The sequence below is a fragment of the Sphingomonas sp. DMC8 genome (assembly GCF_056314185.1).
In genome coordinates this window covers 286,262-339,888 of the sequence record NZ_JBQUYV010000006.1, presented here as the reverse complement: position 1 = coordinate 339,888, position 53,627 = coordinate 286,262, and the positions used below count along the sequence as shown (strand labels likewise).

General features: G+C 66.6%; 61 protein-coding genes (1 of these 61 cut by a window edge). 21 read left to right on the top strand and 40 right to left on the bottom strand.

Features of this window, described 5'->3' with window-relative positions:
* Positions 1 to 175 precede the first annotated feature (175 nt).
* Complete coding sequence (locus ACT53K_RS14315; RefSeq protein WP_476229361.1) at positions 176 to 337, bottom strand: DUF1674 domain-containing protein; 162 nt, start codon at positions 335 to 337, stop codon at positions 176 to 178.
* A gap of 131 nt (positions 338 to 468) precedes the next feature.
* Here ACT53K_RS14315 and ACT53K_RS14310 point away from each other — a divergent pair, with 131 nt between their 5' ends.
* The 4 genes from ACT53K_RS14310 (at position 469) to purH (ending at position 5,845) form a co-directional block, all read left to right on the top strand.
* Positions 469 to 1,746 carry an RsmB/NOP family class I SAM-dependent RNA methyltransferase gene (locus ACT53K_RS14310; protein WP_476229360.1) on the top strand — a complete coding sequence of 426 codons (1,278 nt, stop codon included), beginning with the start codon at positions 469 to 471 and terminating at the stop codon, positions 1,744 to 1,746.
* 100 nt (positions 1,747 to 1,846) lie between these two features.
* Positions 1,847 to 2,503 carry a ribulose-phosphate 3-epimerase gene (gene rpe / locus ACT53K_RS14305; RefSeq protein WP_476229359.1) on the top strand — a complete coding sequence of 219 codons (657 nt, stop codon included), beginning with the start codon at positions 1,847 to 1,849 and terminating at the stop codon, positions 2,501 to 2,503.
* Positions 2,500 to 4,233 (top strand): heparinase II/III family protein, encoded by a 1,734-nt coding sequence (locus tag ACT53K_RS14300; protein ID WP_476229358.1) that lies wholly within the window; start codon positions 2,500 to 2,502, stop codon positions 4,231 to 4,233. Before rpe ends, ACT53K_RS14300 begins: the two co-directional genes overlap by 4 nt.
* A 40-nt stretch (positions 4,234 to 4,273) precedes the next feature.
* A complete protein-coding gene (gene purH / locus ACT53K_RS14295) occupies positions 4,274 to 5,845 on the top strand; it encodes a bifunctional phosphoribosylaminoimidazolecarboxamide formyltransferase/IMP cyclohydrolase (RefSeq protein ID WP_476229357.1) in 1,572 nt (523 codons plus the stop codon).
* Between the two features lie 29 nt (positions 5,846 to 5,874).
* On the opposite strand, the gene ACT53K_RS14290 is transcribed toward purH, so the two are convergent.
* The 6 genes from ACT53K_RS14290 to ACT53K_RS14265 form a co-directional block, all read right to left on the bottom strand.
* Positions 5,875 to 6,411, bottom strand: a complete 537-nt coding sequence (locus ACT53K_RS14290; protein WP_476229356.1) for a SixA phosphatase family protein — start codon at positions 6,409 to 6,411, stop codon at positions 5,875 to 5,877.
* Entirely contained in the window at positions 6,408 to 9,131 is a 2,724-nt protein-coding gene (locus ACT53K_RS14285; protein WP_476229408.1) for an ATP-dependent DNA helicase, read from the bottom strand. Before ACT53K_RS14285 ends, ACT53K_RS14290 begins: the two co-directional genes overlap by 4 nt.
* Positions 9,132 to 9,191: 60 nt before the next feature.
* Positions 9,192 to 11,048 carry a ferrous iron transporter B gene (feoB, locus tag ACT53K_RS14280; protein ID WP_476229355.1) on the bottom strand — a complete coding sequence of 619 codons (1,857 nt, stop codon included), beginning with the start codon at positions 11,046 to 11,048 and terminating at the stop codon, positions 9,192 to 9,194.
* Entirely contained in the window at positions 11,045 to 11,323 is a 279-nt protein-coding gene (locus ACT53K_RS14275; RefSeq protein ID WP_476229354.1) for a FeoA family protein, read from the bottom strand. The genes feoB and ACT53K_RS14275 overlap by 4 nt, the downstream gene beginning before the upstream one ends.
* Before the next feature lie 76 nt (positions 11,324 to 11,399).
* On the bottom strand, positions 11,400 to 12,056 hold the full coding sequence (locus ACT53K_RS14270; protein ID WP_476229353.1) for a COQ9 family protein: 657 nt from the start codon (positions 12,054 to 12,056) through the stop codon (positions 11,400 to 11,402).
* A 44-nt stretch (positions 12,057 to 12,100) separates the two neighbouring features.
* Positions 12,101 to 13,018: a DMT family transporter gene (locus tag ACT53K_RS14265; RefSeq protein WP_476229352.1), complete on the bottom strand. Its 918-nt coding sequence runs from the start codon at positions 13,016 to 13,018 to the stop codon at positions 12,101 to 12,103.
* Positions 13,019 to 13,072: 54 nt separating this feature from the next.
* On the opposite strand from ACT53K_RS14265, the gene ACT53K_RS14260 reads away from it, so the two are divergent.
* Entirely contained in the window at positions 13,073 to 14,188 is a 1,116-nt protein-coding gene (locus ACT53K_RS14260) for an alkene reductase (RefSeq protein WP_476229351.1), read from the top strand.
* Here ACT53K_RS14260 and ACT53K_RS14255 read toward each other — a convergent pair.
* The 8 genes from ACT53K_RS14255 to gltX all read right to left on the bottom strand — a co-directional run bounded on the left by ACT53K_RS14255 (position 14,176) and on the right by gltX (position 20,287).
* Positions 14,176 to 14,661, bottom strand: coding sequence for a hypothetical protein (locus ACT53K_RS14255; RefSeq protein WP_476229350.1), 486 nt, complete (start codon positions 14,659 to 14,661; stop codon positions 14,176 to 14,178). The genes ACT53K_RS14260 and ACT53K_RS14255 overlap by 13 nt on opposite strands.
* A gap of 4 nt (positions 14,662 to 14,665) precedes the next feature.
* Complete coding sequence (gene ribH, locus ACT53K_RS14250; protein WP_476229349.1) at positions 14,666 to 15,085, bottom strand: 6,7-dimethyl-8-ribityllumazine synthase; 420 nt, start codon at positions 15,083 to 15,085, stop codon at positions 14,666 to 14,668.
* Positions 15,085 to 16,221 (bottom strand): 3,4-dihydroxy-2-butanone-4-phosphate synthase, encoded by a 1,137-nt coding sequence (gene ribB, locus ACT53K_RS14245; protein WP_476229348.1) that lies wholly within the window; start codon positions 16,219 to 16,221, stop codon positions 15,085 to 15,087. The genes ribH and ribB overlap by 1 nt, the downstream gene beginning before the upstream one ends.
* Entirely contained in the window at positions 16,208 to 16,816 is a 609-nt protein-coding gene (locus ACT53K_RS14240; RefSeq protein WP_476229347.1) for a riboflavin synthase, read from the bottom strand. Before ACT53K_RS14240 ends, ribB begins: the two co-directional genes overlap by 14 nt.
* Positions 16,798 to 17,763 carry a bifunctional diaminohydroxyphosphoribosylaminopyrimidine deaminase/5-amino-6-(5-phosphoribosylamino)uracil reductase RibD gene (ribD, locus tag ACT53K_RS14235; RefSeq protein ID WP_476229407.1) on the bottom strand — a complete coding sequence of 322 codons (966 nt, stop codon included), beginning with the start codon at positions 17,761 to 17,763 and terminating at the stop codon, positions 16,798 to 16,800. The genes ACT53K_RS14240 and ribD overlap by 19 nt, the downstream gene beginning before the upstream one ends.
* 14 nt (positions 17,764 to 17,777) lie before the next feature.
* Positions 17,778 to 18,125, bottom strand: coding sequence for a hypothetical protein (locus tag ACT53K_RS14230; protein WP_476229346.1), 348 nt, complete (start codon positions 18,123 to 18,125; stop codon positions 17,778 to 17,780).
* 71 nt (positions 18,126 to 18,196) lie between these two features.
* Positions 18,197 to 18,865: an energy transducer TonB gene (locus ACT53K_RS14225; protein ID WP_476229345.1), complete on the bottom strand. Its 669-nt coding sequence runs from the start codon at positions 18,863 to 18,865 to the stop codon at positions 18,197 to 18,199.
* Between the two features lie 90 nt (positions 18,866 to 18,955).
* Positions 18,956 to 20,287 carry a glutamate--tRNA ligase gene (gene gltX, locus ACT53K_RS14220; protein ID WP_476229344.1) on the bottom strand — a complete coding sequence of 444 codons (1,332 nt, stop codon included), beginning with the start codon at positions 20,285 to 20,287 and terminating at the stop codon, positions 18,956 to 18,958.
* A gap of 114 nt (positions 20,288 to 20,401) precedes the next feature.
* Between gltX and ACT53K_RS14215 the strand changes: the two genes are divergently transcribed.
* Positions 20,402 to 21,337 (top strand): ribose-phosphate pyrophosphokinase, encoded by a 936-nt coding sequence (locus ACT53K_RS14215; RefSeq protein ID WP_476229343.1) that lies wholly within the window; start codon positions 20,402 to 20,404, stop codon positions 21,335 to 21,337.
* A 40-nt stretch (positions 21,338 to 21,377) separates the two neighbouring features.
* Here the strand turns inward: ACT53K_RS14215 and ACT53K_RS14210 are convergent, their stop codons facing one another.
* Positions 21,378 to 22,112 carry a sulfite exporter TauE/SafE family protein gene (locus ACT53K_RS14210; protein WP_476229342.1) on the bottom strand — a complete coding sequence of 245 codons (735 nt, stop codon included), beginning with the start codon at positions 22,110 to 22,112 and terminating at the stop codon, positions 21,378 to 21,380.
* A gap of 79 nt (positions 22,113 to 22,191) precedes the next feature.
* Here ACT53K_RS14210 and ACT53K_RS14205 point away from each other — a divergent pair, with 79 nt between their 5' ends.
* The gene (locus ACT53K_RS14205; protein WP_476229341.1) at positions 22,192 to 22,515 is read left to right on the top strand and encodes an antibiotic biosynthesis monooxygenase family protein; all 324 of its coding nucleotides are present in this window, start codon (positions 22,192 to 22,194) and stop codon (positions 22,513 to 22,515) included.
* 29 nt (positions 22,516 to 22,544) lie between these two features.
* Positions 22,545 to 23,786, top strand: a complete 1,242-nt coding sequence (locus ACT53K_RS14200) for an MFS transporter (protein WP_476229340.1) — start codon at positions 22,545 to 22,547, stop codon at positions 23,784 to 23,786.
* 57 nt (positions 23,787 to 23,843) lie between these two features.
* On the opposite strand, the gene ACT53K_RS14195 is transcribed toward ACT53K_RS14200, so the two are convergent.
* On the bottom strand, positions 23,844 to 26,129 hold the full coding sequence (locus ACT53K_RS14195; RefSeq protein ID WP_476229339.1) for a CDC48 family AAA ATPase: 2,286 nt from the start codon (positions 26,127 to 26,129) through the stop codon (positions 23,844 to 23,846).
* Between the two features lie 288 nt (positions 26,130 to 26,417).
* Between ACT53K_RS14195 and ACT53K_RS14190 the strand changes: the two genes are divergently transcribed.
* Positions 26,418 to 27,308: a LysR substrate-binding domain-containing protein gene (locus tag ACT53K_RS14190; protein ID WP_476229338.1), complete on the top strand. Its 891-nt coding sequence runs from the start codon at positions 26,418 to 26,420 to the stop codon at positions 27,306 to 27,308.
* Positions 27,309 to 27,380: 72 nt separating this feature from the next.
* On the opposite strand, the gene ACT53K_RS14185 is transcribed toward ACT53K_RS14190, so the two are convergent.
* The gene (locus ACT53K_RS14185; protein ID WP_476229337.1) at positions 27,381 to 27,836 is read right to left on the bottom strand and encodes a peptidylprolyl isomerase; all 456 of its coding nucleotides are present in this window, start codon (positions 27,834 to 27,836) and stop codon (positions 27,381 to 27,383) included.
* Positions 27,837 to 27,949: 113 nt separating this feature from the next.
* Between ACT53K_RS14185 and mgtE the strand changes: the two genes are divergently transcribed.
* Both mgtE and ACT53K_RS14175 read left to right on the top strand, forming a co-directional pair.
* Positions 27,950 to 29,353, top strand: a complete 1,404-nt coding sequence (mgtE, locus tag ACT53K_RS14180; protein ID WP_476229336.1) for a magnesium transporter — start codon at positions 27,950 to 27,952, stop codon at positions 29,351 to 29,353.
* A gap of 36 nt (positions 29,354 to 29,389) precedes the next feature.
* Complete coding sequence (locus tag ACT53K_RS14175; protein WP_476229335.1) at positions 29,390 to 29,791, top strand: DUF1489 family protein; 402 nt, start codon at positions 29,390 to 29,392, stop codon at positions 29,789 to 29,791.
* A gap of 214 nt (positions 29,792 to 30,005) precedes the next feature.
* Here ACT53K_RS14175 and ACT53K_RS14170 read toward each other — a convergent pair whose 3' ends face one another.
* The 6 genes from ACT53K_RS14170 to ACT53K_RS14145 all read right to left on the bottom strand — a co-directional run bounded on the left by ACT53K_RS14170 (position 30,006) and on the right by ACT53K_RS14145 (position 34,516).
* Positions 30,006 to 30,668 (bottom strand): phytanoyl-CoA dioxygenase family protein, encoded by a 663-nt coding sequence (locus ACT53K_RS14170; protein WP_476229333.1) that lies wholly within the window; start codon positions 30,666 to 30,668, stop codon positions 30,006 to 30,008.
* A gap of 4 nt (positions 30,669 to 30,672) precedes the next feature.
* Entirely contained in the window at positions 30,673 to 31,602 is a 930-nt protein-coding gene (locus ACT53K_RS14165) for an electron transfer flavoprotein subunit alpha/FixB family protein (RefSeq protein ID WP_476229332.1), read from the bottom strand.
* Positions 31,602 to 32,351 (bottom strand): electron transfer flavoprotein subunit beta/FixA family protein, encoded by a 750-nt coding sequence (locus tag ACT53K_RS14160; RefSeq protein WP_476229331.1) that lies wholly within the window; start codon positions 32,349 to 32,351, stop codon positions 31,602 to 31,604. Before ACT53K_RS14160 ends, ACT53K_RS14165 begins: the two co-directional genes overlap by 1 nt.
* A 60-nt stretch (positions 32,352 to 32,411) precedes the next feature.
* Positions 32,412 to 32,885: a GFA family protein gene (locus tag ACT53K_RS14155; RefSeq protein ID WP_476229330.1), complete on the bottom strand. Its 474-nt coding sequence runs from the start codon at positions 32,883 to 32,885 to the stop codon at positions 32,412 to 32,414.
* Positions 32,882 to 34,081 carry an ADP-forming succinate--CoA ligase subunit beta gene (sucC, locus tag ACT53K_RS14150; protein WP_476229329.1) on the bottom strand — a complete coding sequence of 400 codons (1,200 nt, stop codon included), beginning with the start codon at positions 34,079 to 34,081 and terminating at the stop codon, positions 32,882 to 32,884. The genes ACT53K_RS14155 and sucC overlap by 4 nt, the downstream gene beginning before the upstream one ends.
* Positions 34,082 to 34,201: 120 nt before the next feature.
* Positions 34,202 to 34,516 carry a hypothetical protein gene (locus ACT53K_RS14145; protein ID WP_476229328.1) on the bottom strand — a complete coding sequence of 105 codons (315 nt, stop codon included), beginning with the start codon at positions 34,514 to 34,516 and terminating at the stop codon, positions 34,202 to 34,204.
* Positions 34,517 to 34,623: 107 nt separating this feature from the next.
* Here ACT53K_RS14145 and ACT53K_RS14140 point away from each other — a divergent pair, with 107 nt between their 5' ends.
* The 3 genes from ACT53K_RS14140 to ACT53K_RS14130 are packed head-to-tail and all read left to right on the top strand — an operon-like array spanning position 34,624 to position 37,771.
* On the top strand, positions 34,624 to 35,124 hold the full coding sequence (locus tag ACT53K_RS14140) for a sterol desaturase family protein (protein ID WP_476229327.1): 501 nt from the start codon (positions 34,624 to 34,626) through the stop codon (positions 35,122 to 35,124).
* A gap of 34 nt (positions 35,125 to 35,158) precedes the next feature.
* Positions 35,159 to 35,593 (top strand): peptide-methionine (R)-S-oxide reductase MsrB, encoded by a 435-nt coding sequence (gene msrB, locus ACT53K_RS14135; RefSeq protein WP_476229326.1) that lies wholly within the window; start codon positions 35,159 to 35,161, stop codon positions 35,591 to 35,593.
* A gap of 45 nt (positions 35,594 to 35,638) precedes the next feature.
* On the top strand, positions 35,639 to 37,771 hold the full coding sequence (locus ACT53K_RS14130) for a transglycosylase domain-containing protein (RefSeq protein WP_476229325.1): 2,133 nt from the start codon (positions 35,639 to 35,641) through the stop codon (positions 37,769 to 37,771).
* A gap of 263 nt (positions 37,772 to 38,034) precedes the next feature.
* Here the strand turns inward: ACT53K_RS14130 and ACT53K_RS14125 are convergent, their stop codons facing one another.
* Genes ACT53K_RS14125 through ACT53K_RS14115 form a run of 3 tightly spaced genes read right to left on the bottom strand, consistent with a single transcriptional unit; the run spans position 38,035 to position 39,718 of the window.
* Entirely contained in the window at positions 38,035 to 38,712 is a 678-nt protein-coding gene (locus ACT53K_RS14125; RefSeq protein WP_476229324.1) for a M48 family metallopeptidase, read from the bottom strand.
* On the bottom strand, positions 38,709 to 39,143 hold the full coding sequence (locus ACT53K_RS14120; protein ID WP_476229323.1) for a YcgN family cysteine cluster protein: 435 nt from the start codon (positions 39,141 to 39,143) through the stop codon (positions 38,709 to 38,711). The genes ACT53K_RS14125 and ACT53K_RS14120 overlap by 4 nt, the downstream gene beginning before the upstream one ends.
* Positions 39,140 to 39,718 carry an SCO family protein gene (locus ACT53K_RS14115; protein WP_476229322.1) on the bottom strand — a complete coding sequence of 193 codons (579 nt, stop codon included), beginning with the start codon at positions 39,716 to 39,718 and terminating at the stop codon, positions 39,140 to 39,142. Before ACT53K_RS14115 ends, ACT53K_RS14120 begins: the two co-directional genes overlap by 4 nt.
* An 86-nt stretch (positions 39,719 to 39,804) precedes the next feature.
* Here ACT53K_RS14115 and ACT53K_RS14110 point away from each other — a divergent pair, with 86 nt between their 5' ends.
* Positions 39,805 to 40,416 carry an ankyrin repeat domain-containing protein gene (locus ACT53K_RS14110; protein WP_476229321.1) on the top strand — a complete coding sequence of 204 codons (612 nt, stop codon included), beginning with the start codon at positions 39,805 to 39,807 and terminating at the stop codon, positions 40,414 to 40,416.
* A gap of 3 nt (positions 40,417 to 40,419) precedes the next feature.
* Here the strand turns inward: ACT53K_RS14110 and ACT53K_RS14105 are convergent, their stop codons facing one another.
* From ACT53K_RS14105 to ACT53K_RS14055, 11 genes are all read right to left on the bottom strand, one after another.
* Complete coding sequence (locus tag ACT53K_RS14105) at positions 40,420 to 40,911, bottom strand: MmcB family DNA repair protein (protein ID WP_476229320.1); 492 nt, start codon at positions 40,909 to 40,911, stop codon at positions 40,420 to 40,422.
* 89 nt (positions 40,912 to 41,000) lie between these two features.
* Entirely contained in the window at positions 41,001 to 41,657 is a 657-nt protein-coding gene (locus ACT53K_RS14100; protein ID WP_476229319.1) for a cell wall hydrolase, read from the bottom strand.
* A gap of 159 nt (positions 41,658 to 41,816) precedes the next feature.
* Positions 41,817 to 42,158: a DUF1491 family protein gene (locus ACT53K_RS14095; protein ID WP_476229317.1), complete on the bottom strand. Its 342-nt coding sequence runs from the start codon at positions 42,156 to 42,158 to the stop codon at positions 41,817 to 41,819.
* Entirely contained in the window at positions 42,155 to 42,631 is a 477-nt protein-coding gene (locus tag ACT53K_RS14090; protein WP_476229316.1) for a PaaI family thioesterase, read from the bottom strand. The genes ACT53K_RS14095 and ACT53K_RS14090 overlap by 4 nt, the downstream gene beginning before the upstream one ends.
* Positions 42,618 to 43,085: a PTS sugar transporter subunit IIA gene (locus ACT53K_RS14085; RefSeq protein ID WP_476229315.1), complete on the bottom strand. Its 468-nt coding sequence runs from the start codon at positions 43,083 to 43,085 to the stop codon at positions 42,618 to 42,620. The genes ACT53K_RS14090 and ACT53K_RS14085 overlap by 14 nt, the downstream gene beginning before the upstream one ends.
* Positions 43,086 to 43,124: 39 nt before the next feature.
* Complete coding sequence (gene hpf, locus ACT53K_RS14080) at positions 43,125 to 43,724, bottom strand: ribosome hibernation-promoting factor, HPF/YfiA family (protein ID WP_476229314.1); 600 nt, start codon at positions 43,722 to 43,724, stop codon at positions 43,125 to 43,127.
* A gap of 33 nt (positions 43,725 to 43,757) precedes the next feature.
* Positions 43,758 to 44,468, bottom strand: coding sequence for a DNA polymerase III subunit epsilon (gene dnaQ / locus ACT53K_RS14075; protein ID WP_476229313.1), 711 nt, complete (start codon positions 44,466 to 44,468; stop codon positions 43,758 to 43,760).
* Between the two features lie 7 nt (positions 44,469 to 44,475).
* On the bottom strand, positions 44,476 to 45,081 hold the full coding sequence (gene coaE, locus ACT53K_RS14070) for a dephospho-CoA kinase (protein WP_476229312.1): 606 nt from the start codon (positions 45,079 to 45,081) through the stop codon (positions 44,476 to 44,478).
* The gene (gene aroE, locus ACT53K_RS14065) at positions 45,078 to 45,887 is read right to left on the bottom strand and encodes a shikimate dehydrogenase (RefSeq protein WP_476229311.1); all 810 of its coding nucleotides are present in this window, start codon (positions 45,885 to 45,887) and stop codon (positions 45,078 to 45,080) included. Before aroE ends, coaE begins: the two co-directional genes overlap by 4 nt.
* On the bottom strand, positions 45,884 to 46,438 hold the full coding sequence (locus ACT53K_RS14060) for a Maf family protein (protein WP_476229406.1): 555 nt from the start codon (positions 46,436 to 46,438) through the stop codon (positions 45,884 to 45,886). Before ACT53K_RS14060 ends, aroE begins: the two co-directional genes overlap by 4 nt.
* Before the next feature lie 41 nt (positions 46,439 to 46,479).
* The gene (locus ACT53K_RS14055) at positions 46,480 to 47,301 is read right to left on the bottom strand and encodes a pyruvate, water dikinase regulatory protein (RefSeq protein WP_476229310.1); all 822 of its coding nucleotides are present in this window, start codon (positions 47,299 to 47,301) and stop codon (positions 46,480 to 46,482) included.
* 381 nt (positions 47,302 to 47,682) lie between these two features.
* Between ACT53K_RS14055 and hemE the strand changes: the two genes are divergently transcribed.
* The 4 genes from hemE to ACT53K_RS14035 all read left to right on the top strand — a co-directional run bounded on the left by hemE (position 47,683) and on the right by ACT53K_RS14035 (position 51,348).
* A complete protein-coding gene (gene hemE, locus ACT53K_RS14050; protein ID WP_476229404.1) occupies positions 47,683 to 48,639 on the top strand; it encodes a uroporphyrinogen decarboxylase in 957 nt (318 codons plus the stop codon).
* Positions 48,636 to 49,088, top strand: coding sequence for a CopD family protein (locus tag ACT53K_RS14045; RefSeq protein WP_476229309.1), 453 nt, complete (start codon positions 48,636 to 48,638; stop codon positions 49,086 to 49,088). Before hemE ends, ACT53K_RS14045 begins: the two co-directional genes overlap by 4 nt.
* A gap of 171 nt (positions 49,089 to 49,259) precedes the next feature.
* Positions 49,260 to 50,516: a transcription termination factor Rho gene (gene rho / locus ACT53K_RS14040; protein WP_476229308.1), complete on the top strand. Its 1,257-nt coding sequence runs from the start codon at positions 49,260 to 49,262 to the stop codon at positions 50,514 to 50,516.
* Positions 50,517 to 50,628: 112 nt separating this feature from the next.
* A complete protein-coding gene (locus ACT53K_RS14035; RefSeq protein WP_476229307.1) occupies positions 50,629 to 51,348 on the top strand; it encodes a TerC family protein in 720 nt (239 codons plus the stop codon).
* A 49-nt stretch (positions 51,349 to 51,397) separates the two neighbouring features.
* Here ACT53K_RS14035 and ACT53K_RS14030 read toward each other — a convergent pair whose 3' ends face one another.
* Positions 51,398 to 52,093, bottom strand: coding sequence for a dienelactone hydrolase family protein (locus tag ACT53K_RS14030; protein ID WP_476229306.1), 696 nt, complete (start codon positions 52,091 to 52,093; stop codon positions 51,398 to 51,400).
* A complete protein-coding gene (locus ACT53K_RS14025; RefSeq protein WP_476229305.1) occupies positions 52,090 to 52,569 on the bottom strand; it encodes a methylated-DNA--[protein]-cysteine S-methyltransferase in 480 nt (159 codons plus the stop codon). The genes ACT53K_RS14030 and ACT53K_RS14025 overlap by 4 nt, the downstream gene beginning before the upstream one ends.
* 52 nt (positions 52,570 to 52,621) lie before the next feature.
* Between ACT53K_RS14025 and ACT53K_RS14020 the strand changes: the two genes are divergently transcribed.
* The gene (locus tag ACT53K_RS14020; RefSeq protein ID WP_476229304.1) at positions 52,622 to 52,858 is read left to right on the top strand and encodes a DUF6489 family protein; all 237 of its coding nucleotides are present in this window, start codon (positions 52,622 to 52,624) and stop codon (positions 52,856 to 52,858) included.
* Positions 52,859 to 52,872: 14 nt separating this feature from the next.
* A protein-coding gene (gene mnmE, locus ACT53K_RS14015) for a tRNA uridine-5-carboxymethylaminomethyl(34) synthesis GTPase MnmE (RefSeq protein ID WP_476229302.1) crosses the window boundary here: on the top strand, positions 52,873 to 53,627 show its 5' portion. Its footprint extends 532 nt past the window's final position; only the first 755 of its 1,287 coding nucleotides appear in the window; its start codon is at positions 52,873 to 52,875; its stop codon lies beyond the right edge, outside the window.

The window sequence follows — 53,627 nt, the reverse complement described above, 5'->3', positions numbered from 1 at the left end:
CACGAGGCTGGGCGAGAGCGGAACAGCGCTGCTTCGGGAGATGCCAGCTTGCGCTGGCATGACGGTGGGAGAGGCCACGATTATGCGTAGATAATGTTCGTCGCGCTCGGTCGCTGACCCCGGCGAAAAAGTGTTTTGACCCTAAACTTCCTAAACTTCGCCTCTCGCCGCACCGTCAAAAATCGACGGCGATTCCCTTCAGCTCCCAGTCGCCATAGCGTACCGGATCCTTGCCCAGCGGGTCGCTTTCCGGGCGCTGCAGCGGTTCGGGCTTGGGCACCGGCGGGTTCTTCGAGAGATAGGCCGGCGGCTGCACATGCGGGGGGCGCTTGCCCATAAGGATTGCCTTCCTTGGTTGCCCGGCCCATGTCGGCCGCCAAAGGAGCATGGTCAAGTGAACGGTTGGGAAATGACGCCGCAAGCGGCAGCGGGCGCAGTGGCGCCTATCGGGTCCGGAGCGCGCTGAACATGGCCCGTCCTGCGCCACGCCGCCCGGCCCGCCCCGAAGCCGACGCGCCCGGCGTCCCCGCCCGGCGCGCCGCGCTGAAGCTGCTCGATGCGGTGCTGCGCCGCGGCCTGGCGCTGGAACAGGCGCTCGATTCTGCGGCCCAGGGGCTGGCGCCCAATGATCGCGGCCTTGCCCGTGCCATCGCCGCCGAGGCGCTGCGGCGGCTGCCCGATCTCGACGCGCTGATCGATTCCGCCACCCGCCAGCGCCTGCCCGACGATGCCAAGGCGCGCTTCGCGCTGCGGATCGCGCTGGTGCAGGCCATCGCACTCGGCACGCCCGGCCATGCCGCCATCGCCACCGTGCTGCCGCTGGTCGATGGCGGGCCGCGCAAGCTGGTGCACGGCGTGTTCGGCACGCTGATGCGCGGCGATGCGACGCTGCCGGACCTGCCCGCGCTGCCCGACGCGGTGTGGTTGCGCTGGCAGGCCGCCTGGGGTGACGCCATGGTGGAGGCAGCGCGCGGCGCCATCGCCGCCCCGCCGCCGCTCGACCTGAGTCTGCGCAGCGACATGCCGCTGCCCGACGCGGTCAGCCTCGCCCCGCGCCATGCCCGGCTCGCCCCCGGCACCAGCGTGCCGACGCTGCCCGGCTTTGCCGAGGGCGACTGGTGGGTGCAGGATCTCGCCGCCTCGATTCCGGCAAGGCTGATCGGCGCGGGTACGGGCACCGCGCTCGATCTGTGCGCCGCGCCGGGGGGCAAGACGCTGCAGCTCGCCGCCGCCGGCTGGCAGGTGACGGCGGTCGATGCTTCGGAAAGTCGTCTCGCGCGACTTCATGACAATCTGGAGCGAACTGGCCTGTCCGCGACCGTGGTCGCGGCCGACCTGCTCGACTGGGCACCGCCCGCCCCGGCCGATGCGGTGCTGCTCGACGCGCCGTGCAGCGCCACCGGCATTTTCCGCCGCCATCCGGACGTGCTCCACCGCGTCCGCCCCTCGCTGATCGGCGAAATGGCGGCGCTGCAGGCGAAACTGCTCGACCGCGCCGCCGCCTGGGTGAAGCCGGGCGGCACGCTGGTCTTCTCCACCTGCTCGCTCGAGCCGCAGGAGGGCGAGGCGCATCTGGCGCCGTTCCTCGCCGCCCATCCGGACTTTGCGCTGGTGCCGGCAACCCCCGCAGAACTGCCCGCGGGCATCACGCCCCGCGAGGACGGCAGCCTGCGCATCCTGCCGGGCATGCTTGCCGAAGCAGGTGGCCTCGACGGCTTCTTCATCGCCCGTTTCCGGCGGCGTTGAACGAAAGCTGTGGATAACCCCGTGCATAAGCGATGGAACAAATCGGGGAAACGGAACCGCTCCGGTTGCACCCGAGTCGCGCGGTAAGTAGAGCGAGGCTATGTCCATCCGCATCGCCCCCTCGATCCTCTCGGCCGACTTCGCACGTCTGGGCGAGGAAGTGCGCGCCATCGACGCCGCCGGTGCCGACTGGATCCATGTCGATGTGATGGACGGGCATTTCGTGCCGAACATCACGATCGGCCCGGCGGTCATCAAGGCGCTGCGCCCGCACACGGCCAAGCCGTTCGACGTGCATCTGATGATCGCGCCGGTCGATCCGCTGCTCGCCGCCTTTGCCGATGCGGGGGCGGACACGATTTCGGTGCATCCGGAGGCCGGGCCGCACCTCCACCGCACGCTGCAGACGATCAAGGCGCTGGGCAAGCGCGCCGGCGTGGTGCTCAATCCCGCGACGCCGGTCGCGGTGGTCGATCATGTCATGGACATGGTCGATCTGATCCTGGTGATGAGCGTCAATCCCGGCTTTGGCGGGCAGAAGTTCATCGAGAGCCAGTTGCCGAAGATCACCGAACTGCGCCGCCGCATTACGGCGAGCGGCCGGGCGATCGATCTGGAAGTCGATGGCGGCGTCGACCGCGAAACGGCGCCGCGCGTGATTGCGGCAGGCGCCGATGCGCTGGTCGCGGGCACCGCCACCTTCACCGGCGGGCCGGCCTGCTATGCCGACAATATCGCGGCGCTGAGAGACGGTTGAGCGACCCGGCTCCAGGCTCCGCCGCCGACGGAGTCGAGGAAGGCAAGCGGCTGGTACGGGTGGGCGGCGACCATGGCCTGTCGCTCGCCGACCGCATCGCGGACCGCTTCCAGCGCCTGGCCTGGCGCACGCCGCTCCATGCGATGCGGCTGAAGGGGCGCCACCCGCTGAAGCTGATCGCGGTTGCCGACGATCCCTTTTTCGGCGATCCGCAGCGCGGCGATGCCCTGCTCGACGGCACCATCCGCTTTCGTGGCGAGGCAAAGCCGGTCGCGGCGCTGGATTTTGCCCAGCCCGACTGGTCGCCGGCGCTGGCCGCCTATCTCCACAGCTTCGCCTGGCTGCGCGACCTGTCGAGCGTCGCCACCCGCTCGATCGGCGCGCCGGTCGCGGAAGAGATCACGCGCCGCTGGCTGGCGGCACACGGCGAAAAGGTGGCCGACCCGGCCTGGCTGCCCGACGCGACCGGCCGCCGCATCCTGTTCTGGATCGCGCATGCCCCGCTGATCCTCTCCTCGACCGACCAGATCTATCGCTCGGGGGTGATGCACGCGCTGGCCCGCGGCGCGCGCCATCTCGACCGCACTGCCGACAAGGCACCGGCGGGCGTGCCCCGGCTGGCGGCCTGGGCGGGTCTGCTCGCGGCGGGGCTGGTGCTGCCGGGTGGCGACCCGCGCCGGGCCTTTGCCGAATCGGGCCTAAACCGCGCCATCGCCGCGTCGGTGTTCGAGGATGGCGGCACCGTCGGCCGCTCGCCGGGCGGGCAGCTGGAGGCGATCCAGCTCCTCACCCTGGTCTGCGAACTCTATGGCGCGCGTCGGCTGGAACCGCCGATGTTCGTGCTCGGTGCCCTCAACCGCATGGTCGCGGCGCTGCTCGGCGTCTGCCATGGCGATGGCGGGCTATCGAGCTGGCAGGGCAGCGGGCCGATCGCCGCCGAGATCATCGAGCAGACGATCGAGGCGACCGGCATCCGCACCCGCCCGCTTAAGCAGGCGCGCGAATGGGGCTATCAGCGCCTCTCCGCCGGCAACACCGTCGTCATCATGGATGCCGCCCCGCCGCCGATCGCCCGGCTGATCGACGATGGCTGCGCTTCCACGCTCGCGTTCGAGCTGTCCGACGGGCCGCACCGGCTGGTGGTGAATTGCGGCGGCGGGCGGATGGTCGATGCCGCCGTGCCCCCGGCGCTGGTCCAGGCGCTGCGCTCCACTGCCGCCCATTCGACGCTGGCCGTCAGCGACAGCAACTCCACGGCCATCCATGCCGACGGCACGCTGGGCCGCGGCGTCGGCGAAGTGGAGCTGGCGCGCCAGGAAAGCGACAGCGCCAGCCGGATCGAGGCAAGCCATGACGGCTATGTCCGCCGCTTCGGCTTCCTCCATCGCCGCGCGCTCACCCTGTCGCATGACGGGCGCGATCTGCGCGGCGAGGACATGCTGCTCCCCTCCGGCCGGCGGCGCCAGCGGGGGATGACGCCGTTCACGCTGCGCTTCCACCTCGCCCCGCACACCGAGGTCGCACCCACCGCCGATGGCCAGGCGGCGATCCTGCGCACGCCTTCGGGCACCTTGTGGCAGTTCCGCTGCAAGGGCGGAACGCTCACGATCGAGGACAGCATCTGGGTCGATCCGCGCGGGCGCCCGCAAAATGCCGAGCAGCTGGTGGTGCGCGGCGACTCGCCTGCCGGGGGCGCCAGCATCAACTGGGTGTTCCACCGCGCGAAATAGGGCTTGCCCCGGGGGCGCTGATCCGGGAGAGGGGCGGCCCATGGACCAGATCAAGATCACCCGCGCACTCCTCTCGGTCTCGGACAAGACCGGCATCGTCGAACTCGGCCAGGCACTGGCCGCACAGGGCGTCGAGCTCGTCTCGACCGGCGGCACCGCCACGGCGCTCCGCAACGCCGGCCTCACCGTCCGCGACATTTCCGACCTCACCGGCTTTCCGGAGATGATGGACGGCCGGGTGAAGACGCTGCACCCCAAGGTGCATGGCGGCCTGCTCTCGGTCCGCTCGAACCCCGAGCATCAGGCGTCGATGGCCGAGCACGAAATCGTGCCGATCGACCTTGTCGTGGTGAACCTCTATCCCTTCGCCCAGACCGTCGCCAAGGGCGCCGACCGCGACGAGATCATCGAGAATATCGACATTGGCGGCCCGTCGATGGTCCGCTCCGCCGCGAAGAACCATGAATCGGTGGCGATCGTCACCGATCCGGCCGATTATGCGCTGGTGATGGGCGGCACGACCACGCTGGCGCAGCGCCGCACCTTCGCCGCCAAGGCCTATGCCGCCACCGCCGCGTACGACGCGATGATCTCGAGCTGGTTCGCCTTCGCCGACCAGGGCGAAGCGTTCCCGGAAACGCTCAATCTCTCGCTGAAGCGCGGCCAGGCGCTGCGCTACGGCGAGAACCCGCACCAGCAGGCCGCCTTCTATGCCGCCACCGGCCCGGCGGCGCGCGGCATCGGCCAGGCCCGTCAGGTGCAGGGCAAGGAGCTTAGCTACAATAATTACAACGACGCCGATGCGGCACTCGAGCTGGTCAGCGAATTCCGCGACGGCCCGCCGACCGCGGTGATCGTCAAGCACGCCAATCCCTGCGGCGTGGCGAGCGGCGCGACCCTTGCCGATGCCTATGCGGCGGCGTTCGCCTGCGACACCGTATCGGCGTTCGGCGGCATCATCGCGGTCAATCGCCCGCTCGACCGCGCGACCGCCGAGCAGATCACCGGCATCTTCACCGAAGTAGTGGTTGCCCCCGATGCGGACGAAGAAGCGCTGGCGCTGTTCGCGGCGAAGAAGAATCTGCGCCTGCTGCTGACCGGCGAACTGCCCGATCCGGCGCGCGCAGGCCTGTTCGCCAAGTCGATCGCCGGCGGCTGGCTGGTTCAGGGGCGCGACAACGGCATCGTCACGCGCGACCAGCTAAAGGTCGTGACGAAGCGCCAGCCGACCGAGCAGGAACTGGCGGACTGCCTGTTCGCCTGGACGGTGGCCAAGCACGTCAAGTCGAACGCGATCGTCTATGCCAAGGACGGCAGCACGGCGGGCGTCGGCGCCGGCCAGATGAACCGGCTGGAAAGCGCCCGCATCGCCGCATGGAAGGCCAAGGACGCCGCCGACAAGGCCGGCTGGGCAACCCCGCGCACGATCGGCTCGGCAGTGGCGTCGGACGCCTTCTTCCCCTTCGCCGACGGCCTGCTGGCAGCAGTCGAAGCGGGGGCGACGGCGGTGATCCAGCCGGGCGGCTCGATCCGCGACGACGAAGTGATTGCGGCGGCCGACGAAGCTGGCCTCGCGATGGTCTTCACGGGCATGCGCCACTTCCGCCACTAAGCGGGAGTGGCCCCGCGGGCGGGCCTGGTTCAGCGCTCGTCCGGCCCCAGCGTCAGGTCCAGATCGCGCGGGCGGACGAAGCGGACCAGCGTGCCCGTTTCTTCCGCCACGTCCGCCCAATGCGCGGCAGGCAGCCGGATTTCCGCAAGCGCAGCGGTGGGGTATTTGCGTTCCACCTCGGCGCGCAGCAGCGTGTCTTCGCCGGCAAGCGCGAGCACCAGTTCCTCCAGCCCCGGATTATGGCCGCTGAGCAGCACCCGCTCGGCGCCGTCGGGCAGATCGTGGATCACGTCGAGCAGCGTCGGCACCGAGGCAAGATAGAGCCGCTGGTCCCACACCGGCGCCAGTTCGCTGCCATAGCTTGCCTCGACTTGCGCCAGCGTTTCCTTCACCCGCACCGCGGGCGAGGCAATGACATGGTCGAAGCCCAGCCCTTCGCTGCGCAGATAACGGCCCATCACGCCGGCGGCGCGCTGCCCCTTCGGATTGAGCGGACGATCGAAATCGCGGGCGACGGGGTCGTCCCAGCCGGACTTGGCGTGGCGGAGGACCAGAAGTGTCTTCATGCTTCCCCGGAAGTGGCGCTGGCGGTTGCCGGGGCGTCATGCCCGAAGCCACTGCCCAAGGAAAGCCGAACCCGCTCCACCGCCTGATCGAGCGTTACCCGCGTCACCCGCGTGCCGGCCGGAAAGGCATCGAGCAACCGCGACGGGCTTGCGGCCGAAAGCAATACGAAAGCGCCGCGGTCGTCGGCACGGCGAATCAGCCGGCCGAACGCCTGTGCCAGCCGCGCACGGACGATCCGGTCGTCATAGGCCGAACCGCCCCCGGCCAGCCGCCGGGCGGCGTGGAGCACGGTCGGCTTGGGCCAGGGCACGCCCTCCATCACCACCAGCCGCAGCGAGTCGCCGGGCACGTCCACCCCGTCGCGCAGCGCATCGGTGCCGATCAGCGACGCGCGCGGATCATCGCGGAAGATGTCGACCAGCGTGCCGGTGTCGATCGGGTCGACATGTTGCGCCAGCAGCGGCAGGCCGTCGCGCGCCAGCCGGTCGGCGATACGGGCGTGGACCGCGCGCAGCCGGCGGATCGCCGTGAACAGGCCCAGCGTGCCGCCGCGCGCCGCCGCGATCAGCCGGGCATAGGCATTGGCGAGTGCGGGCAGGTCGCCGCGCTTCACATCGGTGACGATCAGCACCTCGGCCTGATTCGGATAGTCGAACGGGCTCTTTGCCTCGAACCGCTCGGCCGGGCGCTGCAGATGGGTGGCGCCGGACCGCGCCTCGGCCACACCCCAATCGCCCCCGGCGCGCAGCGTTGCCGAGGTAACGAGCACACCATGCGCGGGCTTGAGCACCGTTTCGGCGAGCGGCCTGGCGGGATCGAGCCAGTGACGATGGAGCCCGACATCATATTCGCGCCCCTCGGCCCGGTCGACCGCCAGCCAGTCGACGAACGCCGGGTCGGCCGGCCCGCCGATCCGGGCGATCAGCGCCAGCCATGCGCCGACCGTATCGACACGCCAGCCGAGCGAGGCGATCGCGCCTTCGATCCGTGCCCGCGCCGGCCCGTCCATCCAGTCCGGCGCCTCCGCCAGCACGGCCTCCAGCCGGCGGCCGAGCACGACCATCGGCCGGAGCAGCGCATCCAGCGCGGCGGTGGCGGCGCCGGCAGCTTCGACCAGCGCCGGATCGGGCTCGCTCAGCTCGGTCTCCAGCCCATAGCCGGCCTCGGCCGCGCCCTGGGTATCGCGGGCATAGACCAGCCCGCGCACCGCCGCGAGCAGCGCCTCGATCGGCCCGAACGGTTCGCCTTCGTTCAGCCGCTGGAGCCAGCCGTCGCTGGGCAGTGCGCGCGCGGCATCGACCGCCTCGGCAATCGCCCGGCCGCCGGCATCGTCATAGCTCGCCACGTCCGACAGCCGGGCGGCAAGTCCGCGCCGGCGGCCGCGCGAGCCCGATTCGGGGCCGGTGACCCAGCGGCGCAGCTCGATCGATTCCTGCCCGGTCAGCGCGACCGAAAACATCGCGTCGGCGGCATCGAACAGATGATGGCCCTCGTCGAACACATAGCGGGTCGGCCGTGCCTGCGCCTCGCGGCCACGGGCGGCGTTGACCATCACCAGCGCATGGTTGGCGATGACGATATCGGCATCGGCACTCGCCCGCGCCGCCCGCTCGATGAAGCATTTCCGGTAATGCGGGCAGCCGGCATAGATGCACTCGCCGCGTCGGTCGGTGAGCGCGGTCGAGCCGTTGCGGCGGAACAGGGTGGGCAGCCAGCCGGGCAGATCGCCGCCGACCATGTCGCCATCGGCAGTATAGGCCGCCCAGCGTGCGACGAGCTGCGCGAGGATCGCGGCCCGGCCGCCGAATCCGCCCTGCAGCGCATCCTCCAGATTGAGCAGGCAGACATAATTCTCGCGGCCCTTGCGCGTGACGATCCGGGCGCGGCGCTGGACGGGATCGGGGAACAGCCGCTCGCCTTCATTGCCCAATTGCCGCTGGAGCGCCTTGGTGAAGGTCGACACCCAGACCGGGCCGCCCGATTGCTCGGCCCATAGCGAGGCGGGGGCGAGATAGCCGAGGGTCTTGCCGATGCCGGTACCGGCCTCTGCCAACACGAGATTGGGCGTATCGGGCGCCAGACGGGGCGCAAAGGCCTTGGCGGCCGCAGCGGCATAGTCGCGCTGGCCCTGGCGCCGTTCCGCGCCTGCCCCGGTCAGCCGGGCGAGACGATCGGCTACCGCGTCCGCATCAAGCGTGATGGTGCGCGGCGCAGGGCGCTGCCCGCTTTCCTCCCATTCGGGCAGCTTCGAGAAGAGCCAGCGTTCCGCCCGCTCCGGCTTGGCGATACGCTGGCCGAGCGCGGCGGCCCAGGGCCAGCGCAGTCGGCCGAGCGACTGCAGGCTCGTCCAGGCGCCCTCACGCTCCGGCCAGTCGCCTTCGGCCATGTCGAGCAGGGCCGCAGCAGCGTCGCGCAAGAATGCCGCGACGGCAGCATCGCTGTCGGGTGGCATCAGCCCGGCGGCACGGGCGAGCCCCTTGGGTGTCGGCACCATGAACCGGGCGGGGCGGAGGAAAGCGAACAGCTCGAGCAGGTCGAGCCCGCTCAGTTCGGGATGGCCAAGCCGTTGCCCCACCAGCGGGGCGTTTAGGAGCAGTACCGGCGTGTCGGCGGCGATGCGGATCGCCTCCCCCCGGCCGATTGCGCGGGTGCCCTCGGCCGTGGCGATCCACACGCCGGAATGGCTGGCGTGCAGCGCAGGATAGGGAAGCGGCGGCATCATCGTCCGCCGCTTTGTACACCTTGCGTTCCGGTTGAACAGGGGGCGTGCGGCGAACCGCTACAGCCCCAGCGCCACCGCGCTCCAATAGGTCAGCCCCGCCGCGACATAGGCCAGCGCGAACAGATAGCCGATCATGAAGGCGGGCCATTTCCAGCCATTGGTCTCGCGCCGGGTGACGGCGATGGTGGAAATGCATTGCGGCGCGAACACGAACCACATCAGGAAAGCGAGCGCGCTCGGCAGGCTCCAGTGCGTCGCGATCTGCTGCTGGATCGATGCCTTGCCGGCATCCTCATCGGCATTGTCGATCGCATAGACGGTGCCGATCGCCGCCACCGCCACTTCGCGCGCCGCCATCGCCGGGATCACCGCCAGCGCCATGTCGCGGTTGAAGCCGATCGGCGCGACGATCTTTTCCAGCCCGTTGCCGATGCGGCCGGCGATCGAATAATCCACCTTCGAGATGCCGCTGCCCTCGGGCGGCTTGGGGAAGCTGAGCAACGCCCACAGGATCACCGTGGTGTAGAGGATGATCGTGCCCGCGCGCTTGAGGAAGATCAGCGCGCGCTGCCACAGGCCCAGCAGCACGTCGCGCAGGCTGGGCCACTGATATTTGGGCATCTCCATCATGAAGCCCGACGTCGCGCCCCGGGTGACCGTGCGGCGCAGCACCAGCGCGACCGCGAAGGCGCCGACAATGCCCAGAATGTAGAGGCCGAACAGCACCAGACCCTGCAACCCCATGCCCGGCAGCACCGCCTTGTTGGGAATCAGCGCGCCGATAATGATGGTATAGACCGGCAGCCGCGCCGAGCAGGTCATCAGCGGCGCGATCAGGATGGTGGTCAGCCGGTCCTTCTCGTCGGCGATGGTGCGCGTCGCCATGATGCCCGGCACCGCGCAGGCGAAGCTGGAGAGCAGCGGAATGAAGGCGCGGCCGGACAGCCCGACGCTCGCCATCAACCGGTCCATCAGGAAGGCGGCGCGGACCATATAGCCGGTCGCCTCCAGCACCAGGATGAAGGCGAACAGGATCAGGATCTGCGGCAGGAAGACGACGACCGCGCCCACGCCGGCGATCACCCCGTCGACGATCAGCGAGCGGAACACACCCGGCGGCAAGGCCTCGCCACAGCGCGCGCCCAGCCAGGCCATGCCGTCCTCGATCAGCCCTTTCGGCACCTCCGACCAGGCGAACACCGCCTGGAACATCAGGAACATCGTCGCGAGCAGGATCAGCGGGCCGGCAACGGGATGCAGGAACAGCGCATCGAGCCGGTGGGTCCAGCGGCGCGACGCGGTTTCGGAAACCGTGACGGCGGCGGCGATCTGTCGCGCGCGGCGCTGGAGCAGGACAATGTCGTGCTGCACGCCAGCGGAGGGGCGGATCTTCTGCACGCCCTTCACGACCTGGGCCATCCGCTCTTTCAGCGCGTCCAGCCCGCGCCGGCGCACCGCGACGGTGGCAACGACCGGCACGCCCAGTTCGCGCTCCAGCGCTTCGGGATCGAGCTGCAGCCCGTCGCGCTCGGCCAGGTCGACCATGTTGAGGGCAACGACAATCGGCAGGCCCAGCGCGATCAGCTGCAGGGTAAAGCGGAGATGATTGTCGAGATTGGACGCATCGACGACCGTCAGGATCGCATCGGGCAGCCTTTCGCCTTCCTGCCGACCCAGCAACACGTCGCGCGTCACCTGTTCGTCGGGGCTGGACGGGTCCAGGCTATAGGCGCCGGGCAGGTCGACCAGTTCGATCGGGCGTCCATCGGGCAGCGCCATGCGTCCCGAATGCCGCTCTACCGTGACGCCCGGATAATTGCCGACCTTCTGCCGCGCGCCGGTCAATGCATTGAAAAGCGCGCTCTTGCCGGCATTGGGATTGCCGACCAGCGCCACCAGCGGCGTGACGTTCATGCGCGCTGAGCCAGCGGCGTGACATGGATCACGGCCGCCACGTGGCGGCGCAGCGCTACCGTCATCCGCCCGATCCGACACGCGATCGGCCCACCGAAAATGCCCGAGCGATGGAGCAATTCGACTTCGACGCCTTCATCCAGGCCCAGTTCGCGCAGGCGGCGCGCCTCAGGCTCGGCAAGCCGGTCCCAATCGACGCCGGCGACGGTGCCGGGATGGTGGCGATGCAACTGGGCAAGGCGTACAGGAACGGGAATCGCAGCGCTGGCGTTCATGCTGCGAGTGATTATCAATTACTGGACGAAAAGGCTAGTGCCTGTCGCGTCCGTAATCCTCCCTATTGCAGGCCGCTCAAACCGCCGGATAGCGCAGCCGTCCGATGAAGCGCGAGAGGCTCGGCCGGTTGCTGCTGCGGGCAATGAAACCCGCCTTGGCTTTCTCGAAGCGCATGATTCCATCGATTCGTCGGGCCAGAAAGGCACGGGTTTCCGCCCAATCCTCGCTGTCGTCCTGCACGAACACGGCGATGGTGGCGGCATAGACGCTGCCGAGCGTCATCCGCTTGGTGTAATGATTGTAGTCGGTGGCTGTGTCGCCCGCCGCGCGCCACATCGCATCGGCCGCACGCCAGCCCAGCCGGGTCGCCCGGGCGACATTCTGCGGCATGGCGAGTATCGCCAGCGCCCGACGCAGTGCATCGCGATTGGGAGCAAGCAGCGCCAGCCGCGCCTCGACCAGCGCGGTGATGCGTGCACGGATCTTCATCGCCGCCAATGTCTCCGGCGGAAGCCCTTCCAGCATCGCCGCGTCGATATACGCGAACCACGAATCGATCATCGCCAACGGACCATCGGCAAAGGCCAGTCGCGCGACATCGCGGTCGACGCCGAGCGCGTCGGCAGTCGCGTCGAGCGCCTGTACATTCCAGCCGTCGAAAGCAGCATTGGCGGCCAGCGTAGGCACAAGCGCCACGCGCAGTTCGTCGAGGGTTGCGTCGGCAAGGTCCATGGCCCTGATCTAGGCGCGATGCCGCGACCGGGCAACTGCCCGCCTCAATCCCCCGGCTGTACCTTTGGCCGTGCCGCGCCCTGCCGCACCAGCACCAGCGCCAGTGCGACCAGGCCGGCGCCGAACAGGTCAGCGGTCGCGAGTCGTTCGTCGAAAATCACCCAGCCCAGCGCCGCTGCAACCGCAGGCTGCACGAGCAGCGCGATGCCGATCACCAGCGGCGACAGGTGACCCAGCGCATAGATCATGCACCCCTGGCCGATTAGCTGACTAACGATCGCCAGCGCGAGCAGCGGCCACCACAGATGCGGCACCACCTGTTCGCCCATGCCGAGTGCCAGCAGCAGCAGCGGCGGAATCGTCGCCAGCGAAGACAGCGCGAGTGCCGGCACCGGCGCCAGCGTCGTGCGGACGCGCGCCATCAGGATGAAATAGAGCGCATAGAACAAGCCGGCGAGCAGGCAGAACAGGTCGCCCAGCAGATGCCGCGATGACAATTCGGCCGAGCGCCCGAGCAGCAGCCCGCCGCCAATCGCCGCCAGCAGCAGCGCCGCGCCCTGCGAACGGCTGGGCCAGGCACGGGCAACGACAAAGCCGTAGATCGGGAAGATCAGCGAGGCCGAATTGCCGAACAGCGTGGAATTGGCGAGCGTGGTGCGGACAATGCCGATGTGCCAGCTCGCCAGATCACCGGCGAACACCACGCCCGCAATCGCCAGAAGGCCCCAGCGGCCGCGAGCCGACTCGATGGGGCGCTGCCCCATCATCCAGGCCGCAGCGAACAGTATTGGCGTCGCGATCAGCAATCGCCAGAACGCTGCGGCGACCGGGCCGACATCGGCGATTCGCACGAACAGCGGGCCGAAGGCGAGCGCAGTATTGGCGACCAGCACCGCAACCAGCGCGGTCGCAACATGGCTTCGTGGGGCGGTAGATTTTCTTGGGGAAGCGGTGCGATGCATGCCGCCCTGTAGCGCCCTATCTCGCCCAAGTCACAAACTGCGAAGGGATTTTCCATGCCCAGCCTGTTCGACCCGATTCAGATCGGCGCCATTCACGCCGCCAATCGCGTGTGGATGTCACCGCTGACACGGGGCCGCGCCACCCGCGCGCACGTTCCGACACCGATCATGGCGGAGTATTACCGGCAACGCGCCAGCGCCGGCCTGATCATTACCGAAGCAACCGGCATCAGCCAGCAAGGTCTGGGCTGGGCCTATGCACCCGGCATCTGGAGCGACGAACAGGTCGAGGCGTGGAAGCCGGTGACTGCAGCGGTGCACGAAGCCGGCGGCAGAATCGTCTCGCAGCTCTGGCATATGGGCCGCCTGGTGCATCCTGACTTTCTGGGTGGCGAGCCGCCGGTTTCCTCGTCGGCGACGACCGCACCGGGCGAGGTGCGTACCTATCCGGCAGAGGATTCGGGCGAGATCAAGCGCCCCTACACGCAAGCACGGCCGCTGCGGATCGACGAGATTCCGGGCATCCTCGACGACTATGCCCGCGCCGCCCGCAACGCGATCCGCGCCGGGTTCGATGGCGTGCAGATCCACGCCGCCAACGGCTACCTGATCGACCAGTTTCTGCGCGACAATTCTAACTTCCGCGAAGACGAATATGGCGGGTCGATCGACAACCGCATCCGGCTGCTGCGCGAAGTGTCCCAGCGTGTCGTCGACACGATCGGCGCCGAGCGCACCGGCGTGCGCCTTTCCCCCAATGGCGAGGTGCAGGGCGTCAACGACAGCAATCCCGCACCGCTGTTTGAAGCAGCCGCGGCAGCGCTGGACGATATCGGCGTCGCCTTCCTCGAGATGCGCGAGCCGCGACCGGGCGGCAGCCGCGGCGAACCCGATCATCCCCCGATCCACCCCTTGATGCGCAAGGCATATCGCGGCGTGTTCGCGCTCAACTCGGACTATGAGGCGGCAAGCGCTCAGGCGGCACTTGACACCGGCGAGGCGGATGCGATCGCGTTCGGCCGCACCTTCCTCGCCAATCCCGATCTGCCGCGCCGACTGCGCGAGAGGCTACCGCTCAACCGGCAGCGCGAGGAACTGTTCTATATCGGTGGGGCCGAAGGCTATACCGATTATCCAACCGTCGATGAGGCGGCGCTTCAGTCCGCCTGATCGAAACCGTCGAGCCAGCGCGTACTGACGACACGAAGCTGCGCACGGACGTTCGGTAGGGTCAGTATCACTGCGGCGATGAAGGGAAACCAGGGCCAGAACAGGGCGCTGCAAGCAACAAACATCGCGATGACGATGGCACCGCCAAAGCGCAGCGAGCTAAGACGCGCGCGGGTGCCATAGTTCAGCTTGATGGCGCGGGGTGCCTTCGCATCGAACCAGCTTCGGGTGACGAAGCTGTCGGACGTATCTTGGGTACGGCGAAGCCCTAACTTCCGGGCCCAGTTGCCGCTTCCGCTTGCCGGAGAGGACGGACGGACAGCGGACATCGGCTCCGGCCGCGTCCAGCTCTCCCCACCGACAAGTGGCGTGCTAGGTTTCGCTGGCGTCACCTCGCGCCCGCTCGCGCGATCGATCACGACCAGCCGCCGGCCCCGCTCTTCAACGCGATAGCGGGAGGGCGGCATGTCCATGGGATCAGCCGAACCGGCCCTTCAGCGCCAACATCGCCAGCGCCGCCTTGGCAGCCTCACCGCCCTTGTCCTTCTGCGCCGGGTCGGCGCGGACGATTGCCTGAGCTTCGTTTTCGACGGTGAGGATGCCGTTGCCGATAGCGACGCCGTCCATCGACAGCGCCATCAGCCCACGCGCGCTTTCGCCGGCCACGATCTCGAAATGATAGGTTTCGCCGCGGATCACCACGCCGATCGCCACGAACGCGTCATAGCGGCCACTGTCCGCCGCCAGCGCGACGGCGCCAGGAATCTCCAGCGCCCCCGGAACGGTGATCACTTCCGCCTTATGACCCGCCGCCTCGATCGCCGCCTTGGCGCCGGCGATCAGCATGTCGTTCAGATGCTCGTAGAAGCGCGCTTCGACGATAAGGATGTTGGCCATTATTGCTCCGAATCGATGGGACGTTCGCCGACGATCGACAAGCCATAGCCGTCGAGCCCGATCAGCGTGTGATGGGTATTGGTGAGCAGAATCATGTCCTGCACGCCGAGTTCGGTGAGGATGGTCGCGCCAACACCGTAATCGCGCAGCTCGTCCATGTCCTTTGGTTCGATTGCGCCGCTACGCGCCTGAAGCGCCAGAGTGAAACCATCGGCACGCGGCTTGTTGATCACCACGATCACGCCGGCCCCTTCCTTGCCGATGATCTCCATCGACTTGCGCAACAGGCCGCCGCGCGGACCGTCTTCGCCGAACAGATCGCTGAACGGCGAGAGCTGGTGCATGCGGACCAACGTCGGCTTGTCCGGATCGATCCGGCCCTTGACCAGCGCCAGCTGCTCGCTGCCGGTCGCCTTGTTCCAGAAGGTGAGCGCGCGCCAGTCGCCGCCCCAGGGACTGGTGAAATGCGCCTCCGCGCGCTGCTCGACCAAATGATCGTGGCGGCGGCGATAGGCGATCAGGTCGCGGATCGTGCCGATCTTGAGGTTGTGGAGCTGCGCGAAGCCGACGAGGTCGTCGAGGCGCGCCATCGTCCCATCGTCCTTCATGATCTCGCAGATCACACCGGCTGGGTTGAGCCCGGCGAGACGCGCTACGTCTACCGCCGCCTCGGTATGGCCGGCGCGGACCAGCACGCCACCGTCGCGCGCGACCAGCGGGAAGACATGGCCCGGCGTGACGATGTCCGCCCGGCCCTTGTTGCTGTCGATCGCGACGGAGATGGTGCGGGCGCGATCGGCGGCGGAAATGCCGGTGGTCACGCCTTCCCGCGCCTCGATCGACACCGTGAAGGCAGTTTCGTGGCGGGTGCCGTTGGCGCGGCTCATCAGCTCTAGCCCGAGCTGGTCGACGCGCGCCTTGGTCATGGCGAGGCAGATCAGGCCGCGACCGAATTTGGCCATGAAGTTGATCGCATCGGGCGTCGCCATCTGCGCAGGGATGACCAGATCGCCTTCATTCTCGCGATCTTCGTCATCGACCAGAATGAACATGCGGCCGTTGCGGGCCTCGTCGATCAGCTCCTCGGGCGAGGAGAGAAAACCATGCTTCAGATGCGCGAGTTCAGCCTTTGGCACGCAATGCCTCCATGCGCTGGAGATAGCGCGCGAGCACGTCGATCTCCAGATTGACCGCCTGCCCCGGCACAAGCGCTCCGAACGTGGTGACCGCGGCAGTATGCGGAATGATGTTGAGGTGGAATTCGACGCCGTCGGCCGTGTCGTCCACCGCGTTGACGGTCAATGAGACGCCATCGACGGTGATCGACCCCTTGGGCGCGACATAGGGTGCGATCTCTGGTCCCGCGGCGATCACGACATGGCGCGAGCCGTCGACTGCCTCGACCGACTCGACCCGGCCGACGCCGTCGACATGGCCGGTGACGATATGGCCGCCCAGTTCGTCGCCCAGGCGCAGCGCGCGCTCCAGATTGAGCTTGCGGCCGGCGGTCCATTGCCCCTCGGCGGTACGCGAGACGGTTTCCCCCGACACATCGAAGTCGAGCCAGCCCGGCCCCTTGTCGACCACTGTCAGGCACACGCCCGAACAGGCGACCGAAGCGCCAAGGTCGATCTCCTGCGTGGGATAGGCGGTCGAAACCCGCACGCGCAGGTCGCCCTGCCGCGCGACGGCATCGATCGTGCCGATATCGCTTACGATTCCGGTGAACATGGAATGCGCTCGTAAACCTCCATCCTGTCGCTGCCAAGCATACGCGAGTCGAGTAACTGCCAGCGCCCATGCGCATCGGCGAGCCGGTCGAGGCCGATGTCGCCGATCGCGGGCCTGCCACCACCGATCAGCACAGGCGCACGGTAGAGCAGCAGGCGATCGACCATGTCTGCGGCTAGGAAAGCACTCGCCGTAGCTGCGCCGCCCTCAACCAGCAGATGGTCGACGCCAGAAAGGTGACGAACATCGCCTATGTCCGCGACCTTCTCCCAGCCCGCGGGGGCAGCCAAGGTGGCAGACAGAAGGATGCGGCGGGGCGCACGATCGGCAAGGCCCGGAAGCCGCACGTCGAGGCGGGGGGTGTCCACCACAAAAGTCCCGCGGCCGACCAGAATTGCGTCGTGACGGGCCCGCTCGAGATGGACATGGGCACGCGCCTGGGGACCGGTGATCCACTGGCTCTCGCCCGACGCGAGCGCAATGCCGCCGTCGAGCGAGGTAGCGAGCTTGAGCGTCACGTGCGGGCGGCCCAGCGCCTGCCGGGTTAGGAAGCCCGCCATGCTGCGCCGCGCCTCCCCAGCCAATATGCCGCTCGACACCGCAATCCGCGCCGCCGCCAGCCGCGCGAATCCCGCGCCGTTGGTACGTGGATCGGGATCGCCCAGCGCCGCCACGACGCGCGCGACGCCCGCCGCGACCAAGAGATCGGCACAGGCCGGCCCGCGCGGCGAAACATGCGCGCAGGGTTCCAGCGTCACATAGGCCGTCGCCCCGCACGCCGCGGCCCCCGCTTCGGCCAGCGCCATCGCCTCGGCATGCGGGCGACCGCCCGGCTGGGTCCAGCCACGACCGACGACGCGGCTGCCTTGCACGACTACGCAGCCGACATTGGGATTAGGCGCAGTGCGGCCCCGCCCGCGCCCGGCGAGCGCAAGCGCCGCCGCCATCCAGCGTGCGTCGCTCAAATGCCGTGCTTCTTCAGCCAATCGTCATATTTCTTGAAGTCGGCCTGGCGTGCCTTTTGCTTCGCTTCCAGCACCGCCTCTTCCTGCTTGCGGCGGGCTTCGTCGACGCGCTGCTTGGCGCGGATATCGGCTTCGCTGCGCGTGATAGGCCAGGAATCGACGTAGATGATGTTCTTCTTGTACGGCACCGATACAGCGGAATCGCGAACAAAGGCGTAAATGACGGCGAGCGTCACCGCCGCCGCGGCAGCCATGAACCAGATTTCGTGGCGCCGACGCTGCGCCAGAAAGAGGCGCAAGTCGCGAAGGGCCCGGGTCGGCGAGAGATGCTTGAGGAAGTTCATCGCGCGCCGAAGATAGGGACGCGAGGGCCGCAGGGCCAGCCCCCGCGTCGGTGGCGGGACAAGCCCGCCGGTTACAGCGCGTCCTGCAGCCGGAAACGCACCGTCATCGTCTTCCAGCTTTCTTCCGGGACACCGCCGCGCATCGCGGGCTTGAACCGCCATTTGCCGAGCGCCTGACGCTTGGAAACGGCGAAGAAGGCATCACTGGTGGCGCTGACCTGCTCGACAGCCTTCACCCGTCCATCCACGCCGATCAGCACCCGCAATACGACCACGCCGTCACGCTGGGCACGCAGCTCCTGCGCCGGATAATCCGGCTGGAAGTCCCTGAGATAGTGCATGTCCTGCGAAGCCTCCACCAGCGGCGGCACCGGCTTGGGCGGTTCGGGCGTGACCACCGGGCCAATCTCTTTCGCAATCGTCGTCGGCGGCGGCAGATCGATGATGGTCGTGGTGGTTGCCGTGGTGTTGGTCGTCGTGGTCGGAATCGTCGGTTGCGGCGCGGTCGGCTGCGGCGCCGTCGCCGGCCGGACCTTTTCGACCGGCTTCAGGTCAACCGGCGGCGGCGGTGGAGTGGTGTCGAGCGGGATGTTCTTGACTTCAAAGCGGTCCGGACGCTGCACCACCAGAATATTCGGCGCGGCAAAGATCATCCCCATGATGATGAGGCCATTGATGAGCAGTGCGCCGCCAACGCCGATCGAGCGGGGCGTCTTGGGCTGGTAACGGTCGGCATGCATCGCGTTACACTCCTTCTCCATCACCGGTCTGTGAATGCCGGCTGAATGGGATGGTACAACGTTACATGATGCTCGTAAAGCGGGAACGGATCACCCGCCGCTCAGCCGCTCCAGCGCACGATCCTTGCCGATCAGCGGCAGCAGCGCGGCCATGTCGGGGCCGTGGTCGCGGCCGGTGAGCGCGCGGCGGAGTGGCAGGAAAAGGGCCTTGCCCTTGCGGCCGGTCGCCGCCTTCAACGCCTCGGTCAGCGCGGCCCAGGGATTGGCCGACCAGTCGAGCGTCGCCACCAGCGCCTGCGCCTGGGAGAGGTAATCGCGATCCTCTTCCGCTACCGGTCGCGCCGCGACCGGCCCTTCCACTACCGCCCACCAGTCGGCCGCCTCGGCAACGGTGGCGAGGTTGGGGCGAATCGCTTCCCAGGCCTCAGCGCCCATCCCCGCCGGCAACCGGTTTGCGACCGCAGCGAAATCGAGCTGGTGGACGATACGGGCGTTGAGCTGCGCCAGTTCCGCTTCATCGAACCGGGCAGGCGCGCGGCCGAACCGGCCGAAATCGAATGCGGCGACGAGCGGCGCCGGATCGGCAAAGGGCTCGACGGGATCGCTGGTGCCGATACGGGCGAGCAGCGCGATCAGCGCCTGCGGCTCGATCCCCGCCTCACGAAAATGGGCGACGCCGAGCGAGCCGAGCCGCTTCGACAACTTGCCCTCGGCCCCGGTGAGCAGCGCCTCATGCGCAAAGACGGGCACTGCGCCTGACAGCGCCGTGAACATCTGAATCTGCGTCGCGGTGTTCGAGACATGGTCCTCGCCGCGCACGACATGGGTGATGCCCATGTCGATATCGTCGATTACCGAGGGGAGCAGATAGAGCCATGAGCCGTCGGCGCGCCGCACCACCGGATCGCTCATCAATGCGGGGTCGAAACGCTGCGGCCCGCGGACCAGATCGTCCCATTCGATCGGCGCGCCATGATCGAGCCGGAACCGCCAGTGCGGCCGCACGCCGTCTGCTTCCAGCCGGGCACGGTCGGCATCAGTGAGCGCCAGCGCGGCGCGGTCATAGACCGGCGGCAGCCCGCGCCCGAGCAGCACCTTTCGCTTCAGATCGAGTTCCTGCGCGCTTTCATAGGCGGGGTAGATGCGCCCGTCGGCCACCAGCTCGGCAAAACGCGCCTCGTAGCGGTCGAATCGTGCCGACTGACGCGCCTCGGCATCGGGCTGCATCCCCATCCAGGCGAGATCGGCACGGATGGCCTCGACAAATCGTTCTTCCGAACGCGCGCCATCGGTATCGTCGATACGCAGCAGGAAGCGCCCGCCGTGGCGCCGCGCGAACAGCCAATTGTGGAGCGCTGTCCGCAGGTTGCCGACATGCAGCGTGCCGGTGGGGCTGGGGGCGAAACGGGTGGTGACGGTCATGGCTGCGACCTAGGCCGGGACGCGAACAGCGGCAATGCCCTCTTTGCGTCACGGAAACGTCGCACTAAGGGAACGCAGGGAACATCGCAGCGGGGCACAGGAGGCCGCGAACCAATGAAACTCATGGCCGGTAACTCTAATCTGCCGCTGGCAAAGGCGATCGCCGAATATCTGGAGATTCCGCTCACCCAGGCGAATGTCCGTCGCTTCGCCGACGAAGAGATCTTCGTCGAGATTCTGGAGAATGTGCGCGGCGAGGACGTGTTCGTGCTCCAGTCGACCAGCTATCCGGCGAACGACAATCTGATGGAGCTGCTGATCATGATCGACGCGCTGCGCCGCGCGTCGGCCAAGCGGATCACCGCAGTCCTCCCCTATTTCGGCTATGCCCGCCAGGACCGGAAACCTGGGCCCCGCACGCCGATCTCGGCCAAGCTGGTCGCCAACCTGATCACCACCGCAGGTGCCAACCGGGTGCTCTCGGTCGACCTGCACGCCGGGCAGATCCAGGGTTTCTTCGACATCCCCACCGACAATCTGTTCGCGGCGCCGGTGATGTCGGCCGACATCCAGACGCGGTTTATCGACAAGCAGTGGATGGTCGTGTCGCCCGACGTGGGCGGCGTGGTGCGCGCGCGCCAGCTCGCCAAGCGGCTGGACAATGCGCCGCTGGCGATCGTCGACAAGCGCCGCGAGCGGCCGGGTGAATCCGAAGTGATGAACATCATCGGCAATGTCGAAGGGCGCTTTTGCATCCTGATCGACGACATCGTCGATTCGGCCGGCACGCTGTGCAACGCCGCCGCCGCGCTGAAGGCGGCGGGTGCCGAGGAGGTCGTCGCCTATTGTACGCACGGCGTGCTCTCCGGCGCGGCGATGTCGCGCGTCGCCAAGTCCGAACTGCTGGAACTGGTGATCACCGATTCGATCGGCAATCACGAAGTGGTCGCGGCCGGCGAGAAGGTGCGCCACCTGACCATCGCTCCGCTGATCGCCGAAGCCATCCGCCGCATTGCGGACGAAAGCTCGGTCTCGAGCCTGTTCGACTGACGCGTTTAAGCCCTCCCCTGAAGGGGAGGGCTTAAACGGCCTAGCCTTTCACCCACGCCTCCCAAAGCAGCGCCGCGCCTACGAGCATCATCAGCACATAGATCGCGGTGTAAAACCGCTCCGGCGATACCCGCCGCACCAGCCATACGCCGGCCAGCGTCGACACAAGTGCCAACGGGAAAAGCGCGACTGAAGTCAGCAGATTGGCCGGGGTGAACTGGCCGAGCGCCCAATAGGCCGGCACCTTGATCCAGTTAGTCGCGGCGAAGAAGATCGCCGTCGTCCCCACCAGCCGATCGCGCGGCAGGCCCCGCGGCAGCACCCAGAGCTGGAAGGGCGGCTGGCCGGCATGAGCGATCTGGCTGGTGAAGCCCGAGGCAACGCCGAACAGGCTGCCGACCCATTCCGGCAGTTTGTGCCGGGCCGCCCACAAACGATAGGCGCCGAACAGGATGGAGATCGCCCCCACCGCCGCCAGCACCAGCACCGAGGGTACGCTCGCGGCGAAACCATAGCCGAGCGCAATGCCCGCGACCGACCCCGGCAGCATCCAGCCGAGCAGCCGCCAGTCGACCGTGCGACGGAACGCCCAGACGCTCACTACGTCTTGCAGGATCAGGATCGGCAAGGTGATCGCCGCCGCGCGTACCGGATCGATCGCCAGTGCGAGCAACGGCAGTGACAATGCGCCCATACCGGCAAAACCGCCCTTGGACAGACCGAGCAGCAGCACGGCGGGCACGGCGAGCGCATAGAAATGCCAGTCAGTGATCATCTGCCCTGCTTCGCAGCCATGACGCCAGTTGGGAAGCACCCGCGATTTGCAAAGGCGCACAGATTTCCTAGGAAAAGCCATGGAAGAGGCACGCAAGGGGCAAATCGCGGTGCTGTTCGTGTCGAAGCGCACGGATAGTGACGATGCGGGCTATGCCGAGGCCGCAGCGGCGATGGACACGCTGGCGGCGGCGCAGCCGGGCTATTGCGGCATCGAATCGCAACGCGGGCCGGGCGGCGTCGGCATCACCATCAGCTATTGGGCCGACGAAGCGAGTGCGGCAGCGTGGCGCGACCATCCCGACCATGCCGCCATTCGCGAGCTGGGCCGCGCGCGCTGGTATGACTGGTATGAAGTGATCGTCGCCCGGGTCGAACGCGCCTATCGCTGGAGCCGATCCTGAGCCGGGGCGTCGACCGCCAATTCGCGCTGATGTTCAGCGTGATGCTGGTAATTGCCGCGGGGAACACCGCGCTGCAATCGGTGCTGCCTGCGCTCGGCCGCTCGCTCAACGCCCCCGACAGTGCCGTCGCCGCCGTATTCTCGGTATCGGCCTTGCTCTGGATGATCGGAGCACCTTTCTGGGCCAGGTGCGCAGACCGCTATGGCCGGCGAGCAATGGTGCTGCTGGGTGTAAGCGGCTTTACTGTGTCGCTGGGCCTGTGCGGCGTTTGTCTGGCGCTGGGAATAAATGGCGTGCTGGGACCGGTCACGACCTTTGGCGCCTTCGTGGTCGGGCGGATGCTCTATGGCGGGTTCGGCTCGGCCGCGCCGCCCGCAGTGCAAGCGATCGTCGCCAGCCGAACGAGCCGTGATGAACGCACCCGCGCACTGACGCTGCTCGCCTCCGCATTTGGGCTGGGGACGATCCTGGGGCCAGCGGTGGCGCCCTATCTGGTGTTCGGTCCTCTCTGGCCCGGCGGGCCGCTGATCGGGTTATCCGGCCCCGCCTTTGCCGCGAGCGCGGTTGGCTTCGTGCTCCTGATCGCGGTGATACGCCTGTTACCGAAGGAGGAGGGCAGCGGGCACGGTGCCGCTGCGAGCTATCCGTCGATCGGCGGGCAGGCGACCGGCGCCAGCGTTACCGCCGCGACCGGCGAGCATGTCGAGCAAGTCCGCACCTTCGATCCGCGCGTGCGCCCCTGGATGATAGCCGGGCTGGTGACAGGCCATGCCCAGACGATGGCCGGTCAGGCGATCGGCTTCCTGATCATCGACCGCCTGAATCTCGATCCGGCAGCGGCGCTGGCGCCGACCGGACTGGTGCTGATGATGGGGGCAGGTGCATCGCTGCTGGTGCAATGGGGGCTGATTCCGTTGCTCGACCTGCGGCCGCGTGCGCTGATTCTCGCCGGCACCGCACTGGCGGCGACAGGATGCGTGGCTACCGGGAGCGCGACGACGCTATACGGCATTGCGCTGGGCTATGCGACGATTTCGCTGGGCATGGGCTTTGCGCGGCCGGGCTTCACGGCCGGCGCCTCGCTGGCAGTGGGGCCACATGCACAAGGATCGGTCGCAGGCCGCGTCACGTCGATCAACGGCGCCTCGTTCGTGCTCGGACCGTCGATCGGGGTGGGGATGTACGAGCTGTGGCGGCCCTTGCCCTATCTGACCGCCGGGGCGGCGCTGGCGGTATTGCTGGCCTATGCCTGGCGGGCGACGCAGCGATAGGATCGGCATCCGCCGCACCCTTCCCCGGAGGAAAGGGTGCGGAGGACGAACGAAACCCTACCCCTTGGGCCCGCGCCCCTCCAACATGCCCGGGGTGACGAAGCCGATCGGCTGGATCGACGAGGCCTGCTGCTTCAGCCGGCCCTGCATCGCCTCGTAATCGCTCTCCATCTCCGGGGTGACGGTGGCGCGCGAGTCCTTCAGCGCTTCCTCGAAATGGGCCATCGTCACTTCGCGGCTCGCCAGCGACTGGCGCAGCGCGACCAAGCCGGCGCGGCGGACGACATCCTCCAGATCGGCACCGGTATAACGCGGCGTCTGCTCGGCGATCGAGGCCAGGTCGACATCGGCGGCCAGCGGCATCTTCTCGGTCTGGATGCGCAGGATACGCTCGCGCCCGGCGGCATCGGGCACGCCGACATAGACAAGCTCGTCGAACCGGCCCGGGCGCAGCAATGCCGGGTCGATCAGGTTCGGCCGGTTGGTCGCGCCGATCACCACCACCGACTGCAGCTCCTCCAGCCCGTCCATTTCAGCGAGGATGGTGTTGACCACCCGCTCGGTCGCCTGCGGCTCGCCCAGCCCGCCGCCGCGTGCCGGCACCAGCGAATCGAGCTCGTCGATGAAGATCACGCACGGCGCCACCTGCCGCGCGCGGGCGAACAGCCGGGCGATCTGCTGCTCACTCTCGCCATACCATTTGGAGAGCAGGTCGCTCGACTTGGTGGCGATGAAGTTCGCCTCCGCCTCGCGCGCCACGGCCTTGGCGAGCAGCGTCTTGCCGGTGCCCGGGGGACCATAGAGCAGGAAACCCTTGGCCGGGCGGATGCCGAGGCGCCGGAATGCGTCCGGGTCCTTGAGCGGCAGCTCCACGCCTTCCTTCAGCCGCATCTGCGCATCGTCGAGCCCGCCGACATCCTCCCAGCGGACGGTCGGCGCCTGCACCATCACTTCGCGCATCGCGGAGGGCTGGACGCGCTTCAGCGCCTCCAGAAAATCCTCGCGGGTGACCGAAAGCGTGTCGAGCACCTCGGGCGGGATCGAGCCGTCTTCCAGGTTGAGGCGCGGCATGATCCGCCGCACCGCCTCGATTGCGGCCTCACGGGTGAGCGCGGCCAGATCGGCACCGACAAAGCCATAGGTGGTGCGGGCCAGCTCGCCGAGGTCAACATCCTCGGCCAACGGCATGCCGCGGGTGTGGATACCCATGATCTCGCGGCGGCCGCGATCGTCCGGCACGCCGACGACGATTTCGCGGTCGAACCGACCCGGCCGACGCAGCGCCTCGTCGATCGCCTCGGGCCGGTTGGTCGCTGCGATCACGACGATGTTGGCGCGCGCCTCGAGCCCGTCCATCAGCGTGAGGAGCTGGGCGACGAGGCGCTTTTCGGCCTCGCCGCTGACCTGACCGCGCTTGGGCGCGATCGAGTCGATCTCGTCGATGAACACAATCGACGGCGCGTTCTTCGCCGCTTCCTCGAATACCTGGCGCAGCCGCTGCTCGGATTCGCCATAGGCCGAGCCCATGATCTCCGGCCCGTTGATCAGATGGAAGCTGGCGTCGCTTTCGTTGGCGACCGCGCGCGCGAGGCGCGTCTTGCCGGTGCCGGGCGGGCCGTGCAGAATCACGCCCTTGGGCGGATCGACGCCCAGCCGCTGGAACAGCTCGGGATAACGCAAGGGCAGCTCGACCATTTCGCGCAACTGGTCGATCGTGCCCGCCATGCCGCCGATATCGTCATAGGTCACGTCGGCGCGGCGGCTTTCCTTCGCCTCCTCATATTCGGGACGCAGCTCGACTTCGGTATTCTCGTCGATATGCACGACGCCCCGCGGCGTGGTGGAGACGACGTTCAGCCGGATTTCCTGCAACGCATAGGCGGGCGCCCGGACGAACTGCTGGACATTGGGCGGCACATCGGCACGCTGGTGGCCGACGGTGGCGATAGTGTCGCCGGCAGTGAGCGGACGCGCGAGGAAGGTACGCTTCAGCGCCTCACCCGAGCCGCGCAGCCGCAGATTTTCCTGTGCGGGTGCGAACACCACGCGCGTAGCGGGCTTCGATTCCGCTCGCCGCACCTCGACGAAATCGCCGGAGCCGACACCAGCATTGGCCCGCTGCAGCCCGTCAATCCGCAGCAACTCGAGCCCCTCGTCCTCGGCATAGGGCAGCACCGCCCGCGCCGGCGTGCTGCGCTTGCCGACAATCTCGATCACATCGCCTTCGGTAATGCCCAACACCGCCATCAATGCGCGGGGAATATGGGCGAGTCCGCGACCGCTATCCTCCGGTCGCGCATTGGCGACCTGCAGTTTGCGGGTGCGGGATTCGTCATCGGCCATTCTGGATTCCTTCGTGGCGGTAGGCCCGAAAGCTAGGAACGGCGCAGGCAAAAAAAAGGGCCGCCTCAAAGGGCGGCCGTGGAAAGTTTTAGGAGAGGATGCCTGAAAGGCACACTCTATGTGCACTGCGGGATGTGATTGTGCAAGTGCGAAATGTTTCACCATTGCTTGCATCTCTTGCAATCGAGGTTGTCTCAACCGATATTAGTGCACGAGAGTGGCAGCAGCGCTGCAACCGTTTGCCATGCTTAGATTCTGTTCTGACGCACTGCACAAGAAGAGGGGATCATGCGTCGCCTGCCGCCGCTCACTGCCATCGAAGCATTTGTCCAGGTGGCACGCCTTGGCTCGATCAAGGCCGCCGCAGAGGAACTGGCGCTGTCCTCGCCGGCGCTCAGCCGCCGCGTGCAATCGCTCGAACGCTTCATCGGCAAGCCGCTGTTCGAGCGACGCCACCAATCGTTGCGCCTCAACGACGACGGCGAGCGGCTGCTCGGCCTGATCGCACCGGCGCTCGATTCGATGACCGATGCCGTAGAGGCAATGACCAGCGGCACCGAACTGCTCCGCCTGCGCCTGGGCGTGTTGCCGCTCTATGCGACGCAGCAGTTGCTCCCGCGATTGCCGGAGCTCAAGCGCCGCCACCCGGAACTGCATCTCGACGTCGATACCGGCAGCCATGGCGTGGCCCGGCTGGGCGACGGGCTGGACGTGGCGATCGTCATCGCGCGCGACATCGATCCCGGCTTCTATTCACGCCGGCTCGACCGCAACCGCGTCCATGTGATCGGTGCGCGCAGTCTGGTGGAAGGGCCGGACCCGATTCGCGACCCGCGCGACCTGGCAAGGCTCACCGCGCTGGTGCATCGCGAAATGCCCGAGACCTTCACCGCCTGGCGCATGGCGGCGGGCTATCCCGACCTGGAGCCGGCAGCGACCGACCTGTTCGATTCAGGTAACTTGATGCTCGAGGCGGCCGCGCAGGGGCTGGGCGTTGCCTTCATGCTCGAATCGCACTTCGAATCGGCGCGCGACGACCGGCTGGTGCGGCTGTTCGACCTGACCGTGGAGAGCCATTACAGCTACTGGTTCGTCTGCCGCCCGCGCGCGCTCAATCTGCGGCCGGTGCGGCTGTTCCACGACTGGCTGATCGAAGCGATGGGGGCAGAGCGGCTGTAAGAGGCCGCACTCCCTTGCAGGGCCTAACTCCCCTCCCTGTCAGGGAGGGGAAAGAAAGCGGGTTGCCGGAAATCAGCCCTCGGTGCGGGCCTTCAGGATCTTGCCGGGCTTCGCGGGCGGCTCGCCCTTGGGCAGCGCGTCGACATGCTCCATGCCTTCGATCACTTCACCCCATACCGTGTACTGGCCGTCCAGGAAGGTGGCATCGTCGAGGCAGATGAAGAACTGCGAATTGGCGCTGTTCGGGTCCATCGTGCGCGCCATCGAGCAGACGCCGCGGACGTGCGGCTCGCGGCTGAATTCCTGCTTCAGATTGGGCTTGTCCGAACCGCTCATGCCGGTGCCGGTCGGGTCGCCGCCCTGCGCCATGAAGCCGTCGATCACGCGGTGGAACACCACGCCGTCGTAAAAGCCTTCATCGGCCAGCGTCGCGATCCGCTCGACATGGTTGGGGGCGAGATCGGGACGCAGACGAATGCGGACGTCGCCGGTGTCGAGCGTCATCACCAGCGTTTTGGAATCGGCCATGGGAAACTCCTGAAGAACCTGTCCGTTCGCCCCCTACGCATCCCGCGAGCGACTTGCAAATCGCGCCCGGGAATGGCAGCGGCCAGTGGGGGCCGGGCAAGGGAGGTCGAACCATGAGCGAGACCGAACTCAAGGACGAATCCGCTGCGCCGGAGAGCCAGCTCGACGAGGACGACCGGCTGAAACCCGAATTCGTCGCCGCCGTGCTCGATGCGGTCGAACAGGGCGATGTCGAGACCGCCCATGCGCTGGTCGCGCCGCTCCACCCCGCCGACATCGCCGATCTGGTGGAGTTGGCACCCAGCGAGCAGCGCGCCGACCTCGTCACTGCGATTTCCGACCTGATAGACGGCGACGTGCTCGCCGAAATGAACGACTGGGTGCGTGAGGCGCTGGTCGACGCGCTCGAGCCGCACCAGGTCGCCGACATCGCCGCCGAACTCGATACCGACGACGCCGTCGCGATCATCGAGGACATGGATGTCGAGGATCAGCGCGAAGTGCTGCGCGCGCTCGACCCGGACGATCGCGCCGCGATCGAAGAGGCGCTGTCCTATCCCGAGGAATCAGCTGGCCGCCTGATGCAGCGCGAGCTGATCGCGGTGCCCGAACATTGGACGGTGGGCGATGCGCTCGACTATCTTCGCCGCGAAGAAGAACTGACCAGCGATTTCTGGGAAATCTTCGTCGTCGATCCGGCGCACAAGCCGGTCGGCACCTGTGCGCTGTCCTGGATCCTGCGCGCGCCGCGTACAGTTTCGATCGGCGATGTGATGAAGCGCGAGCAGACGCTGATCCCGGTCGACATGGACCAGGAGGAAGTGGCGCTGCGCTTCCAGAAATATGCCCTGATCTCGGCTGCCGTGGTCGATGCCAGCGGCCGGCTGGTCGGCATGATTACGGTGGACGACGTCGTCCACATCATTTCCGAAGAGGCCGGCGAAGACATTCTGCGCCTGTCAGGCGCCGGCGAAGGCGACATCAACGAGCCGGTGCTGCTGACCGTGCGGACGCGGCTGACCTGGCTGTTCGTCAATCTGGGCACGGCGATCCTCGCCGCATCCGTAGTCGGGCTGTTCCAGGGCGAAATCGCCAAATTCGCGTTGCTCGCGGTGCTGATGCCGATCGTGTCGGGCATGGGCGGCAATGCCGGCACGCAGACGCTGGCGGTGGTGGTACGCGCGATCGCGACCAACCAGCTGACCGAATCGAACACGATCCGGATGATCGTGCGCGAGCTGCGCATCGCCGCCGCCAACGGTGCCGCGCTGGGCGCTGCGATCGGCGCGGGAACGCTGCTGATCTACGGCATTCCGTGGCTGGCGGCGGTGATCGGCATGGCGATGATCATCAACAACCTGATCGCCGGCCTGTCAGGCGTGCTGATCCCGGTGACGCTCGACCGGCTGCGTGTCGACCCGGCAGTCTCCTCCGCAGTTTTCGTGACCATGATGACCGACGTGATGGGCTTTTTCTCGTTCCTCGGCCTCGCCACGCTGGTGGGGCTAGGGAGCTGACTTGATCGGGCGAGCGCCCGCGCCCAAATCGGGGCTGTGCCGCTCCATCTTACCAAGGTCGCCTTTGGCTGCGACAGTGTCGACTTTCTCCGCGCCCGGCTGGAGGCGCGCGCCGCCAACGGCGGGGTAGCGCTCACCACGCGCTATCTGCCCAAACGCCATGACGAGATTGTCGGCGGATCGCTGTTCTGGATCCTGAAACACCAGCTTGTCGGCCGCTCGCCGATCCTGGGCTTTGGCGAGGCAGAGGGTGGCCGCACCGCCATCCTGCTGGAACCGCGCCTGGTGCTGGTGCAAGCCCGCCCCAAGCGCGCCCATCAGGGCTGGCGCTATCTGGAAGGCGAGGATGCTCCGGCCGATCTAGGCGACGGCGAAGCGGGTGTGGCCGAACTGCCGCCCGGGTTGATGCGCGAACTGGCGGGGCTGGGATTATTGTAACGCTCCACCAATGGTTTCACGTGGAGCATTTCCATTTTCGCGCCGAGACGCAGATTGCACCGAGGGTGAGGGGCGCGCGAGAGCTCCTCGCTACCACTTCCTAGAAGCGCACACCGCCGCCGCGCGCGCCAACGCCTCGGCGCTCTCTGCGCCTCTGCGCGAAATAAACTCTGTCTGTTTCCTTGCCTGACTCAGAGTCCGCACCCGAAGCGATTTATACGCCGAGCCAGTCGAGCCCGGCGGGCAGATCGGCCGCAGAATAGTCGACCTGCAACACCCGGCGGTGGCGCTCGCCATTGCTTGCAGCAGATGCGTGCAGGATCGGCGTCGCGTACATCCATATGTCTCCGGCAGACGCCAGGCAGGATTCGGTACCGCAACGCGCCACCGCCGCCGCAATCTCCATCTCGGGTACGCGGCCGAACCGGTGCGAGCCCGGCGCAATCAGCAGCGGCGCATTGTCGGCGGGCACGTCATCCAGATGGATGCGCAGCGTAACCATGGTTTCGATGATCGTAAAAGGCGGTTCGACATGGAGCAGCCCCTGCTTCGTCGACCATGGCCCATAGCCCGGCACATCGACACGCGCTCGGACCGCAATGGTACGATCCTGATGCCAGCCGAGCGCCCAGTTGGTCGCAGGGCTCTTGTCGAACAGGATCGCGCGCACCGGCTTCGTCCGCGGGCCCAGCCTTTCGGCGGCGGCCTGACCGAGCGCATTTTCCGCAAGCAGCGGGGCCAATCCCGCCGCATCATGGAGACGAAGCCCGGCCCGGTCGGTTGGCAGCGACGCCGCTATCGCGCACAGTCGCTCAAGAAATGGGGCGGCAGCACCAGGAAGGTGCGCCGCCCCGTCGCGTTCGAAGTCGAGCGTCACCGAGTCAGAGCTTGCCAGTCAGCTCTGGCACCACGGTGAAGAGGTCGCCGACCAGGCCGATGTCCGCCACCTGGAAGATGGGGGCGTCCTCGTCCTTGTTGATCGCGACGATCGTCTTCGAATCCTTCATGCCGGCAAGGTGCTGAATCGCACCCGAAATGCCCACCGCGACATAGACTTCGGGGGCGACGATCTTGCCGGTCTGGCCGACCTGATAGTCGTTCGGTGCATAGCCCGCATCGACCGCCGCGCGGCTGGCACCGACTGCGGCGCCCAGCTTGTCGGCCAGCGGATCGATCAGCGCATGGAACTGCTCCTGCGAGCCGAGCGCACGACCGCCCGAGACGATCACCTTGGCACTGGTCAGCTCCGGACGTTCCGACTTGGCGATTTCGGCGCCGACGAAGCTCGACAGCCCCTTGTCGCCCACCGCCGCAACAGCTTCCACCGTACCGCTGCCGCCGGTCGCCGCCGCCTTGTCGAACGCGGTTCCGCGCACGGTGATCACCAGCTTCTTGTCGCTGGTCTGCACCGTGGCGATCGCGTTGCCGGCGTAGATCGGCCGGGTGAAGGTGTCCGCGCCCTCGACCGAAAGGATGTCCGAAATCTGCATCACGTCGAGCGCGGCGGCGACGCGCGGCGCCACGTTCTTGCCCGTCGTGGTGGCCGGGAACAGCACCGCGTCGTGGCTGTCCATCAGCTGGACCACTAAGGGCGCGACATTCTCGGCGAGAAAATGCTCGTACGCCGCATCGTCGGCGACATGGACCTTGCCGACACCGGCGATCTGCGCCGCCGCTTCGGCCACGCCCGACACGCCCTTGCCGGCAACGAGCAGATGGACTTCACCCAGCTTGGCAGCTGCGGTGACGGTGGAGAGCGTCGCGTCCTTGACGCTCTGATTGTCGTGTTCGACCCAAACCAGCGTCTTCATCACGCGACTCCCATGCCCTTCAGCTTCTCGACCAGCTCGTCGACCGAGCCCACCTTGATGCCCGCCTGGCGCTTGGCCGGCTCGACGACCTTCAGCGTCTTGAGGCGCGGGGTCACGTCGACGCCGTAATCGGCGACGGTCTTCTTCGCGACCGGCTTGGTCTTCGCCTTCATGATGTTCGGCAGCGTGGCGTAGCGCGGCTCGTTGAGGCGGAGATCGGTGGTGACGATTGCCGGCAGCTTGAGGTCAACGGTCTCAAGGCCGCCGTCGATCTCGCGGGTCACGTGCACGCGATCGCCCGCAATCTCGACCTTCGAGGCGAAGGTGCCCTGCGCCCAGCCGAGCAGTGCGGCCAGCATCTGGCCGGTCTGGTTCGAATCGTCGTCGATCGCCTGCTTGCCCAGGATGATCAGACCGGGCTGTTCCTCTTCCGTCACCTTGGCAAGCAGCTTGGCGACAGCCAGCGGCTCGACCTCGTCATCGGTCTGGATCAGAATGCCGCGATCGGCGCCCATGGCGCGCGCGGTGAGCAGCACATCGGTCTCCGCCTTGGCGACGCCGATCGTGACGACAACGATCTCGGTCGCCGCGCCCTTTTCCTTCAGCCGGACCGCTTCCTCGATCGCGATCTCGTCAAAGGGGTTCATGCTCATCTTGACGTTCGCCAGATCGACGCCCGTCCCGTCCGCTTTCACGCGGGGCTTTACGTTATAGTCAAGCACGCGCTTGACCGGCACCAAGACCTTCATCGCATCCTTCCTGTCTGCCGGGGCTCTCCCCCTGACAATTGGGTTACGTTTACGCGAACGTCAACCGCTCGCAAGCGATTCGGCGTACGCAGGTATCAGCGTGCCGAAGGATTCCGGGGGCGGAAATTTTGGATAGCTGTACGAAGCGCCAGTCGCAGCCCAGGGCAAGGCCTCGTCGGTCCATGTCTCGATAAACGGCGGGGCGAGCGGGGGCATATCCAGCATGGTGGTGCGGATATTCACGAAAGCGTCGAGGCCCTCGGGCCGGGTGAACAGCCAGCTCTTGCAATGATCGCAGTGGAAATGGCGGGTGGCGCCGTGCAGGCCGCCGATCACCGGTTCGCCTTGCGTCACCGCGAACGCTTCCGCCGGATAGAGGCCGCTCAGCGAATAGGCGCTGGCGGTCATGCGCTGGCAGCCGGTACAGTGGCAGGCCATGGTGACGAGCGCATCGCCCGTCACCCGGAACCGCACGCGGCCGCAGCGGCAGCCGCCCTCGACCGACTTCCCAGCCGGGGCGGCCGTGTCGCTCACGCGACCTTCTTCACCTCCGCCACGATCTTCTGGGCGGCGTCGCCCAGGTCGTTGGCGGGGACGATCGCAAGGCCGGAATTGGCCAGGATGTCCTTGCCCTGCTGGACGTTGGTGCCTTCGAGGCGGACGACCAGCGGGACCGAAAGGTTCACTTCCTTGGCGGCAGCAACGATGCCCTCTGCGATGATGTCGCAGCGCATGATGCCGCCGAAGATGTTGACCAGAATGCCCTTCACGGCGGGATCGCTCAGGATGATCTTGAACGCCGCGGTGACCTTTTCCTTGTTCGCGCCGCCGCCGACGTCGAGGAAGTTGGCCGGGAACATGCCGTTCAGCTTGATGATGTCCATCGTCGCCATCGCCAGACCGGCGCCGTTGACCATGCAGCCGATATCGCCATCGAGCTTGATATAGGCGAGATCGTACTTCGACGCCTCGAGCTCCATCGGATCCTCTTCGGTCTCGTCGCGCAGCTCCATCAGATCCTTGTGACGGAACATCGCGTTCGAATCGAAGCCGACCTTGGCGTCGAGCACCATCAGCTTGCCATCATCGGTGACGGCAAGCGGGTTGATCTCGATCTGCGAAGCATCGGTGCCGAGGAAGGCGTTGTACACCTTGCCGGCGAGGCTCTGCGCCTGCTTGGCGAGATCGCCTTCCAGGCCCAGCGCCTTGGCGACAGCGCGGCCGTGGTGCGGCATGAAGCCGGTCGCGGGATCGACATCGAAGGTGTGGATCTTTTCCGGCGTGTCATGCGCAACGGTTTCGATGTCCATGCCGCCTTCGGTCGAGACGACGAAGGCAACGCGGCCGGTGGCGCGATCGACCAGCAGCGCGAGGTAGAATTCCTTGGCGATGTCGACGCCGTCGGTCACGTACAGGCGGTTGACCTGCTTGCCGGCCGGGCCGGTCTGGATCGTCACCAGCGTGTTGCCGAGCATCTCGGTTGCGGCGTGACGGACTTCGTCCTCGGTCTTGGCGAGGCGGACACCGCCCTTGGCTTCGGGCGGCAGTTCCTTGAACTTGCCCTTGCCGCGGCCGCCCGCATGGATCTGCGCCTTCACGACATAAAGCGGCCCAGGCAGCTTCTTCGAGGCTTCGACGGCCTCTTCGACACTCATCGCGGCAAAGCCGGCCGGCACGGGCACGCCGAACTTCGCGAGCAGTTCCTTGGCCTGATATTCGTGGATGTTCATGGGAGCGATCCGCCTTTTCCAAGATCGGGGATAGGGTCGACCGCCGCCTTAAGCACAGCGCGCGGGCGGAATCCACTCTTTTGCACGTTAATGCGATTGCGAACCATTCGCGAAAAATGCTCAGCCGGCGAGGCCGGTCGCGCAGAGCGCTGCGGCGCTGGTCGTGACGCTGATGATCTGAGGATCCTCGAGCGCACGGACGCGGTGCAGAAATTGTGCGACCGAATCGGACGAAGATGCGCGCGGCAGATCGCCGATCCGCATCAACTGCTTGAGCGACAGCCGACTCGCCATGCGGCCAGCCATACAGCTCGCCATCGGACGCGAGAGACCGGCGCGTTGCAGCCCCGCGCGCAACCGCGCCTCGGGCACCGAACAGGCAGACAGGGTCAACAACAGGGCGGCGGCGCCAAGCGGCGAAGCGATACGGGCCATGGCCGAGCCCTATACCGCCCTCGCGCGCCGGGGCAATCAGGCGCGGCGCCCTGCCTCTTTGGGCAAAGTCAATGGCCAGCGCGGCACGGATCGCCTAGATAGGCGCCATGTCGCCTGTTTTCGGATTGCTGCTCTTCGTTGGTACCGTGCTGGGCATGGAGCTGTTCGCCTATGCCGCGCACCGCTGGGTGATGCACGGCCCGGGCTGGTTCCTGCATGAAAGCCACCACCGCCCGCGCACCGGCGCGTTCGAACTGAACGACCTCTATGCAGCGATTTTTGCGGTGCCGTCCTTCGTCCTGCTGCTGGGCGGGGTGCAGCTCGGCTGGTGGCCGGGCTTTGCCTGGATCGGCGCGGGAATCGCCGCCTATGGCGCGATCTATTTCGGGTTCCACGACGTCATCGTGCACAAAAGGCTGCGGCACCGCTACGTGCCGCGTTCCAGCTATATGAAGCGAATCGTGCAGGCGCACCGGCTCCACCATGCGGTCCATACGCGCAAGGGCACGGTGAGCTTCGGCTTCCTGTATGCGCCCCGGCCGGAGGTGCTGAAGGCGCAACTCAAGTCTAGCGGCGTATTGGTGCAATCCCCGACGATCCCGGATTGACGCGGCGCGGCACAGACCACACATCATCGGGCCTATGGAGCACCTCAACCTGCCCGAGTCCGAGTGGCGCAAGCGCCTGACCCCGGAACAATTTCACGTGCTGCGCGAAGCCGGCACCGAACGGGCCTTTTCGGGCCGCTACAACAACAACAAGGCCGACGGCATCTATCGCTGTGCCGGCTGCCAGCTTGAACTGTTCGACAGCGTCGACAAATATGATTCGGGATCGGGCTGGCCCAGCTTTACCCAGCCCGTGGCGCCCGACCATGTCACCGAACATGCCGATTCCAGCCATGGCATGCGCCGGGTGGAAGCACGCTGCGCCCGCTGCGACGGCCATCTCGGCCATGTGTTCCCCGATGGCCCGCCGCCGACCGGCCTGCGCTACTGCATGAATTCGGTCAGCCTCGATTTTCGTTCACGTGGCGGCAATGCGGCGGACGATAGCGCTATCGCGAGCGGCTCCTGATCCTTGTGAGTTCGCCGGACAGGCTGTATCCGACCTCCCTTATAAATGGCCGCCAAATCCAAATCTGTTCGCGCGCCCTGGTGGCGCCGTGGTTCCTTCTGGAAGAAGTTCTTCCTGTGGGTGTTCGGCACCGGCGCTGCGCTGGGGCTGATCGCCGGCATTGCGCTGGTGATCGCGGTCTATTCGACCCGCTCCACGCTCCCGAGCTTCGATGAGCTGAAATCCTCGCCCAATGGGCAGATGATACGCGTCCATGCCGCCGACGGCACGGTGCTGGTGTCGCTCGGGCCAAGCTATGGCGAGTGGATCAAGTACGACCAGATTCCGCAGGTGATGAAAGACGCGATCATCGCGACCGAGGATCGCCGGTTCGAATCGCACTGGGGCGTCGATCCGGTCGGTATCGTCCGCGGCATCCGCAACAGCATCGACCATCGCGGCCGGGTAAGCGCGGTGTCGACCATCACCCAGCAGCTCGCCCGCAACGTCTTCCTGTCGCTGAAGCGCTCCTATGGCCGCAAGATGCGCGAGGGCATCCTCGCGCTCGCGCTGGAGCGCAAGTTCACCAAACAACAGATCCTCGAGCTCTACCTCAACAAGGTCTATTTCGGCGGCGGAGCCTATGGCATCGACGCCGCAAGCCGCAAATTCTTCGGCCATTCCGCCACCAGCCTGAGCCTGGCCGAAGCCGCCGTCATCGCCGGCCTCGTCAAGGCACCGTCGCATTATTCGCCGAGCGCCGACGCACAGGCCGCCGTCGACCGCGCCAGCGTGGTGCTCGACCTGATGGTGGAAACCGGCAAGATCAGCCAGGCCCAGGCCGCCGCGACCGATCCCAAATCGGTCAAGCTGGCGCCCGAACCCAAGCAGAACAGCGTCCGCTATTTCACCGACTGGGCGCTCCCGCAGCTCGAAGTGCTGATCGACGAGACCGACGCGCCGCTGGAAGTGTGGACGACGCTCGACCTCAACATGCAGCGCGCCGCCGACGACGCGATCCGCGCCAACGCGCCCGACGGCGCCCAGGGCGCGCTGGTCAGCCTCGACCGCGACGGCGCCGTGCGGGCGATGGTCGGCGGCAAGGACTATGTCTCGTCGATCTACAATCGCGCGACTCAGGCCACCCGCCAGCCGGGTTCGTCGTTCAAGCTGTTCGTCTATCTCGCCGCGCTCGAAGCCGGTCACAAGCCCGACGACATCGTCGTCGACGAGCCGATCACGATCAACGGCTGGAGCCCGCGCAACGACTCGCGTCGCAACAGCGGACCGATCACGCTGCGCACGGCCTTTGCCTATTCGGTCAACACGATCGCGGCGAAGCTGGGCCAGGAAGTCGGCTTCACCACCGTGGCCGACATGGCGAAGCGCTTCGGCATCACCACCCCGGTCAACACCCAGCCAGCGATGGTGCTCGGTACCTCGAACGTGCGCCTGATCGACATGACGCGCGCCTTCGCCTCGGTTGCCAATCGCGGCGTGGCAGTGACGCCCTATGGCATCACCCGCGTCACTGCGAACGGCGCGGTGATCTACCAGCACGAAGTCGATACCAGCCATGTGCTGGTCGCCAACTATGTCGCCGCGGAGATGACCGACCTGCTGCAGACCGCCGTGGCCACCGGCACCGGCAAGGCGGCGCAGATCGGCCGCCCCGTCGCCGGCAAGACCGGCACTACCACCTCGAACAAGGATGGCTGGTTCATCGGCTTCTCGAGCGGGCTGACTACCGGCGTGTGGATGGGCCGCGACGATGCCAAGGTCATCCCGGGCCTGCAGGGCGGCCGCGCCCCGGCGCGTGCCTTCCATGATTTCATGAGCCGCGCCGTCGCCAATCGCCCGGTCGAGCAGTTCGACACGCAGGTGACGCTGCCCGAGAATATGCTGGAACCCGACGAGGACGCCTATGGCTCGCCGGACAATGGCACGTTCGTCGATGCCGATGGCAATCCGATTCCCCAGCCCCAGGGCGCACCGGCAGACGGATCGGGCGATGACGATCGTCAAGCCCCACCGCCCGCCGACCAGCCCAAGCTCAACCAGGACTGGATCGACCGGATGACCGGCAAGGCGCCGCAGCAGAACCCGGCCCGCCCGCCGCGCGACCGCGACGTGCCGCGCCAGCCGCAATCGGGCCAGCCGCCGCAGGACCGCTCCGCCCCGCGCGACGGGGGATTCTGATCCGTTTTGATGCGGCATTGTCGGCGCTGTCGAGCGTAGGCGGCCAGGCGTAACTGCTTCAGCGTCTGGTTGATGGATCACGATCCTATCCACCAGTCTTCGTCACCCCAGCGCACGCTGGGGTCTCCCCGGGGCTAGGCGATACCGGAACAGCATTGCTGCGGGAGATGCCAGCGTGCGCTGGCATGACGGTGGAAGGAGGGGGCGCTGTCCGTGCAGCTTGGTACGTGTTCCTGCATCCGCAGGAACACGACGGATCAAGACTACCCCTGCGCCCGCCCTACCCAGTGCAGCGTCGCACCGTGGCGGCGCAGCCAGTGGCGCATCGGTGTGGGATCGGCGCCGTAGATCTCGGCAACCAGCCGGTGAAAGGCAGGACCGTGATTCATGTGCACCCGGTGCGCGACTTCGTGCGCCACGGTCGCGCGGCGGACATCGGCCGGCGCCAGGATCAGCCGCCAGCTATAGCGGATGACGCCCGAACTGGCACAACTGCCCCAGCGGCCGCGCGGATCGCCGATCGCGACCTTGGCAACCTGCACCCCGGCGCGCGCCGCATAGAAAGCGGTCTCTTCGCTCAGAACCCGGAGCGCCTCGGCGCGGAGCCAGCGGTCGACGCGGCGTTCGAGCCCCTCGCGCGGGCCGCCGCAGACCAGCCGGTCTCCCTCCAGCCGTGGCATACGCGGCCCCTCCGCCGGCCAGATTATTTCGATTTGGCTATCGCCAAACGGAATCTGCGCGCCGGGCACGAAGGGGCGCGGGCCGGGAAGCGCGGCGCGCTGCGCCTCGATCCAGCCGCGCTGCTCCGCCACCCATGCCATCGCCTTGGCCAGCGAGGCGCGCGGCGGCAGCGTCAGCCGCACCCGCCCGTCACGCGGATCGATCGCCAGCCGCATCCGCCGGGCGCGGGCGTGGCGGACGACCTCCACTTCGGGAATCAAAGCTGGCGGTCCACCATATGATGCTCCAGATCGCCCGCCTCGTCTTCGGACACCGTCCAGCCGCGCGTGGATTCGCCGGCGCGGTGCACCGCCTCGCGATCACCGCACACCAGATAATGCCATTCGGGCAATGGCTCGCCCGCCGCGCGCAGGCGATAGGCGCAGGTGGAAGGCAGCCAGTCGATCGCCGTCACGTTGCGCGCGTTCAGGCGCACGCATTCGCTGACATAGGCATGGCGATGCTTGTAGTCGCTGCACCGCCCCATCTTGCGGTCGAGCAGCCGGCAGGCGACGTTGGTGGCGTAGAGTTCGCCGGTCTCGTCATCCTCCAGCTTGTGCAGGCAGCATTTGCCGCAGCCGTCGCACAGCGCCTCCCACTGTGCGCGGTCAAGCCGGTCGAGCGGCACATCTTCCCAGAAGCGGCTGCTCACCGGACCCAGTGGCGCAGCTCGGCGGCGATCGCCGGTGGCCCCTTTTCGAGCGGCAGGCTGGTGATCGGTTGCCCGTCCCGCCCCATCAGATAGGCCACCTCGGTATGGCCGACGAGATAGCCCGAGGGCGTAGGCTGTTTGGTGAAAGCCACCGCATATTCCTTCGCGACTTTGGCGATGGCATCCGGGCTGCCGGTGAGCGCGACGAGCCGGGAGTCGAAGTTGCTGGCATAGGTGGCGAGCGCCGCCGGCGTATCGCGCTGGGGATCGACGGTAATGAAGATCGGCACCAACCGCTTCGTGACTGCCGGTGCTTCCTTGTCGAGGCTCTGCAACGCCTTGCTCAGTTTCAGCAGGTCGTTCGGGCAGACATCGGGGCAATAGGTATAGCCGAAATAGACGATGCGGTATTTGCCGGCAAAATCCGTATCGCGCACCGTCTTGCCATGCTGATCGGTAAGGGTGAACGGGCCGCCAATCTGCGCGCCCTGCAGCGGCGCTTCGTCTGCGGGCGCGCCGCATCCCGCCAGCGGCAGCGCAATCAGCAGTAACAGTGCGGAAAACATGCTCTTCATGGTATCGCCCGCCATGATCTGATACGACCGCGCATGCAAGCGTCGCGCAATTCCCGTCGCCAGTTAACCAGGGTTCCGATCAACCGATGAAACGCTTCCTCGCTCCGCTTACCGCCGCACTTTTCCTCATGCCGCTGCCGGCGCTGGCCCAAGGCCTGGGCCAGCCGCGCGAAAGCATCCAGTTCCTAGATGCAATCCGCAAGCAGGACGGCAACAAGGTCAACGAGTTCCTGCGCGACAAGGCCGTGTCGATGGTCAATGTGAAAGACCCCTACGGCACCGGTGAAGCGGCGCTGCACATCGTCGTGAAGCGCGAGGATGCGACCTATCTGACTGTGCTGATCAACCAGCCGGGCGTCAACGTGAACATCCAGGATCGCGAGGGCAACACCCCGCTGATCTTCGCGGCCGAACACGGCTGGGGCGAGGGCGTGGCGGCGCTGCTGGCCAAGAAAGCCAATGTGAACCTGGCCAACAACGGCGGGATCACGCCGCTGATCCGGGCAGTGCAATCGCATGATGCCGATGTCGTCCGCAAGCTGCTCGATGCCGGCGCCGACCCGGACCGCGCCGATTTCGGCGGCGGCCTGACCGCACGCGAATATGCTGCGCGCGAAACCCGCTTTCCGACGATCGCCAAGATGCTGGCAGAGGCCCCGAAGGTGCAGAACCGCGCGGCGGCGGGGCCGCGGTTCTGATATTCAGAAACCCTGCCCGACTTCCGGATCGAGCAGGGTGAGCAGGCGGCGGCCGGCCCGACGTGCGAAGGCGAGCGTCGATTTGCGCCGCGCCGCCGCCGCCAGCGGTACCGTCGCGGCCTCACGCGCGACGGCAGCGTCATAGCGATCGGCGACGATCAGGCCAGCGCGGCCTGGCAGAAAGCTTGGCTGTTCGAACGGCCGCAGATCGAAACCCTGCGGCACCGCCCAGAAAAACCGGTCGCAATGCGGCAGATAATCGTTCCACTTGCCGTCGCCGAGCAGATCGGCACGCGATACCTTGATTTCGACGATGACAATATTGCCGCGCGCGTCGAGCGCCATCAGGTCGGCGCGGCGGCCGCCTTCCAGCGGCACTTCCGCGAGCGCGACGCAATCGTGGCGCAGCAGCATGCGGCACACGCCGCGGACGACATCCGCCGTGACCAGCGCGGATTCGGCGCAGGCAGAGGCAGGGGACGAGGCACTATCCATCGCCCGAACCTAGAACAAGAAGAGAACAAAGAAAAGCCGGCGAATCGGGAGACGATTCGCCGGCGCTGTCTTGATTCAAGCCGACAAGGTCAGCGGTAGAAGACGTGGTTTCCTACCGTCGCGACGCGCGCGCGGCTCCAGTTCGCCTTGGAATAGCGGGCATGGAAATAGAGCGCGTCGCCGGCCGGGCTTTCCCACAATTCCTTGCGGGCGACCATCGCGACGGCGACCGAGCGGCGCCACAGCGCATTGGCCGGCGGCGTGGGCAGCTGACCATGGCGTACGAATGCGAACTGGCCCGGCTGCTTGATGACCGAGCAGATCGAACGCGGGAAGCGGCCCGACGTGGTGCGGTTGAGGATGACATCGGCCACCGCGAGCTGGCCGGCCAGCGGCTCGCTCTTGGCTTCGTAATAGATGCCGGTGGCGAGGCAGTGCAGTTCCTCGTCGGACTGCGCGTCGGCAGCGACCTGCTGCGCTGCGACTGCGTCGGAGAGCGAGGCGAATTCGGGTTCGGCATCGGCCGAAGCGGCTGCGGCGTCCTGCTGCTCGACCGCTGCCTTGGGCGCGGGAACCTGCTGGGAGGCTGCATTGTTATTCTGCTGGGCCGGCACTTCCTGACCGGCAACGGCACCGTTCTGGCCATGCGCCGGAACCGGACCGAGATTGAGCGTGGCAGCGTTCGCAAGGGCGCCAGCGCAAAACGTTACCGCCGCAAAGGTGGCGGCACGCGGAAGAAACTTCATTGCAGATCAATAGTATGCGGTTGGCGCGCGGTCGGACCGTTTCGCTGCTGCGACTGGGCCGCCGGGCATCCCCCCGACTGCGTAACCGCCCGACTTCACACCTCGAACGGCACAACGCGAATTTCGATCGCAGGGCTTTCGCCGCCGGGGTGGTTCAAGTCAACCAACGCCCATTGTTTCAGCGGCGAACCGTTCCGCGGATGCGACATCCAGTTCGAGCACCCACAGGTCTGAATCGCGCTGTCGCCGCCGCTGCCAATAGGCGGTCGCTGCCTCCTCATCGGCAAGGTCGGCGGGGCCGGCAGGTAGCAATGCGGTAGTGCCGTCGGGGCCGATACCGCGTTCCAGAAAGCGCGGATTTCCGCCCTTTTCCAGTAGAAGCAACAGGATGGCGCCCGATGTTGCATCGCCCCTGGCAAGCACCATCGCCGACCCGCCGGCGGCATCCGCTCTCCGCACCAGCGCACTCACCAGCATCGCGGTGGTCAACCGCGGTGTCATGTCGTGCGATAACCGGGCAGGGTGGCGAGCGGGATACGCGAGCGCATGAAGGTGCCGGTGCCGCGCGCCGCCTCTTCGCCATCAGCATCGATCAGCCGCGCCTCGGCGACAAACACGCGGCGCTGGCCGCTGATCCAGCGCCCTTCGGCGATCACCGGGCCTTCGGGAAGCGGCCTGGTCAGCAGCAGGTTGAACGCCGTGGTGAGCAGGAACCGGTCGGTCACCAGGCTGTTCGCCGCGTAGAAAGCGGCATCGTCCAACATCTTGAAATAGCTGGTGCCATGCGCAGCGCCGGCGGCATGAAAAAAGCGCCCGTCGATCTGGAAACGAATCCGCGCCACGCCCGCTTCGGGAATCTCCAGGACCGAATCGAACAGCTGGTTGATCGGCGCGGCGGCGTAGAGCGACTCGAGCGCGCGGTAATGCGCCTCGGCCCCGGTCGGCGCCGTGACGCCGCTGTCAGGCTGCGTCACGCGCCTCTACGCCTGCGAGCAGCGCGAACAGCGCGTCGGTCGAACCGGCGCCACGAAGCTTTTCGGTAAAGGCCCGGTCGCGCAAGCGCCGGGACACGCTGGCCAGCGCCTTCAGATGCTCGGCGCCCGCCCCAACGGGAGACAGGAGCACGAACACCAGATCGACTGGCAGTTCGTCGATTGCGGCGAAATCAACCGGCTGGGCGAGCCGCGCGAACAGGCCGCAAACGCGCGACAGGCCTTCCAGTCGCGCGTGCGGAATGGCCGTGCCGCCGCCAAAGCCGGTCGAACCCAGCTTTTCGCGCGCGGCCAACCCCTCGGTCACGGCCCGCGGATCGAGCCCATAGGTCTCGCCCGCGGCCGCGCCGAGCTGCTGGAACAGCGCCTTCTTGTTGGTTGCCGCGACACCGGCAAGCACAGCCTCCGGCGCGAGCAATTCGTTCAATTCGGTCATCGACAATCCAAAGATGCGCGCCGTTCCGGCGTGGCGGCTTTAGGCCGGAGCACGGTTGGGCTCAACCCACCCGATCGTCCCGTCACCGCGGCGATAGACCATGTTATAGGCGCCAGTACCCGTGTTGCGGAACAGCAATGCATTGGTATTGCGCAAATCGAGCATCATCACCGCATCCGAAACGGTCGCTTCGGGTACGTCGACGCGCGTTTCCGCAATTACCAGCGGCGCATCGGCGACTTCTTCCTCGTCAGCGGGTTCCTGGAACAGGGTGTAGCCGGCATTGTCGAAACCGTTGTCATAGGCCCCGCCTTCGGCAAAGGCATTAACCACGCCCGGCTGTCGATCCTTCAGGCGTCGCACATAGCGTCGGAGCTGCTTGTCGATCCGGTCGGCGGCGCCATCGAAGGCGCCATGCGCCTCCATGCCGTTGTTCGCCGCCTTGAGCACCAGGCCGTTGGTGACATGCATCACGATGTCGCAAGTGAAGCCGTTGTCGTGCGGCCCTTTGCCAAAAGTGACGTGCGACGAGATCGCGCGGGAGAAATACTTGCCGGTGATACCCTGGAGCCGATCGCTGACCTGCGTCTGCAGCGCTTCGCCGGTCTCGACCTGATGTCCCGAAATCCGGATATCCATGACAAACCTCCACTTACTTATGTGAACTTCGACCTAAGTATGCTCCGGCACCGCTTCAACCGATGCCGCACCCCACAAGGGGTCCTCCAACGTCTTCACAAAGGTTGCGTGCCGTTCGAGTTCCTTGGCACTTGCGGCGAAGTGCCGCGCGGGGCGGACGTGCACGCGGGTGGGTGCCTCCGTCGCGGTTTCGGGCACGACCGGCGTATCGACTGCCAGACCCAGCGTGATCTGTCGCCCGCCGGTCAGCTCGACATAAACCTGCGCCAGCAGCTGCGCGTCGAGCAACGCGCCGTGCAACTGGCGGGCGCTGAGGTCGATGCCATAGCGGTTGCAGAGCGCATCAAGCGTATGCTTTGCGCCCGGATGCTTCACGCGCGCGATCACCAGCGTGTCGACCATCCGGCCCATATCGACGATCGGCCGGCCGCACCGGCCCAGCTCCCCGTTCAGAAAGCCGAAGTCGAAGCCGGCATTGTGCGCGACCATCGGCGAGTCCTCGATGAAGTCGAGCAGTTCCTCGACCACGTCGGCGAAGACCGGCTTGTCCGACAAGAACCGCTCCGACAGGCCATGGACGTTGAACGCCTCGACCGGCATCGACCTTTCGGGATTGATATAGGCGTGGAAATGCCTCCCGGTCGGTACCCGGTTGAGCAGTTCGATACAGCCTATCTCAACCAGCCGGTCGCCCCCTGAAAAGCTGAGCCCGGTCGTTTCGGTATCAAACACGATTTCCCGCATGGCCTGCTTATCCTCCCGCGCGCGGGGCGAGGCAAGCGATCAGAGTACGTACGGACTCTTCCGTATCGTGCAGGTCTCCTCCGGTCGGAATCACGAAGTCGGCGCGTGCGCGCTTTTCGGCATCGGGCAACTGCCGGGCAAGAATCGCCTCGAATCGCTCGGGCGTCATGCCCGGTCGCGCCAGTACGCGGGCGCGCTGCACCTCAGGCGGCGCGGAAACTACTGCGATCTTGTCGACATGGCGCCAGCCACCGGCCTCGAAAAGCAGCGGTACATCGAGCACAGCCAACGGCGCATCGCGATTCGCCGCCAGGAACGCTTCACGCGCGTCCGCCACTGCCGGATGCAGAATCGCCTCGAGCCGCGCAAAGGCGGTGGGATCGGCCATCACCGCCTCGCGCAACAACGTGCGATTCACGCCCAGTTCGGTCGTGGTGTCGGGAAATTCCGCCTCGATGGCCGCGACCGCCGCCCCGTTCGGCCCCTGTAACTGGTGCACGGACGCGTCGGCATCGAACACCGGCACGCCGTCCGCCGCAAACATCGCCGCGACCGTCGACTTGCCCATCCCGATCGAGCCGGTCAGGCCGAGGACGATCGGGCGCGACGTCATGCCGTCAGCAACGCCCGGAGTTCGTCATCGCGGTCACGCGGCGGCTCTGCACCGAAGAACAGCTCGAACGCCAGCGCCGCCTGGCCAACCAGCATCTCCAGCCCGTCGACGGTATCGAGCTCGCGTGCCCGCGCCTGCGCGAGCAGTGGCGTCTCCAGCGGCGCGTAGACGATGTCGTAGACGACGGCATGTTCGGGAAGCGGCGCCAGGTCGATGTCGAGCGCCGGCTGCCCAGCCATGCCGAGTGGGCTGGCATTGACCAGCAGGTCGGCGGCCAGCAGCGGTGCCCCGACCGGCAGCGCATCGCCTTTCAGCCCGAAGGCAGAGAGCAAAGCCGCCGCCTTCAGCACATTGCGGTTGAGGATCGTCACCCGACCGACACCGACCTTGGACAGCGCGAACAATACCGCCCGCGCGCCGCCACCGGCGCCCACGACCACGGCATGCCGTCCGGCCAGCTCCAGCCCGGCAATCGGTGTATAGAATCCGCCTGCGTCGGTATTGGTCCCGATCAGCGCGCCGTCTTCGCCGCGAATCACGGTGTTCATCGCGCCGATCGTGCCCCGCACCCCGCCGGGGTCGCCGACCAGATCCATCACCGCCAGCTTGTGCGGAATCGTGACGTTGCAGCCGCGCCAGTCGGCATCATCGCGGGCCCTGGCGAAATAGCCGGCAAGGTCGTCGGCCAGCACATGCGCGCGGCGATAATCGCCCTCGATTCCCAACGCATCGAGCCAGAACTTGTGGATGAGCGGCGACTTGGAGTGGGCGATCGGATCGCCGATCACGTCGGCATAGCGCGTCATGACGTCAGAACCCCGCGGGTGCGCAGATAGTCGAGGATCGGCAGCAGCGGCATCCCCAGAATCGTGAAATGGCTGCCATCGGTACGGTGGAACAATTGCACCCCTGGTCCTTCGATACGGAAACAGCCGACACAGCCGGCGATCGCCGGCCACTCCTGATCGAGATAGGAGTCGATGAACGCCTCTGACAGCGGCCGCACGTGCAGCCGCGCGCGGTCGACATGGCGCCACACCGGCCGCCCCCCCTCGGCTATTACCGCCGCGCTGTAGATGTCGTGCGTCGCGCCCGACATGCGGCGCAGATGCTCCGCGGCCTGTTCGCGGCTCTCGGGCTTGTCGAGCAGACTGCCATCGGCCAGCGCCACCAGCGAGTCTCCGCCCAGCACCAGCGCCTGCGGCACCAGCCGCGATACCTTGAGCGCTTTCAGTTCAGCCAGCGCATCGGCCAGGTCGCGGGGCGTAGTGCCGGCTGCGAGTAGCGAGTCCTTTGCGCTTGCCTCATCCACCTGCGCGGCCAGTGCCTCGTGCGGCACCCCGGCGGCATCGAGCATCGCCCGGCGCGAGGCGCTTTGCGATGCGAGCACCAATGTCGTCATGCCTCGCGCTCCTTCAACGCCCGGTCGTTGCACAGCTGGATAATCGCCGCTGCCGTCTCTTCGATTGACCGGCGCGTGACATCGATCACCGGCCAGCCATTGTCAGCGAACATGCGCCGGGCATAGGCGATCTCGCGCTGCACCGCTTCCTGATCGACATAGCTCGTCTCGGTTGTCTGGTTGAGCGACAGCAATCGGTTGCGGCGAATCTGCACCAGCCGGTCGGCGCTGGTCGTAAGCCCGACGATCAGCGGCCGCTTGAGTTGGAACAGCCGGGGCGGGGGCGGCGATTCCACCACGATCGGAATGTTGGACACCTTGTAACCGCGATTGGCGAGATAGATCGAGGTCGGCGTCTTCGATGAACGCGACACGCCGGCCAGGACAATGTCGCTTTCCTCCCAATCCTCCCACAGCACCCCGTCGTCATGGGCGATGGTGAACTGGATCGCGTCGACGCGCGCGAAATAGGCAGCGTCGAGCATGTGCTGACGGCCGGGCCGGGCCTTCGCCTCCTGGCCGAGCAGGTTCGAAAGCGCATGGCTGACAGGATCGAGTGGCGCGATCGCCGGCAGACCCAGCGCGCGGCACCGCGTTTCCAGCGTGCGGCGAATTTCGCTGTTGACCAGGGTAAAGATCACCAGCCCGGGATTTTGCGCGATTTCCTGCAGGATTCGGTCGAGATGGGCTTCGCTGCGCACCATCGGCCAGAAATGGCGGAACGTCTCGACATCGTCGAACTGCGCGAGCGCGGCCTTGGCGATATTCTCCAGCGTCTCGCCGGTGGAGTCCGACAGGAGGTGCAGGTGCAGCCGCATCAGGCCGGGGATGCTTCTGTGGATAACATGATGGACAGCCGCTAGCGCAACCATGCGGCGGGGCCAAGCGCAAGCAACTCGGGATTTCTACGGGTGATTCGTCCACAGCCGCATCCCCAGCCCGTACTTTTCATCCACAGCCTGTGGGTAACGGGGATAGCGCCGCCGAATCGGTAGGATTCCGAATGGCGCCGGGAGTCAAATTGTTGGCAACCGCCGGACAAGCGCATAAGCCACGGCTTCCACGCGCCAACAGACTCCAACAACTCTTAGATTCCTTCTTATCTATTATAGTAGGAAAGCGCCCTGACCGAACGTTCGCCCAAGCCTTTGCTCGCGACCCTGAAGGGGGAGCGCCAGTCCATTCCGCCCGTGTGGCTGATGCGCCAGGCGGGGCGGTACTTGCCCGAATATCGCGCGCTGAGGGCAGAAAAGGGTGGTTTCCTGGCTCTTGCAATGGATTCCGATGCTGCGGCGGAAATCACGCTGCAGCCGATCCGGCGCTTCGGCATGGATGGTGCGATCCTGTTTTCCGACATTCTCGTCGTGCCGATGGCGCTGGGGCAGGATCTCTGGTTCGAAGCCGGGGAAGGGCCACGGCTTGCTCCTGTGGTGCAGTCGACCGAGGTGTTGAATGGTCTTGTCGCCAATTCCGCCGCGCTTGACCCGATCTATGGCACGATCCGGCGGGTGAAAGCCGCACTCGACCCTTCTGTCACCTTTCTGGGCTTTGCCGGCAGCCCCTGGACCGTTGCTACCTATATGATCGCCGGGCAGGGCAGCCGCGAGCAGGCCGAGGCGCGGCGGCTGGCCTATCGCGATCCCGGCCTGATGCAGGCGCTGATCGACCGGATTGTCGACCAGACCATCACCTATCTGCTCGCCCAGGCCGATGCCGGGGTCGAGGCGGTGCAGTTGTTCGATAGCTGGTCGGGAAGTCTTAGCCCCGCACAGTTCGAACGCTGGGTGATCTCGCCGACCGCGCGGATCGCGGCGGCAGTGCGGCATCGGGTGCCGGTTATCGGCTTTCCGAAGGGGGCAGGTGGCAAGCTCGGCGCCTATGCCCGCGAAACGGGGGTGGATGCGATCGGTTTGGACGAGACCGTCGACCCGGCCTGGGCCCATGCAGCGCTGCCCGAGGCTATGCCGGTGCAGGGCAATCTCGATCCGCTCGCCTTGATCGCCGGGGGAGAGGCGCTGGACGGTGCGGTTGACCGCATCGTGGCGGCACTTGCAGACCGGCCGCACATCTTCAATCTGGGCCATGGCATCCTGCCCGACACGCCGATCGATCATGTCGAACGGTTGCTCGCGCGGGTGCGGGGAGAGAAGGCATGAGCGGCTGGCTGGGCAGTGCCTATCTGTGGGTGAAGGCGTTCCACGTCATCTTCGTGATCTACTGGATGGCTGGGCTGTTCCTGCTCCCGCGCTATCTGATCCATCATCAGGAGGCCCTCGGTACGGCCGAGGCAGCCGCCTGGGAGCGCCGTGAGGCGATGCTGCGGCGAATGATCCTGACACCCTCGCTGCTTGTCGTTTGGGCGCTGGGTCTGGCGCTGGCGGCCAATCTGGGGCTGTTCGAGGGGCAGCATGGTCTGGGTTGGCTGCACACCAAGCTGCTGCTGGTCGTGCTGCTCACCGGCTATCATGGCTGGGCCGTCAGCTACGCAAAGAAGCTGGCGCGCGGGCTCGCCCCGACGTCGACGCGAACGTTACGCATGTTGAACGAAATTCCGGCAGTTGCCGTGATCGTCATCGTTATCCTGGCGGAAGTGAAACCGTTCTGACCGAACTGCGGCCGGCGTGAAGCGAATCTGCGCCGGATCGCGGTTGACTTGGTCCTGGGTGGTACCTAATTTCATGGCGTGTGCCGATCCTCGGCGCATCCCTCCTCCAGCATCGCATTTCGCGCGCCTTTCGCCGATCGACGCTCTCCCCCAGACAATTCCGGACTCCCAATGCATCTCAAGGACCTCAAGAAAAAAGCCCCCGCCGAACTGGTCTCCATGGCCGAGGCGCTGGGCGTCGAGAGCGCGTCGACGCTGCGTAAGCAGGATCTGCTGTTCGCCATCCTCAAGGCTCAGGCCGAGCAGGGCGATCAGATCATGGGCGAAGGCACGATCGAAGTGCTGCCCGACGGTTTCGGCTTTCTCCGCTCGCCCGAGGCGAATTATCTCGCCGGCCCCGACGACATTTATGTCAGCCCCAATCAGGTCCGCAAATTCGGTCTGCGTACGGGTGATACGGTCGAAGGCGAGATCCGCGCGCCCAAGGACGGCGAGCGTTATTTCGCGCTGGTGAAGCTCAGCTCGGTCAATTTCGATGACCCGGACGCAGTGCGCCATCGCGTAAACTTCGACAACTTAACCCCGCTATACCCGGAGCAGAAGCTGCGTCTCGACACGCTCGATCCGACCGTGAAGGACAAGTCGGCTCGGGTCATCGACATCGTCGCGCCGCAGGGCAAGGGCCAGCGCGCGCTGATCGTCGCGCCGCCCCGTGTTGGTAAGACCGTCCTCCTCCAGAACATCGCTAAGGCGATCACCGACAACCATCCCGAAGTCTTCCTGATCGTGCTGCTGATCGACGAGCGCCCGGAAGAAGTGACTGACATGCAGCGTTCGGTGAAGGGCGAGGTAATCAGCTCGACCTTCGACGAGCCGGCCCAGCGCCACGTGCAAGTTGCTGAAATGGTTATCGAAAAGGCCAAGCGCCTGGTCGAGCACAAAAAGGATGTCGTCATCCTGCTCGACTCGATCACCCGCCTCGGCCGCGCCTACAACACCGTCGTCCCCAGCTCGGGTAAGGTGCTGACCGGCGGTGTCGACGCGAACGCGCTGCAGCGGCCGAAGCGCTTCTTCGGTGCTGCGCGCAACATCGAGGAAGGCGGTTCGCTGTCGATCATCGCCACGGCGCTGATCGATACCGGCAGCCGCATGGACGAAGTGATCTTCGAAGAGTTCAAGGGCACCGGCAACTCGGAAATCGTCCTCGACCGCAAGGTTGCCGACAAGCGCATTTTCCCGGCGCTCGACGTCGGTAAGTCGGGCACCCGCAAGGAAGAGCTGTTGGTCGAAAAGGCCAAGCTCACCAAGATGTGGGTACTGCGCCGCATCCTGATGCAGATGGGCACCGTCGACGCGATGGAATTCCTGCTCGACAAGATGAAGGATTCGAAGACCAACGAAGACTTCTTCGATTCGATGAACCAGTAATTCGACAAGGCCGGGCCACAGCCCGGCCTTTTTTTGCGGTTCTGTGCAGGGAACTGCCGCTTGCCGCCCGCATTGGCTTTTCGCGCGCCGCTTCGGGCGCTAGGGCTGCCGCATGATCCTTCCGTTCCTCTCCGCTGCCGCTGCCGGTATCGGCTCGCCGCTCGACATCTGGCAGCATATCGTCGCCGATTTCTCGAATCTGGGCGACCCCGCAGCGCTGGCGGCGTTCGGCTCGGTCCTGATGATCGATCTGGTGCTGGCGGGCGACAATGCGATCGTCGTCGGGGCGCTGGCGGCAGGCCTGCCGGCGGACCAGCGGCGCAAGGTGATCATGATCGGCATCGGTGCGGCACTGGTGCTGCGGATTGCCTTTGCGCTTGTGGTCAGCTGGTTGATGGGAATCGTCGGCCTGATCTTCGCCGGCGGGCTGTTGCTACTCTGGGTCAGCTGGAAATTCTGGCGCGAGATCCGGCACTCCGGTGAGAGCAAGGGATCGGAAGAGATCGAAGGCGACGAGCATTCGGGCGTCCGCGCCGCCCGCAGCTTTGCCGGGGCAGCCTGGGCAGTAGCCGTCGCCGATGTGTCGATGAGCCTCGACAATGTGCTCGCAGTTGCGGGTGCGGCACGCGAGCATCCGGGCATTCTGGTCGTGGGGCTGTTGCTGTCGGTGGCACTGATGGGGCTGGCGGCGAACCTGATTGCCAAGCTGATCGATCGCCACCGCTGGATTGCCTATATCGGCCTGGCCGTGATCGTCTTTGTTGCGTGCAAGATGATCTATGAAGGCTGGGTGGGCACGCCGCACACACCGGGACTGACCAGCCTTTTCTGATTTTCAGTCCCTCCCTCGCCAACGATAGAGAGGGAGGGCGCTGGGTCCGTTAGCCAAGATGTTCGGCGAAGAAGTCGGCCGTGCGCTGGTCGGCCAGTTCCGCTGCCGCTTGCGATCGGCGCTTGCCCATTTCCGCCGCGAAACCATGGTCCTCGCCGGGATAGTCGAACAGCGTGACCTTGGGATGATCGTCGAGGCCTTCGTGCATCTTCGCCTGAATGTCGGGCGTCACGAAATGATCGGCGCCGGCGATATGGAGCAGTAGCGGGTTGGCGATCGCGTGCTTCTCGCCCAGCAGCCCGTCGATACCCACCGCGTAATAGCCGACGCTCGCATCCGCATCGGTGCGTGCCGCCGTCATATAGGCGAGCCGCCCGCCGAGGCAGTAGCCGACCACGCCGACCTTGCCGCCATTGAGTTCGGCCCGCGCGGCGCGGATCGTCGCTTCGATATCGGCAATGCCCCTGTCCTGATCGAACTTGCCCATCCAGCCGAGTGCCTGCTGGAATTCTTCCGGCACATCGGCATCCAGCTCGATGCCGGGCTGCAGGCGCCAGAACAGGTCGGGCGCGATGGCAAGATAACCCTGTGCCGCCCAATGATCGCACTTCTGGCGGATGCCCGGGTTCACGCCGAAAATCTCCTGGATCACGATGATTGCGGCGCGGGGTGTGCCTTCGGGGCGCGCGACATAGGCGCTGAAGCTGCCGCTGCCGTCAAAGGCGGGGAGGGTGAGGGTGCTCATAACAGATGCTCTCCAGTCAGACGCCGCTCATGGTTGAGCAGCCAGGTTTTCGTCGCGGGGCCGTGGCCGGCGGAATAGGTGCCGAGACCTCTGTCATGGTTCAGTATACGGTGACACGGAACGATGACAGGAAAGGGATTGCGCGCGCAAAGTTGGCCAATCGCGCGCGGGCTTGATCCCAGCGCCTGTGCCAGTTCGCCATAACTCGCGGTGCGGCCATAGGGCAGCGCGATCAACCCGGCCCGAAGTTCATTCCCGCGCGGTGTCGCCGCCGGCGCCAGCGGCAGATCGAAATCGCGCCGTTCGCCGGCAAACCATTGTTCGAGCTGATCGGCAGCGGCACGGACCGCGCCGGTGGTGCCGCGCGTCGCCATCCCATCCACTGCGAGCCGCACGCACGTCAGTGCCGCATCGGTGCCTTCGATCGCTACGCCACCGATGGGCGTTGCGATCCAGGCATAGTCGCGCGCATACATATACTTGGCCTAGCAGGCGGCCCCATGGCCGCTCAAGCGCAGAAAGGACGTCATGAAGATCAACGTCGAAGTCGAATGCACGCCGGAGGAAGCCCGGCGCGCCATGGGCCTGCCCGACCTGACGCCGGTGCATGACCGCTATGTATCACTGATGGTCGAGGCGATCGAGAAGCACGGCACGCCCGAGGGCTTCGAATCGATGATGCGCGGCTGGGCGCCGATGGGCGAGGCGGGCATGAATTTCTGGCGCGGCCTGTTCGATGCGGCGACCAAGAAGCCGGGAAGCTGAAGCTGACGCCGGGAATGGACACGATCTACGCGGTTTCGAGCGGCGCACCGCCCGCCGCCATTGCGGTGCTGCGCGTCAGCGGGGCGCAGGCCTTTGCAGCGGCTGCGGCGCTGGCCGGCACGCTGCCGTCGCCACGCCGGGCAGGCGTGCGGACGCTGCGCGATCCCACGAACGGCGAGACACTCGATTCGGCGCTGCTGCTCTGCTTTCCGGGTCCGAACAGTGCCACCGGCGAAGACCTTGCCGAACTGCATTTGCACGGCGGCAAGGCGGTGGTGCGCGCGGTGGAGGCGGCGCTGGCGGGTATCGCCGGACTGCGCCAGGCCGAGCCCGGTGAATTTACCCGCCGGGCGTTGCTCCATGGCCGGATCGATCTGAGCGAAGCCGAGGGGCTGGGCGATCTGCTGATGGCCGAGACCGAAGCGCAGCGCCGCGCCGCCGTCCGCAGCGCGGGCGGTGCGGTGCGGCGCGAGGCCGAAGGCTGGACGATGCGGCTGCTTGGCCTCGCCGCGCGGATCGAGGCCGAGCTCGACCATGGCGATGAAGGCGACGTTGCGGGTGACGATCCGCTGCCGGTTCTACGCCGCGAAGCCGATGCGCTGGCACGTGATATTGTCGAAGTTGCGGCCCGACCGCCTGTCGAGCGGTTGCGCGATGGCTTGCGCGTCGTGCTGGGCGGCCCCCCCAATGCGGGCAAGTCGACCCTGCTCAACGCGCTCACCGAACGCGACGCAGCGATCGTCTCGCCGATTGCCGGAACCACGCGCGA

Coding starts and splice junctions, on each gene's coding strand:
- ACT53K_RS14225 (WP_476229345.1), bottom strand. CDS start 18,865: ATGCATGCCGACCGTTACCAGCCCAAGACGCCCCGCTCGATCGGCGTT.
- ACT53K_RS14095 (WP_476229317.1), bottom strand. CDS start 42,158: ATGACACCGCGGTTGACCACCGCGATGCTGGTGAGTGCGCTGGTGCGG.
- ACT53K_RS14185 (WP_476229337.1), bottom strand. CDS start 27,836: ATGGCCGATTCCAAAACGCTGGTGATGACGCTCGACACCGGCGACGTC.
- ACT53K_RS14140 (WP_476229327.1), top strand. CDS start 34,624: ATGTCGCCTGTTTTCGGATTGCTGCTCTTCGTTGGTACCGTGCTGGGC.
- ACT53K_RS14110 (WP_476229321.1), top strand. CDS start 39,805: ATGAAACGCTTCCTCGCTCCGCTTACCGCCGCACTTTTCCTCATGCCG.
- ACT53K_RS14060 (WP_476229406.1), bottom strand. CDS start 46,438: ATGCTCGATGCCGCCGGGGTGCCGCACGAGGCACTGGCCGCGCAGGTG.
- ACT53K_RS14240 (WP_476229347.1), bottom strand. CDS start 16,816: ATGTTCACCGGAATCGTAAGCGATATCGGCACGATCGATGCCGTCGCG.
- ACT53K_RS14230 (WP_476229346.1), bottom strand. CDS start 18,125: ATGAACTTCCTCAAGCATCTCTCGCCGACCCGGGCCCTTCGCGACTTG.
- ACT53K_RS14285 (WP_476229408.1), bottom strand. CDS start 9,131: ATGCCGCCGCTTCCCTATCCTGCGCTGCACGCCAGCCATTCCGGCGTG.
- ACT53K_RS14115 (WP_476229322.1), bottom strand. CDS start 39,718: ATGAAGAGCATGTTTTCCGCACTGTTACTGCTGATTGCGCTGCCGCTG.
- ACT53K_RS14045 (WP_476229309.1), top strand. CDS start 48,636: ATGAGCGGCTGGCTGGGCAGTGCCTATCTGTGGGTGAAGGCGTTCCAC.
- aroE (WP_476229311.1), bottom strand. CDS start 45,887: ATGACGCGCTATGCCGACGTGATCGGCGATCCGATCGCCCACTCCAAG.
- ACT53K_RS14275 (WP_476229354.1), bottom strand. CDS start 11,323: ATGAACGCCAGCGCTGCGATTCCCGTTCCTGTACGCCTTGCCCAGTTG.
- gltX (WP_476229344.1), bottom strand. CDS start 20,287: ATGACCGTCACCACCCGTTTCGCCCCCAGCCCCACCGGCACGCTGCAT.
- ACT53K_RS14200 (WP_476229340.1), top strand. CDS start 22,545: ATGTTCAGCGTGATGCTGGTAATTGCCGCGGGGAACACCGCGCTGCAA.
- ACT53K_RS14130 (WP_476229325.1), top strand. CDS start 35,639: ATGGCCGCCAAATCCAAATCTGTTCGCGCGCCCTGGTGGCGCCGTGGT.
- feoB (WP_476229355.1), bottom strand. CDS start 11,048: ATGAACGTCACGCCGCTGGTGGCGCTGGTCGGCAATCCCAATGCCGGC.
- ribH (WP_476229349.1), bottom strand. CDS start 15,085: ATGGCCAACATCCTTATCGTCGAAGCGCGCTTCTACGAGCATCTGAAC.
- ACT53K_RS14025 (WP_476229305.1), bottom strand. CDS start 52,569: ATGTATGCGCGCGACTATGCCTGGATCGCAACGCCCATCGGTGGCGTA.
- ACT53K_RS14100 (WP_476229319.1), bottom strand. CDS start 41,657: ATGAAGTTTCTTCCGCGTGCCGCCACCTTTGCGGCGGTAACGTTTTGC.
- ACT53K_RS14030 (WP_476229306.1), bottom strand. CDS start 52,093: ATGAGCACCCTCACCCTCCCCGCCTTTGACGGCAGCGGCAGCTTCAGC.
- sucC (WP_476229329.1), bottom strand. CDS start 34,081: ATGAACATCCACGAATATCAGGCCAAGGAACTGCTCGCGAAGTTCGGC.
- msrB (WP_476229326.1), top strand. CDS start 35,159: ATGGAGCACCTCAACCTGCCCGAGTCCGAGTGGCGCAAGCGCCTGACC.
- ACT53K_RS14270 (WP_476229353.1), bottom strand. CDS start 12,056: ATGGACCTTGCCGACGCAACCCTCGACGAACTGCGCGTGGCGCTTGTG.
- rho (WP_476229308.1), top strand. CDS start 49,260: ATGCATCTCAAGGACCTCAAGAAAAAAGCCCCCGCCGAACTGGTCTCC.
- dnaQ (WP_476229313.1), bottom strand. CDS start 44,468: ATGCGGGAAATCGTGTTTGATACCGAAACGACCGGGCTCAGCTTTTCA.
- ACT53K_RS14035 (WP_476229307.1), top strand. CDS start 50,629: ATGATCCTTCCGTTCCTCTCCGCTGCCGCTGCCGGTATCGGCTCGCCG.
- rpe (WP_476229359.1), top strand. CDS start 1,847: ATGTCCATCCGCATCGCCCCCTCGATCCTCTCGGCCGACTTCGCACGT.
- ACT53K_RS14205 (WP_476229341.1), top strand. CDS start 22,192: ATGGAAGAGGCACGCAAGGGGCAAATCGCGGTGCTGTTCGTGTCGAAG.
- ribD (WP_476229407.1), bottom strand. CDS start 17,763: ATGGCGGCGGCGCTTGCGCTCGCCGGGCGCGGGCGGGGCCGCACTGCG.
- ACT53K_RS14190 (WP_476229338.1), top strand. CDS start 26,418: ATGCGTCGCCTGCCGCCGCTCACTGCCATCGAAGCATTTGTCCAGGTG.
- ACT53K_RS14290 (WP_476229356.1), bottom strand. CDS start 6,411: ATGAAGACACTTCTGGTCCTCCGCCACGCCAAGTCCGGCTGGGACGAC.
- mgtE (WP_476229336.1), top strand. CDS start 27,950: ATGAGCGAGACCGAACTCAAGGACGAATCCGCTGCGCCGGAGAGCCAG.
- ACT53K_RS14160 (WP_476229331.1), bottom strand. CDS start 32,351: ATGAAGGTCTTGGTGCCGGTCAAGCGCGTGCTTGACTATAACGTAAAG.
- ACT53K_RS14085 (WP_476229315.1), bottom strand. CDS start 43,085: ATGACCGAATTGAACGAATTGCTCGCGCCGGAGGCTGTGCTTGCCGGT.
- ACT53K_RS14315 (WP_476229361.1), bottom strand. CDS start 337: ATGGGCAAGCGCCCCCCGCATGTGCAGCCGCCGGCCTATCTCTCGAAG.
- ACT53K_RS14105 (WP_476229320.1), bottom strand. CDS start 40,911: ATGGATAGTGCCTCGTCCCCTGCCTCTGCCTGCGCCGAATCCGCGCTG.
- hemE (WP_476229404.1), top strand. CDS start 47,683: ATGCGCCAGGCGGGGCGGTACTTGCCCGAATATCGCGCGCTGAGGGCA.
- ACT53K_RS14020 (WP_476229304.1), top strand. CDS start 52,622: ATGAAGATCAACGTCGAAGTCGAATGCACGCCGGAGGAAGCCCGGCGC.
- ACT53K_RS14055 (WP_476229310.1), bottom strand. CDS start 47,301: ATGCGGCTGCACCTGCACCTCCTGTCGGACTCCACCGGCGAGACGCTG.
- ACT53K_RS14255 (WP_476229350.1), bottom strand. CDS start 14,661: ATGGACATGCCGCCCTCCCGCTATCGCGTTGAAGAGCGGGGCCGGCGG.
- ACT53K_RS14260 (WP_476229351.1), top strand. CDS start 13,073: ATGCCCAGCCTGTTCGACCCGATTCAGATCGGCGCCATTCACGCCGCC.
- ACT53K_RS14215 (WP_476229343.1), top strand. CDS start 20,402: ATGAAACTCATGGCCGGTAACTCTAATCTGCCGCTGGCAAAGGCGATC.
- hpf (WP_476229314.1), bottom strand. CDS start 43,724: ATGGATATCCGGATTTCGGGACATCAGGTCGAGACCGGCGAAGCGCTG.
- purH (WP_476229357.1), top strand. CDS start 4,274: ATGGACCAGATCAAGATCACCCGCGCACTCCTCTCGGTCTCGGACAAG.
- ACT53K_RS14210 (WP_476229342.1), bottom strand. CDS start 22,112: ATGATCACTGACTGGCATTTCTATGCGCTCGCCGTGCCCGCCGTGCTG.
- ACT53K_RS14195 (WP_476229339.1), bottom strand. CDS start 26,129: ATGGCCGATGACGAATCCCGCACCCGCAAACTGCAGGTCGCCAATGCG.
- ACT53K_RS14310 (WP_476229360.1), top strand. CDS start 469: ATGGCCCGTCCTGCGCCACGCCGCCCGGCCCGCCCCGAAGCCGACGCG.
- ACT53K_RS14145 (WP_476229328.1), bottom strand. CDS start 34,516: ATGGCCCGTATCGCTTCGCCGCTTGGCGCCGCCGCCCTGTTGTTGACC.
- ACT53K_RS14165 (WP_476229332.1), bottom strand. CDS start 31,602: ATGAAGACGCTGGTTTGGGTCGAACACGACAATCAGAGCGTCAAGGAC.
- coaE (WP_476229312.1), bottom strand. CDS start 45,081: ATGACGTCGCGCCCGATCGTCCTCGGCCTGACCGGCTCGATCGGGATG.
- ACT53K_RS14265 (WP_476229352.1), bottom strand. CDS start 13,018: ATGCATCGCACCGCTTCCCCAAGAAAATCTACCGCCCCACGAAGCCAT.